The following is a 57,671-nucleotide window of genomic DNA, read 5'->3' on the forward strand; positions in this document are numbered from 1 at the left end:
TACTAAATTACAGACCAATTAGAAAGTTTAATTATAATAACCCTATTGAAGTCCTAAATAATAAGTGTGTTGCACTTATGGGTTGAACTCAGCAAGTCTTTATATTTCCGAAGTTATTATTATTTTAGAGTTTTAAATAGAGGCTATGCGTAAAGATTATTTTGAAGTCAATCGACAAACTTGGAATGAAAAGGTGAAAATTCATTCTAAAAGTAAGATGTACGATTTAGATGCTTTCAAGAACGGGAAATCCTCTTTGATGCCATATGAACTCCTTGCTCTTGGTGATGTGAAAGGGAAGTCTCTTTTGCATTTGCAATGTCATTTTGGACAAGATACGTTGAGTTGGAGTAGGATGGGAGCAAAATGCGTAGGAGTAGATTTAAGTGATGATGGCATTGCTTTAGCGAAATCTTTAAATATAGAGTTGGATTTGGATGCAAATTTTGTTCGTTGCAATGTTTTAGAAACATCAAAATATATTAAAGATACTTTCGATATTGTATTTACATCGTATGGTGTTATTGGGTGGTTACCAGATTTGAATCCTTGGGGACAAATGATTGCCGAAAGATTACATAAAGGAGGTGTGTTTTATATGGTAGAATTTCATCCCATAGTTTGGATGTTTGATTATCTAGAAGGTAAACCTGTTATGACATATGCATACATGCAAGAAGACGCTATTTATGAAGAGTATGAAGGTACTTATGCAGATGAACACTCAAAAATGACTAGCAAGGAATATGGATGGAATCACGGTATGAGTGAGGTTGTAAATGCACTTGTTAGCGCTGGATTGCATATTGATTATTTAAATGAGTATAACGAAAGTCCATATAATGTATTGCCAGACCTCGTAGAAACTAAATCTGGCAATTATGTTACTATGGATAAATTATACCCTTTAATTTTTGAAATTAAAGCGACTAAATTTTAATTTTTTACTATTAATTTTGAACCTATAGATTGATGATCAACAAAGAAAGTAACGACATATGAGCCTGCTCTTAAATTAGAAAGATTAATTGTGGATTCATTGTTGTTTAGTTCTATCGTTTTCACGTGTTGGCCAAGTATACTGTATATTTTCACTTCGGAAATTTGAGTATTAGACTCAATAGTTAATCGTCCTGACGTTGGGTTTGGATAGATCTTTACTGAAAGGTTATTTTTATCTACGACACTTAAATTATTATCTGTAATCTCTATGGATATAGTTGTATTGTATAATCTATATGGGGCAGTAGATGCAGATTCTGGACCAACAGAATAGTTTACTATGTAATTTCCAGGTGTTGAATTAGAGGTGTTAATAGTTCCTGTGTTTTGGTCTATCACCAAGCCTGCAGGTGAACTTAAAAACACACCACCAATTATACCGCTAGTTAGTAAAGGTGTTGCGTCTGTATCTGTAAGATCGTAAGTAGAGGCAGTATAATCAAAAGCTGAATAATCATTATAGTGAATGCTTAAGTATTCTAAAACAACATTGGCATAATCTATAGCAAAAGGTTCTAGCGTATTGGGGAACGAGTCATAAGGTGCGCCTAAATCTCTTACACGACTATTAACTTTTGTCGTCATACCATCTATATGTCCGTCACCACCCACACTTGCAGGTCCTCCGGTTCCATTCCCAGAACCATGTCTTCTGTTATTGTAATAGTTTCCATCAAAATAATCATGGCTAAGAGGTTGTGTGTCATCGCAACTGTCTGAACCATAATTTGAATAACTAGGTATAGCTCTATATCCCGAGCTTACTCCACATTCAGGATAACTTGTATTTGAACCTGAAGGGTCAATTGAATTATAATAGCTACCTGGTGCATCTTGAAATAATTGTCCGAGACTATTTTCACCTCTAACTAGTTCTTCATGAGTTAATCCATTTAGATTTGAACTCACTAAATTTTTGATTGTTGATTTATCTATGATTGTCGCATTATTTAAATCTGAAGCGTTAAGTTCTGTAGCTGTAATATTGTATCCAATTTCAATTCTTGGAACCGTATGGCTTTGTCCGTGTAAATCTATATACAGGCCTTTTCCCCATTCTGCTTCAATGGCTTGGCTCGCGTCATTTATAAAATTTTGAAAATCGATCCAATAAGAGGCTGCGTGACTATTACCGCAAGCGCCTTGACTAACCATCCTGTTCGGATCCATTTTAGAACGGTGTAGATTGTTAATGATAATATGGGCATATCCGCCTGTTTGAGCAAATATCTCGTCTTGTATTCGTCTTACAAGTATTTCTGTATTGTCATCTCGTTCATTGATACCACAACTTCTATCTGGTAAATTGTTATCATCATCAGGATAAAAAACACCTCCAATAGTTTCTCCAGATTGAAGAACACCACCATGTGGTGCAGATATAATGATTGGTAAGTTACCAGGAATATATTCTATATACTCGTTATTGTAACTACTAAAAATTGATACGCCAGGAGTTTGGGCTTTTGCAATACTAACAATTAGAGTAAAACAAAGCAGATAAGTAATTTTTTTCATGTTAACTGTATTTTAGATTTGATCAATCTGTAATTGATTGTGCTCTAAAATACGTTAATTAACGACAAATAAACTAATTTATTCGATGAATAGCATTAATTAGTGAGAATTACCCTTCAAAACCTCTGGCATTTCAATTTTAAACCTATTTAGTCTTGGGGCAGATACGTTTGTAATGTAACTTTGGTTTGGATGTAGTCGTTCATAATTTTGATGATAATCTTCACCAACCCAAAATTTTTGAAATGGATAAACTTCTGCAGCTATAGTGGCCTTTATTTTTTTGGCTAAGGCAGCTTTTTTTTCTTCAATTATTTTCTTTTGAGTGTTATTTTGATAAAAAATTATGGATCTATACTGGTAGCCTTTATCAGGACCTTGTCCATTAAGTTGTGTTGGGTTTTGAGATGCAAAATAAACATCTACAAGCGTTTCAAAACTTACGACGTTAGGATCGTAAATGATTTCTACTGCTTCTGCATGATCTTTTATGCGTCCATAACTGTTGCTTTCATAGGTTGGGTTTTTTGTGTGTCCTCCAGCATAACCACTAATAGATTCATCAACACCTTTTACACTTTCAAAAACAGCTTCAACACACCAGAAGCAACCACTTGCAAAATACGCTTTGGCTTTTCCGTTTTTTAAAGGAACTTCTATGGGCTCTGCATCAATTACTGCTTGTTGTTTGGCATTGACTTGTGCATTGTTTTGACAACTAAATAAAAGAGCGATAACTAAAGTTGATAAAATTTTTTTCATGTTTTTGTTTTTTGAATAAGTCGCATAAAGTTAAGAAACCTTATAGTTAAGTATGTGAAAGTTTTATTAAAATGAAAAAAGCCTCTATCTAAAAGATAAAGGCTTTTTAATATAACTTAATAATGGATTACAGTTTTGCAAACATCTTCTCCATTTTTTCTTTTTCTTCTTTTGCTAGTTCTGCATCAACCAAAATTCTACCACTATGCTCGTCTGTAATAACTTTTTTACGAGACGCAATTTCAACTTGAATTTGTGGTGGAATTGTAAAGAAAGAACCTCCAGATGCACCTCTTTCAATCGGTACAACTGCCAATCCGTTTTTTACGTTATTTCTAATACGGAAATAAGCTTTCACTAAACGATCATCTAATTTCTTTTGGAAATCTTCAGATTTTTTAGTTAATGCTTCCTCTTCTTTTTGAGTTTCAGCTAGTATTGCATCTAACTCACTACGCTTGTGCTTTAAGTGGGTTTTGCGATCCTTTAAACGAGATTTATTCTCATCTATAACTACTTTCTTTTGATCAATTTGAACTTTAAATTCTTTAATATGCTTTTCAGCCAATTGAATTTCTAATTCTTGAAATTCAACTTCTTTGGTTAAAGAATTATATTCTCTGTTATTCCTAACATTCTCTTGCTGTTCAGAGTACTTTTTGATAAGAGCTTTCGCTTCTTCCATTAAGTTCTTTTTTGATTTAATTTGATCGTCAATTAAATCAAGATTGATGCCTAGATTTTCAAGTCTTGTATTTAAACCTTCAACTTCATCTTCTAAATCTTGAACCTCTAAAGGAAGTTCTCCTCTAACATTTCTTATTTCATCTATTCTAGAATCAATTAATTGTAAATCATACAATGCTCTTAACCTATCTTCAACAGATGCTTCAGCTTTTTTTGCCATAATTATAAATACTTTACCGGATTTGTATTCGTCGTTGATAAAACGACTGCAAAACTAGTGTTTTTTTGCGAGAGATAGTCAACTAAAAAGGTTTTTGTGAACTGTTCACTTTCATAATGTCCAATATCTACTACAATTATCTTTTTTTCTGGGGAAAAGAAATCGTGATATTTCAAATCTGAGGTGATTAACATGTCGGCTCCAGCTCTTTTAGCTGCCGCAATTGCAAAACTTCCTGATCCTCCTAGTACCGCTACTTTTTTAATTTTATCTTTTGATATTTCAGAATGTTTAATACAAGAAACATTCATTTTTTCTTTTACAAATCTCAGAAAAGCTTCGGTTTCTTGAGTTTCTTTGAGCTCTCCAACCATACCTATCCCAATATTTTGATCATAGTTATCTAATGTGGCTACTTCAAATGCAACTTCTTCGTAAGGATGATGTTCAAACAAAGCTCTAAGTAATTTAGATTCTACATGTTTGTTAAAGGTTACTGAGATTTGGATCTCCTCTTCTTCGTGTAACTCGCCTCTTTTGCCAAGTGTTGGATTAGACATTTCATTCCCTCTGTAAGTTCCTTTGCCTTGAGCATTAAAACTACAGTTGTCATAATTTCCAATGTTACCAGCACCAGCTTTAAAAAGTTGAGCTCTTAGAGCATTTGCATTTCCGAGGGGAACATACGTTGTCAGCTTTTTTATAGTGCCTCTCTGTGGAATTAAGATTTTCTTGTTTTCTAAGCCAAGGGTATTGCAGATAATATCATTGACACCTCTAATTGAATTATCGAGTGCTGTGTGGATAGCATAAATTGCGATGTCATTTTTAATTGCTTTTAAGACTGTTCTTTCAACATAGTCTTTACCAATAAGGGATTTTAATCCTTTGAAAATGATGGGATGAAAACTCACAATGAGGTTGCAGTTTTTCTCTGTAGCTTCATCAACGACAGTTTCCAGGGTGTCTAAAGTGATTAGTATTCCAGATACCTCTAAATTTTTATTACCGACTAGAAGTCCAACGTTATCAAAATCTTCAGCATAAGCCAAAGGAGCTAGTTCTTCTAGTTGGTTCATGATGTCTTGAACGATCATATTTTTTTGTGTTGAGTTTAAAAGCAAATATAAAATATTAACTTCGTTCTAATGAAACTACTTAGAAAAATACTTTTTCCTATCGTTCCTGTTTATTTTATGGTGACTTGGTTGCGTAATAAATTCTATGATTTAGGTTGGAAATCTTCAAAATATTATTCTCATCCTATTATTTGTGTTGGTAATTTGAGTACTGGAGGTACAGGGAAAACGCCTACAATAGAATATTTGATTCGTTTATTGAAAGATCAACATAAAGTCGCTACATTAAGTCGTGGGTATAGGCGTGAAACTGCTGGTTTTATTTTAGCAGATGATAACGCAACACCCAAATCTATTGGTGATGAACCATTCCAGTTTTATAGTAAGTTTAAGGATATTAGTGTTAGCGTAGATACAGATAGACAAAACGGAATTGAACAGCTTATGCAATTAGAGCAACCTGATGTGATTCTTTTGGATGACGCTTTTCAGCATAGAAAAGTTAAATCAGGTTTGAATATTTTATTGACGAGTTTTAGCACACTTTATTGTGATGATATTGTTTTACCTACAGGTAATCTTAGAGAGCCAAGAGCTGGCGCTAAACGCGCAAACATTGTGGTGGTTACTAAATGTCCAGAGAAATTATCTGCTTCAGACAAGGAATACCTTAAAAAGAAGCTAAAACCATTAGAGTACCAAAAGGTTTATTTTAGCATAATCTCATATTCGGAAACTGTTTACAGTGAAAAAGAGGAAATAACGCTTGAACAATTTGAAGGTAAAAAAATAACTGTGGTCACAGGTATCGCTAATCCAATGCCATTTTTGGATTATTTAAAATCAAAATCTATAGACTTTGAGCACTTAAAGTTTAAAGATCATCATGAGTTTTCTTCTTCGGAAATAGATTTTTTAAAACAAAAGGAGATTGTTTTAACGACTGAAAAGGATTATATGAGATTGAAAGAGAGCTTTAATTCTAAGCCATCACAATTGTGGTATGTGCCAATATCATTTAAAATTCATAGTAATGATATGTTTGATAATCAATTACTAGGGTTTGTTAATTCATTCAAGTCTTACTAAAGAGAAGTGGTTGATTCTTGGTTATCAGATAAAACTTCGTATAATTTTTTCTCAAAGTCCTCTTGCTTAAATGGTTTTGATATAATATCGTTAAAACCAGCTTCATCAAACTCGTGCATTTTATCTTCTAAAGTTACAGCAGTAAGAGCAAAAATGGTTAATTCTTTATCAAAGGTTCTTATGATTTTAGTAGCCTCTAATCCACTAATTCCTGGCATATGAATATCCATTAGAACAACGTTATACTTATTTTCTTTAACCTTCTCTATAGCTGCTTCACCATTATCTACGATATCACATTGAAGGTTCATCTTACTAAGAATCTTTTTAGTAATCATTTGGTTGATCTTATTGTCTTCTACAATTAAGATTTTAATATTGCTAATGTCTAATTTGCTAATGTTTTTAGAGTAGTCTTCTGTTTTAATTTCAACAGTTTCTGGAGCGTAGGTAAGTGGGATTTCGAAAAAGAAGGTTGTTCCTTTTCCAAGTTCACTTTTTAAGTAGATTTTTCCTTTTAATATTTCAATAAGCCCTTTTACAATAGATAGGCCTAAGCCTGTACCACCATATTTTCTGTTGATTTGTATAGAGCCTTGGGAGAAGCTTTCAAACATATTATCTTGTTTCTCTTTAGAGATACCAATACCATTGTCTTCAATTTCAAAGCGCAAGGTATGGTCATTTCCGTTATTATTGATACTACTTACTCTCACCCAGATATCACCATCCTTTGTAAACTTAATAGAGTTACCTATAAGATTGATAAGTATTTGAGATATTTTAAGGTTGTCACCAATAAACGTTTCTGGCAAGTTAGATTGATAATCATAATGCATTTTAGTATTATTGTTTGATGCCTGATTATTAAGTGCAGAACATACATTTTCTACTTTAGTTTTAAGATTGAAGAGTACGGGGTCTAAGTCTACTTTGTTTGCTTCTATTTTATTTATTTGAAGAATATCGTTAATGAATGTCAATAAGTAATCACCAGAGAATTTTAAAGATTTTAAATGAGGTATTTGATTTTCACTAGGTTCTTCTTCTAAGAGCATATTGGTTAAACCTGTAACAGCATAAAGAGGTGTTCTTAATTCATGTGTTACCGTTGATAAAAAGTTTGCTTTAGTTTTTGATGCCAATTCAGCTCTTTTCATGGCCTCTATTAAGTCATCATTTTTCTCTTGAAGCATATTATTAGACTTGAGTCTAATATTATTATTCTTGTATAAGGAAAGTGTTAAGAGTGATAAAATTGTAATCAATGCAATACTAAGTATTGTCGTGACTTTAGCTAAATTACTTTCAGACTCTTGCTCTTCAACTTGTTTCTTTAATTTCTTAAATTCATCAGCATTAAATGCTTCAATATAATCAGTCGGACCTGTAGGTGATAGATTTGCTCGTTCAACAGTTAAGATAGAATCTGAAATTTTTGAATGCTTTCGTAGATAATTGTGCGCTTGTTCAAAATCTCTATTCTTTTCGTAAATTTCGCTGAGACTTAAATAAGCTTCGTCAATATTATGTATTTGGTTGTTTGACTTAGCGACATTTAAACCTTCAAGAGCAGATTGAATACTTTGCTTCTCATTACCTAGGTTAAGTAGGGTTTTGCTGTTGTAAATCAATGCTTTAGATAGTATGTCTGCTTGATTGTTCTTTTTAGCTAAAACAATGGTGTTTTCAAATAAAGATTTAGCTGTCTTGAACTCTTTTAATTTGAAATGCACCTTTCCTTGCGTGAGCGTAACTTCTGGTATTTTGGTGTCTAAATTTTTTTCTTCGAAGAGCGTCTTAGCAGAATTTAGATATTCTAGAGCATCTTTATATTCTTCTTTCCCTGCATGAAGAGCTCCCTTGATACTATATGTAATGGCAAGATTTTCTATATCTTCTATTTCTCTTTGAATCTCTGCAGCTTTAATAAGTGAAGCTAATGATTTATCAAATTCATTAGTTATAAATTGTAATTCACCAATTTTGGCTAATATAATACCTTGACTTTTCTTGTATTCAACTTTGATAGCAAGCTCTAGGGCTATGTCAAGATTCTCTTTAGAATTGAAGAAATCTCCTCTTTTTAAATCAAATTCAGACTGTGTTATTATGTTTGCTATGCGAAGTTTTGACACATCAATATCTTCTATATCATTGTTTTGGGCAGTTATTGCACAAGAAAATAATAAGAGAACAGTAACTATAAAGTATTTTATTTGGGACATATTAGACCTCTTCAATTTGGACAAATATAAATATTTATTCGACAAAAGACACTATTTTACCGTTAAATTGCATATTAAATCCAAAAGTCTACTAGAGTAGCCAGTTTCATTATCATACCAACCAACAATTTTAACCATGTTACCAATGACAGATGTCATTTGAGAATCAAAGATGCAAGAATGTGTGTTACCAACAATATCAATGGATACAATTGGATCTTCTGTATATTCAAGAATATTTTTTAAGTACGTATCTGCTGCTTCTTTAAAGGCTAGGTTAATTTCCTCTATGGAGACTGTTTTTTCTACATTAAACGTAATATCGGTTAATGAGCCATTAGCAACGGGAACTCTAATGCCACAACCACCAATGACCTCTGACAATTCAGGAAAAATTTTAGTTAGTGCCTTTGCAGCTCCAGTGGTCGTTGGCACAATAGATTGTCCTGCAGCTCTTGCGCGTCGGAGATCTTTGTGAGGTTGATCATGTAAACTTTGATCTGTTGTGTAAGAATGTATAGTCGTAATATACGCTTGTTTTACGCCACATAAATTGTTTATAACAGAGATCATTGGCGCAGCATTGTTAGTGGTACATGATGCATTAGAGATAATTAATTCGGTACCATCAATATCTTTATCATTAACTCCTAGAACAACTGTTTTAATATCATCTTCAACAGGTGGAACCGATAGAATAACCTTCTTAGCTCCATTTGTGATATGATGTTTCAGGACTTTAGACGTTTTAAACTTCCCAGTAGATTCTATAACAAAATCTACGTCATAAGGTGACCAATCAATTAAACTGGGGTGATCTTTATTGAGAAGTTTAATTGATCTGCTATTTAGAATGATAGAGTCTTCCGAATAAGAAATCTCATGTTTTGAAACACCATGAATGCTATCATACTTTAATAAGTGACTTAGTGTCCTAGCATCTGCAAGATCATTAATGGCTACAACTTGAATGTCATCTCTGTCTTGAATTAGTCTAAAAACACGACGACCTATGCGTCCAAAACCATTAATTGCAACACGAATCATTAATTGATATGTTTTTGAGCCTTGTATGATGATCTTACTAAAGCGCTACTTTCTACATGTCGAAATCCTAAGTCAAGGCCAATCGCTCTATATTCTTCAAATTGATCGGGTTCAATAAATAATTTTACCGGTAAATGCTTTTTACTAGGCTGTAAATATTGGCCTATGGTCACTACATCAACATCATTAGCTCTTAAATCGTGAAGGGTTTCAATGACTTCTTCGCGCTTTTCCCCTAAGCCTAGCATAATTCCAGATTTAGTTCTGCGCTGACCTTGTTGCTTTAAATATTTAAGCACACTTAGACTTTTGTCGTACTTGGCTTGTATGCGAACCTCACGCGTTAAACGTCTTACAGTTTCAATATTATGTGATACCACTTCTGGGGCAACATCAATAATTCTATCTATATGTTGTTCTATACCTTGAAAGTCTGGGATTAATGTTTCTAGTGTTGTATTTGGGTTCATTCGTCTCACTGCTTTTACAGTTTCGCTCCACATAATACTTCCCATATCTTTAAGGTCGTCTCTATCTACGCTTGTTAAAACAGCATGTTTGATACCCATAATCTTAATAGATCGTGCTACTTTTTCTGGTTCGTCCCAATCTACGGTTTCTGGTCGTCCAGTTTTAACTCCACAAAATCCGCAAGAACGGGTACAAACATTTCCTAAAATCATAAACGTTGCTGTACCTTCTCCCCAACATTCGCCCATATTAGGACAACTTCCAGAAGTACATATGGTATTCAATTTGTACTTGTCAACAAGACTTCTTAATTCGGTATATTTTTTTCCTGTAGGTAATTTGACTCGCAACCATTTTGGTTTTGGTTGACGTTCAACAATAGGCTTTGATAAGATTTTTGTATCCATTTACACTATTTATAGATTGCATTGCAAAGATACAAAGTATAAAGTTAATTAGATGTATTTAGAGTGGTGAGATACCAAATGCTAAAACCTATTAAAAAAAGAATTCCTAACCAACTCAATATGTGAAGTGCAGTGCTTGGTTGCCATTCTTTTGGCGTATGCCTACTACTAATTAATCTATAATTAATTATCGCATAAAAAGGTGCGGTTAAGAAGGATAAAACTGTTGCTAATTTAATAAGAAAAATCATATCAGACTTAAAGAAAAAGAATATTAGAATGGTTCCTGAAATCAAGATTAAAATCCATAATAAATAGGGTTGTCTCAATACTTTCCCAAAAAGAAGTTCTGTGGTTTTCGCCATTGCTCTTGGCGAGGCGTCAAGAGTCGTAAGTGTTGTGCTAAACATTGTTATGAACGCAGCAATAGCTATAAAAACATAGGACCAATTACCTAAACTTTTGGTGTACATAGAAATTAACTGATTAGAAAACTCACCGGCTTTCCCACTAAAAACTTCTTCACTATTATACATGACTAAAGCGCCTAAGCTTAAAAAGCCTAAACCTAGGACTATCGTTGTAAAGTAGCCAACGTTAAAATCGAAAAGTGTTGATTTGACCGTATAATCTTTTTCGGTTTTTTGTTTCTCTATAGCCCAAATAGAGTGCCAAATTGAAATATCTAAAGGTGCGGGCATCCAGCCCATGAATGCTATTAAGAACCCAAACTCCAAAGTGCTTGGAAATACCTGAGTTAAAGATAACGTCTGATTTGAATTTTTAAAAGCAAAAAATACGGCTACGACAGTACTAATTGTTAATGTGATAATAATAAACTTGATGAGTTTATCTAGAAAACTGTACCTACCTATAATTAGTATAAAGAAACAGATAGACAGGATGATGACTGTCCAAATTTCTGTAGAGATGAAATCGCCAAAAATAGAAGTTGCTAATCCAGCAGTCACTATTGTTACTGCAGTTTGGATTGTAAACATGGTGGCAAATGTGAGAATAAAGTAAATAATTAAGATGCCGTTACCTAGTTTTTTATAACCATCGAGAAGTGTTTCTCCAGTTGCCATGGCATAACGAGGACCAAATTGAAAAAAAGGATATTTAAAAATATTGACTAGCACTAGAGCCCAAATTAGTCCAAAACCAAAGTCTGCCCCAGCTCTTGTAGATTGCACGAGATGCGAAACACCTATTGCAGCACCTGCAAATAATAAACCTGGACCTATTTTTTTGAGATTAAAAGTCATTATTCCTTCTTGATAATCGCTGCTAATAGCTTTTTAGCACGTAGAAGCTTCACTTTTACATTATTTATTGGCTCATCTAATTGCTCAGATATTTCTTTGTAGCTTAATTCTTGAAAGTATCTCAAATTAATAACCTCTTGATAGTGAGGTTTTAGTTTTTTGATATCACGAAGTAATTTAGCTAAATTCTGCTCGGTGATGAGTTTGTCTTCAGGTGATGGCGATTTATCAATAATACTGTAATACTCATTGTCTTTATCTGTATTAGACTGACTAGAAATAGTTGATTTTTGTTTTCTTACTAAATCAATATGAATGTTTTTGGAAATGGTAACCAGCCATGTTTTAAATTCATAATCCTCATTATAAGTATGAATTTTATCAAACGCTTTTGAAAATGTTTGTATGGTAATATCTTCTGCATCATTTTCGTTTTCGGTACGTTTTAATTGAAACCCGAAAACTGTATTCCAAAACCTATCTAATAAGAAATTAAAAGCAACTTGGTCATTCTTTTTGGCTTTTACTATCGCGTCTTTTACTTCCAATGTTTTGGTTTTGATGAGAGATTTTGCATAAATATAAAGAATTGAAGAAGAACTAATAAGAATTCTAAGATTGGAGCGTAAATGAGTAAGTTTTTTTCGTCAAGTTTTGCAGATGCAAAAAATAGCGTTGTATATTGAATGATGAAGCGCAACAATATTAAACCTAAAACTAATTCCCATTTATAGCAGAAACTTATTATAATTATAGCTAAGGCCCAAAAGAGAAATTGTGAACAATAGAATAAAGAGAGCAAGATTTTATGTTTTAGCTTGTAGTGAGATGCTGTACTAATATGTCTTCTTTTTTGTAGTAACCAAGATTTGAATGTTTTCTTTGGAATAGACTCTGTAAAACTATTTTTTGAAATACAAATTACGGTATTTTTTGGAGTAGCTGTTTGATTGACGAATAAGTCATCATCTCCAGATTTTATATTCATATGGTTCATAAAACCGTTGGCTTCAAAAAATAGCTCTTTTCTGTAGGCCAAATTTCTTCCTACAGCCATATATGGCAATCCAATATTTGTATATGAAAAATATTGAACTGCTGTCATGAATGTTTCAAACCTAATAAGTAAATTAAGGAGCGATCCTTTTATTTTTTGATAAGGGCCATAACCCAAAACAAGGGTTTTTTCAGGGTCAAACCTTGCACTCATTTCATTGATCCAATGTTTGGACATGGGTTTGCAATCGGCATCTGTAAATAATAAAGTATTATATTTTGCTGCTTTGATGCCTAATGTTAAAGCATATTTTTTGTTACCCCAAAATTTTTCTAGCGGTTGTACATTAACAATTTTTATATGCTCATTATCATTTTTGAAAGCTTCCATAACTTTCAAAGTTTTATCGCAAGAACTGTCGTTTATAAGGACAACTTCAAAAGTTGGATAGGACTGAGATAGTATAAAAGGTAAGTTTTTTTTTAAATTTTTAGCTTCATTTTTCGCACAAATAATAACAGAAACAGGTTGGTGGGAATTAGAAACGTTGTTTTGTTTTGTTGCAGCAAATTTTCCGAAGATAAAACCGTAGAACACAAGTTGGACGCTAACAATAACAATAAAGGCGTATAATAGAACCTCAAAAATGATCATTAACTATTACGAGTGTTGAGGTTCGTCGCAGTTTTCAAATTGGTCAGCAGATTTTCCACAGAAACCACAAGCTTCACCTTCTTGATTGATCATAGGGTTTTGGCTAGCGCATGTGCCAGCAAATTTTCCGTCTTTTTTAGCCCAAATTTTAATTGCAATACCTGCGACACCAAGACTTAAAAGAATGAATGTAATTAATAGGAGTTTCATCTATGTTTAATTGTTTCTGCAAAGGTAAAGATTATCTATGTTTTATCATAGAGATTAACAAATTGAAGTTATTACAATTAAAACAGCTATTTTTGATAATTCAAAAGTGGCTTTTTTTTTAACTATTTTTAATTATTCCTGCTTTTAAGCTCAATTTCTGCAACAGGTTCTTCGTTTAAATTTGTTTTATTATCCTTCTTAGATCCAATTCTAATACTTAAACCAAGCGCATTTTCCAAATAAGGTAAATTTTGCATCTTTCTTTCAGATGGATCTATAACTCCAAGACTAACAAGGTCTTCTTCCATTTGAGCCCAAACTTCATAAAACTGATCTTCTCCTAATTGTGGTAAAGACACAACATCAATCATAGATGTCTTTTCAACAGCATTGATGTAGGCAACAGTTTTTAAGTTTTTAGCGCGAGCATTTCCTCTTAGCACATATTTTTCGGTTTCTGGATTATTCAGTTTCATAAACTGACGCATCACATCATCAAGTTTTTGATTGTTGATTTCTATATCACTTCGTAAGTCAAATATTTCATCTACAACAACTTGATTTTCATTACGTAACTCGTTATTTTGTTGATACATCATATATGAAGCACCAGCGAAAAGTAAAGCTATAATGCTTGCAGCAATACTATACCAAGGGGTTTTACGATGTGAAGTCTCCATTTGAATTACAGCAGTAGCATCTTCATTAACTTCATTTAGTATTTGGTCTAAAATAAATTTAGGAGTTTCTACGGCATCAACTTGAGCCAAAATTTGAAGATGATCTTGCAGTTTTAGATACTCATTTTTAACTTCTTGGTAAGTGTCAATATAATGTTCTACTTTTAGACTATCTGAAGCAGAAATGTCATCTAGTATGTATTTATCTAGTAAACCAGATTTAAAAAATGTATGTAATTTTTTTTCCATTTTTATTTTTTTTCTGGATCGTAAACTTTTTTAAGTTCTCGCAGTCCAATTTTTAATCTAGACTTAATAGTGCCTAATGGGATATCTAACCCATCACTAGCTTCTTGTTGGGTCATCCCTTCAAAAAACAAGGCTTTCAAAACGATTTGATATTTCTCGTCTAGTCGCGCAACATGCTCTTTTAAATCTAACACATCTTGATTTAAATTTGCTGTTGGTAAAATATATACGTTTGATTTATCAATTTGGACTTCTTTTTCAAATCTATTATTAAAACTTCTTAATTTATCAATGGCAGTATTTTTTGCTATTCTGTATAGCCATGTAAATAATTTAGCTTTTTTTGAATCATACTTTTTAGCATTTTTCCAGACTTTGATAAATGTTTCTTGAAGGGCATCTTGAGCTAATTCTTCGTTAATAGTTACTTTTAAAATTACACCATATAGACTGTCTGAATAATTTTCATAAAGAAGATTAAGTGCTTTTTTATCGCCATTTGCGAGTAATTCTACTATTTGTTGTTCTAACGAAGTGCTCAAAAATTATGTGTTAAAATATTTTTTTAAAAAAACAGGTTGTGAAACGTCTAAAATTAGGTTTCAATCGTACATATGCTAAAACGGTAAAATTAGTAAAATAATACTAAAATAAAATTTAATCCATTAACATATAATTTCTATGGAATAGAATTTTTTTCTTCCAAAAGGAAAATTGATTAATAGCATTCTCAATACTGTTCTATAGTAAATATTAGCCTCATTAACTTGAGGCTTTTTCTTATAAAATATTTACTTCAGCTTCAATATGAATTCCAAAAATTCTTACAATAGTTTTTTGAATTAATTTTGAAAGTTCTAGAATGTCCTTTCCGCTTGCACCACCATAATTGACTAGTACTAAAGCCTGTTTTTTATGAACACCATAATTGTCAAATGTTTTCCCCTTAAAGCCAGCTTGTTCTATAAGCCAGCCTGCGGGAACTTTTGTTTCGGTTTTTGAAATTATATAATGAGGTACATCAGGGAAGTTTTTCTGAAGTTTCAAAAATTCTTTTTTTGTAATTACCGGATTTTTAAAAAAACTTCCACAATTTCCAATCTCTTTTGGGTTTGGAAGTTTACTTTCTCTAATCGTAATTACTGCTTTAGACACATCTTGAATTGTTGGTTGATCGATATTCATGTTTTCTAATTCTGAAGTAATCGCTCCATAATTAGTATAAAGTTTATGCGTATTTGCAGTTAATTTAAAGGTGACATTCAAGATAATGAAGTCATCCTTGACTTGTTGCTTAAAAATCGAATTTCGATACCCAAACTCACATTCAGTATTAGAGAATGTTTCTACGTCTAAAGTATTTAAATTTAGAGCGTCACAAGAGTGAAAAGTATCTTTCAATTCAACACCATAAGCACCTATATTTTGAATAGGACTTGTGCCGACATTTCCAGGAATTAATGATAAATTCTCTAATCCTCCAAAATTATGATCTAAGGTCCAAAGGACAAACTCGTGCCAGTTTTCGCCAGCTTGACATTTAATAAATACATCATTTTCAGTTTGCTCTAATACAGTTTTACCTTTTATATTTAAATGAATTACTAACGCAGCTATATCTTTAGTAAGTAACATATTGCTACCTCCTCCTAAAATAAATTTCTGCGAAAATTTTTCCGAAGAGAAAATAGATTTTAGATCATCTACCGAGTTGACCGATACAAAGTGTTTTGCCTTGACATCAATCCCAAAGGTATTGTAAGATTTTAAAGATATGTCGTTTTGAATTTGCACTAGTCTTTATACACTTTTAATGCTTCTTTCAAAATATGTACTGCCTTTCTTAAACTGTCTACGTTTAAAACATAAGCAATTCTAATTTGGTTTAAACCAACACCAGGAGTGCTATAAAAACCTGCTGCAGGAGCCACCATTATTGTTTCTCCATTCAAATGAAATGATTCTAATAGCCATTGCGCAAAAGCATCACTGTTTTTAATTGGTAACTGTGCGATACAATAAAAAGCACCTTTAGGGTTACCTACTTGAACGCCCTCAATTTTATTTAACTCTTCAATTAAAACGTTACGCCTTTCTTCATATTCTATAATAACATCATCAAAATAACTTTGAGGAGTTTGTAATGCTGCTTCACTAGCTATTTGTGCTAATGTTGGTGGGCTCAATCGCGCTTGTGCAAATTTTAAAGCAGTTTTAATAACCTCTTTGTTCTTTGATACTAAGCAACCAATACGAGCGCCACACATGCTGTACCTTTTTGATACGGAGTCAATGATAATAGCATAATCTTCTAATCCTTCTTCTTGAAGAATTGAGTAATGGGTAGCTCCATCATAGGCAAATTCTCTGTAGACTTCATCTGCAATTAAAAACAAATCATGTTTTTTTACGATACGCGCTAATTTCTTTATTTCTTCTTTAGAATATAAATAACCCGTTGGATTCCCAGGATTGCAAATTAGAATAGCCTTCGTTTTAGGTGTAATTAATTTTTCAAACTCTTCAATAGGAGGTAATGCGAAATTATCTTCAATTTTAGAAATTACTGGAACAACTTTTACACCAGAGGCCGTTGAGAACCCGTTATAGTTTGCATAGAACGGTTCTGGAATTATAACTTCATCATCTACATCCATAACGGTACCAAAGGCAAATAAAAGCGCTTCGCTACCACCTGTGGTTACAATAATGTCATCATGTTTAACATGAATATCGTTTTTCGCGTAGTAATCTGCTATTTTAATACGGTAACCTTCCGATCCTTCCGATCTCGTGTAAGCTAAAATATCTAATGAATGCACTCTAACTGCATCCAATGCTACTTGAGGTGTTTTAATATCTGGTTGACCTATATTTAAATGATAAACTGTTTTTCCTTCTTTATATGCTTGTTCAGCAAAAGGGACTAGCTTACGTATTGGAGATTCTGGCATTGAAACTCCCTTATTAGAAATTCTTGGCATAATTGTGATTTAAGAATGTAAAGTTCTGAAAATAATCTTAAAGTTTATTTAAAACAAAGGTAAAAAACAAACTATGAAATAAAGATTTGTAACTTAGTATTTATACTTATGAAATATACTAGAAAAATAGACTTCTTTACTTGGATTATACTTTTTAGCATGTCCTTTTCTTTTGCGCAAGGCGAATTTAATTTACCTGGAAAACAAAAAGACAAGATTAAATTTCAACTTATAAATAATCTTATTGTGTTGCCTGTAGAAATTAATGGTGTTGAATTATCTTTTTTGCTAGATACAGGTGTAGGTAAACCAATATTATTTAATATCACCAATACAGATTCTCTTAAAATGAACAATGTGGAGACTATATTTTTGCGTGGTCTAGGAGAAGGAGAAACTGTTAGAGCACTAAGGTCAAAAAATAATTTTTTTAAAATTGGTGATGCTGTTAACGTTAACCAAGAGCTTTATGTCGTATTTGACCAAGAGATAAATTTCACACCCATGTTAGGTATTTCTGTTCATGGTATTATTGGCTATAGTTTATTTAAAGATTTTATAGTAGAGATTAATTACAAGTCTAAAGTCATTAAGTTAAACAAGAGAGAAAGCTACACATATAAACCTTGTAGAAAGTGTGAAACGTTTGCGCTCTCTTTTCATAATAACAAACCGTATGTTGATGGGGAAGTGACCTTAGGTGAGGATGTATTGCCTGTGAAATTGTTGATAGATACGGGGAGTAGTGACGCCTTATGGCTTTTTGAAGATGATAATCTTGGTATTACTGCTGAAAATAATAACTATTTTCAGGATTTTCTAGGAAAAGGATTGAGTGGTAATGTTCATGGCAAGCGCTCTAAAATTAGTGCTTTTAGGCTCAAAGATTTTACATTAAAGAATGTGAATACAGCTTTTCCAGATTCGTCAGCAATCAAACACGCTAAAAGAATAGTAGGTAGAAATGGAAGTTTATCTGCTGAAATTTTGAGACGGTTTAATATTATTTTTGATTACAAGAGCGCTAAACTAACTCTAAAAAAGAATGGCAACTTCAATGCCGAGTTTCGATATAATAGAAGTGGTATTGTTTTAGAGCAACACGGTTTTAGATTAGTAAAAGAATCTGTTAAAAATAAGAGTTTAGATAATTATGGTCGATCTAATGAAGATAACATTAATATTTCAACAGTGAAATCTTATCGTGTAGGTTTAAAACCTGCATACACTATAATTGAAGTTAGACAAAATTCACCAGCCCAAAAAGCAGGTTTACTCGAAGGTGATGTCCTCATTTCTATAAACGGGAAGCAAGCATATGAGTTAAAATTACAAGAAGTAACACGCTGTTTTAGAGGTAAAGTAGGAAAAACTATTAGGCTTAAAATAGAACGAGGTAACAAAGTAATAAATGTAGAGTTTCAATTAGAAGATGTATTCAAAAAAAAAGAACTCCCAAATTAGAGAGTTCTTATTACTATATTGTAGGTGTAATGTTTTTATTGCTCCATTACGCTTTTCTCAGTTTTATCCAAAACATTAGTCTTGCTTGAATCTATAACCAAACCTTTAATCTTTAAAGCTACATTAGGAGTGTCTGCATTAGAAGTTACTGTAATTGTTTTTCTAATTGGGTTAACTCTGTTAGTATCATACTTAACTTCAATCTTTCCAGTTTCTCCAGGTAAAATGGGACCATCTGGTTTTTTAGGTACAGTACAACCGCAAGTTGACTTTACATTAGTTATAATTAAAGGTGCATTTCCGGTATTGGTGAATTCAAATATTCTTACACCATCAGAACCTTTTTCTATTGTTCCGTAATCTATTACGTCTGTTTTAAATTCTATTTTGGCTACTTTCTCTTGAGCTAATGCCCCAAAGCTTATAAAAGCTACGCATAAAATTGCTACTAATTTTTTCATCATTTAAAGTTTTAAATTGATAGTATCAAAATTACTTACTTTTTGGCATACCGCAAAATAAATTAGATGTATAACCCTTTAATTAACATTAATTACGAATTAAGCGGTCATTATTTCTAGTATTCATTTCGCTAAAAAAGAAATATAAGTACTTTTGTCAATTAAAAGCAAAAACAATACCAAAGTATGGAAATTCCATCAAAATATTCAGCACAAGCAGTAGAAGGTAAATGGTACGACTACTGGATGTCCCATAATTATTTTCATTCTACTCCAGATGAAAGAGAGCCTTATACTATTGTAATTCCACCTCCAAACGTGACTGGTGTACTACACATGGGACACATGTTGAACAATACTATTCAAGATGTGCTTATTCGTCGTGCTCGTTTGCAAGGAAAAAACGCATGTTGGGTTCCTGGAACTGACCACGCCTCTATCGCTACAGAGGCTAAAGTAGTGGCTAAGTTAAAAGCTAAAGGCATTGATAAAAATGACTTATCTCGTGAAGAATTTTTAAAACATGCTTGGGAATGGACAGAGGAGTATGGAGGTGTCATTTTGGAACAATTAAAAAAGTTAGGTTGCTCATGTGATTGGGATCGTACAAAGTTTACGATGGATGATGATATGAGTGAAGCTGTGATCAAAGTGTTTGTTGATTTGCACAACAAGGGTTTGATTTATAGAGGGTATCGCATGGTTAATTGGGACCCAGAAGCTAAGACAACCTTGTCTGATGAAGAGGTGATTCATATTGAAAAGCAAGGATTGCTTTATTACTTGGAATATAAAATAGAAGGGAGTGATGAGAAATTAACGATAGCGACAACCCGTCCTGAGACTATTTTTGGAGATACTGCAATTTGTATCAATCCAACAGATGAACGTTTTACACATTTAAAAGGCAAGAAAGCGATTGTTCCTATCTGCGGAAGGATTATTCCTATTATAGAAGATGAGTATGTTGATATTGAGTTTGGAACAGGTTGCCTAAAAGTAACACCTGCTCACGATGAAAATGATAAGGTTTTAGGAGATAAGCACAAATTAGAGGTTGTTGATATTTTTAATGATGATGCAACTTTGAATAGCTTCGGAATGCACTTTGAAGGACAAGATCGCTTCGTCGTTAGAAATTTAGTAACCAAAGAATTGGAAGCTTCTGGTGTTTTGACAAAAACGGAAAACCATGTCAATAAAGTAGGAACATCTGAACGCACAAAGGCAATCATAGAACCTCGATTAAGCGACCAATGGTTCCTTAAGATGGAAGATCTAGCTAAGCCTGCTATTGATGCTGTTTTAAAAAATGGTGACGTGAAGCTGTTTCCGAAGAAATTTGAAAACACTTATAGACACTGGATGGAGAATATTCGCGATTGGAATATTTCAAGACAGTTACTTTGGGGGCAACAAATTCCTGCTTATTTCTATGGTGACGGAAAAGAAGACTACGTCGTTGCAGAAAATATTGAGGAAGCTGTTATGCTTGCAAGGGTAGCGTCTAAAAGTCAAGAGCTTACAGCAGATAGCTTGCGTCAAGACACAGATGCACTAGATACTTGGTTTAGTTCATGGTTATGGCCAATAAGTGTTTTTGACGGAATTAGAAATCCAGAAAATGAGGAAATAAAATACTACTATCCAACCAATGATTTAGTGACAGGACCAGATATTTTGTTTTTTTGGGTAGCACGAATGATTGTTGCTGGTTACGAATATAGAGATGAAAAACCTTTTGAAAATGTCTATCTCACAGGATTAGTAAGAGATAAGCAACGACGTAAAATGTCTAAGTCTTTAGGTAATTCACCAGATGCTTTAAAGCTTATTGAAGAGTATGGCGCCGACGGAGTTAGAGTGGGTTTGTTATTAAGTTCTGCAGCGGGAAATGACTTAATGTTTGATGAAGATTTATGTCAGCAAGGAAAACAATTTGCAAATAAGATATGGAATGCCTTTAGATTAGTTCAAGGCTGGGAAGTAGATGAGACTATCAGCCAACCAAACTCTAGCGCAATAGCTATAGAATGGTTTGAGTCTAAGTTTCAACAAACGCTGGCAGAAATTGAAGATCACTTTAGTAAATATAGATTAAGTGATGCGTTGATGGCTACTTATAAGTTGATTTGGGATGATTTTGCGTCTTGGTTATTAGAAATAATTAAGCCATCTTATCAGCAGCCAATTGATTCCAAAACTCTAGAAAGTGTAAACTTAATTTTTGAAGATATTCTTAAAATATTACATCCATTCATGCCTTTCTTAACTGAAGAAATTTGGCATTATTTAAAAGAGCGTTCTCCAGAAGAGGCTTTGATTATTGCAGAATGGCCAAAAGCTAAACCAATAAATGATGCGTTAATTTTAGAATTTGATTTTGCTTCAGACGTTATTTCAGGAATACGTAATATTAGAAAACAGAAGAATATTGCGTTTAAGGATGCTATCGGTTTTTCCGCAGTAAATAATGAGAACGTTGCTTCAACTTTTGATGAAGTGATTTCTAAACTAGGTAATTTAGATAGTTTTGAATATGTTACAGAAGCTGTTGAAGGTGCGCTTACGTATCGTGTAAAATCTAATGAGTACTTTATCCCGATGGAAGGAAGTATTGATGTAGAGGCAGAGATTAAGAAACTAACTGACGAGTTGAATTATACCGAAGGATTTTTAAAATCGGTACAAAAGAAACTCTCAAACGAGCGTTTTGTCGCTGGAGCTCCAGAGCAAGTTGTTACTTCAGAAAAGAAAAAAGAAGCAGATGCTTTGTCGATGATTGAGACTATAAAAAGTAGTTTGGCTAGTTTAAAGTAAAACTAAAGAATAAACTATATGAAAGGAGCTATAAACACTATAGCTCCTTTTTTTTTGTATAATTATTACTTATACATATCATAAAAAACATATATAAAAATATATGGAAATATCTATTTATATTTACACTGAAACAATGGGTTAACTGAAAAGAGAAAAATTATAAAAGAAATTTATTGAAAATTTAAATTAGTTTGAATTAGCCAATTTCGACTACATTACCTTTCAATATTAGCATTAGTTTTAAAATTAATTTTTAAAGAGTTTTAATTTTTAAATACTAATGGCCTTCAAGACACTAAGTAATGTTAGACTAATTTTTATATTACTTAGTGTCTTTTTAATTTAATTGAGAATAAGTAAAACGTTTATGATTTTAGCGTTTATTTGAATTTAATGTAAACTGCCTCTGTCATATGGGCAGTTTTTTATTACCACTCATTAATTTTATTACTATCTAACTTCACGAATATAAATAGTAAAATAGTGAAACCCCAAAGCCCAGAGCCACCATAACTAAAAAAGGGTAGTGGGATTCCAACTGTAGGAATTAATCCCATTACCATACCAGTATTAATTGTAAAGTGAATAAATAGTATGGAAGCGACTCCATAGCCATAAACACGACTAAATATGGATTTTTGGGATTCTGCAAGATAGAGCACTCTAATGATTAAAGCCATAAATAGGATGATAACAAAAGTGCTTCCTAAAAACCCCCATTCTTCACCAACTGTGCTAAAAATATAATCGGTATGTTGCTCTGGTACAAATTTACCTGTAGTTCTTGTGCCTTGAAGAAATCCTTTTCCTGCCCATCCACCAGAACTAATAGCTTGCTCAGATTGGATGAGATTATAGGCTTCTTCTTTTTTCATTCTCTCTAATTTGGCTGGATCTTTCTCTAAACGTAACCAAAGGCTAATTCTATTTTGTTGATGAGGTTTTAAAACATGCTCATAGAATAAACGAACGCCTGCAGAAAATGAAATGCAAACCAATAATATAACTACAGATTGGAGTAGTGATGCGCGCTTTTTTCTTCGGAAAAAGTAACTACTAAAAACTCCTATAGTTGCTATGACACCAGTAATTAAGATCCCAAACTTTAACGCTAGAACTGCTAATACGATGGCAGATATTGCAATCGCTAGATATATTTGCTGAAGTCCCTCGCGATAGAATACAAAGAAGAATGATGCATACACAATAGTGCTTCCTGCATCATTTTGTAATAGTATTAAAACTGCTGGCAGCATAATTAGGGCAACCGCCTTTAATTGATCTAGAATAGTGGACATATTAGTTTGAAGATCGCTCATGTATTTGGCAACAGCCAAAGCGGTAGCAAACTTGGCAAACTCACTTGGTTGTATGGTCATACTTCCAATTCCGTACCAAGAGCGCGCTCCATTAACATCTTTTCCGAAGATAAATAAACCAACAAGCGCCAACATGGCGATAATATAAATTACACTGGCAAACCGCTCATAAAATTTGGCTTCAACCGATAGAATTAAAATAATAAGAACAAATGTGAGGCCAACAAATACAGCATGTTTGCCATACAATTGGCTCATGTCAAAATAGCTTCCTATCTCACCTTCGTGAGAAGCAGACATAATGTTAAGCCAACCAAACACTACAAGCAGTAGGAATAATACAATGATTATCCAGTCAAACCCAAATTTTCTTTGATGCTCTCTACTATGCATGTTTATAATTTAGATCTATTTGTAATGATATTTATAGAATTATTAATATCATCATCTTTTGGTGCTTGTATTTTATCAATAACTTGAAGTGTCGTTTCTCCATTGATTCTAAAAGGTTTTCCAGAATATGGTTTTGCATATTCATTTTCTAGACTATGTGTTAAAATCCAATTTTCCATATCTGTTCTGGTAATAGTACCATTGATATATTTCTCAATCATTAAACTTGCCATTCGTCCGGCAAACCGGCTTCCCCAATATCCGTTTTCTACAAAAACTGCGATGGCAATTTTCGGATTATCTTTTGGAGCAAAAGCCACAAAAATGGAATGGTCTGTTAATTGCGTTTTTACACTATCAATATTAATAAAGTTTTCTGCTGTTCCAGTTTTTCCGCAGATATCAATTCCAGGAATACGAAGTGAGGCGGCAGTTCCTATGTTATAAACATCAAACATACCTTGAACTACTGGTTCAAAATGTTGCTTATCTATGGTTGTCTGTCTTCGAGTTGTGAATTTACTTGGGATGCTATCACCTTCAATTTCTTTTATGATATGAGGGGTGTAATAATAGCCACGATTTCCAATAGCGGCAACCATATTAGCAAGCTGTATTGGAGTTGCTTCAACTTCTCCTTGGCCAATAGCATTAGAAACGACATATGTTGAACCCCAACGATTGGCACCATACGCTCTGTCGTAATAATCACCATCTGGAATCCTGCCTTTTTGACCAACAGGTAAATCATATCCTAAATAATCTCCTAGTCCGAAACTTTTAGCATGAGCGGCCCAAATATTCATGCCTTTTCCAGTATCTGGATGGTTATCAATTATTTTACGATAGGCAGTGACAAAATAGGCGTTGCAGGATAGTGCTATTCCTGAATTCATGTCTACAGGACTCCTGTGGTGGTGACAGCCAGTAAGTTTTCTGCTTCCATAATAGTACCCCATTCTGCACGATACGTTTTCGGTAGGCGTCATAACACCTTCTTGAAGTGCAATGAGCGCATTGATAACTTTAAAAGGGGATCCTGGGGGATATTGTGCTTGAAGACCTCTATCAAATAAGGGTTTGGCAATACTATCACGATACAATTCTGTGAAATTCTTAGAACGACTTCGTCCCACTAATAAATTTGGATTGTAGCTGGGTCCAGAAACTAAGGCTAAAATTTCCCCATTTGAGGGGTCGATAGCAACAATACCACCACGTTTATTGGTCATTAAAAGCTCACCGTATTTTTGAAGCTCTGCATCAATGGTGATTTTAATGTCTTTTCCTGGTCGAGGTAAGGTATCAAATCGTCCTTCTTTATAAGGGCCAATATTTTTGTTAAATCTATCTTTTTGAATGAATTTAATACCTTTTATACCTTTAAGAACATCTTCATAAGAGAGTTCTATCCCTTGTTTACCAATGAGATCTCCTAAGCCATAGTAAGGTTGTTTTTCTATAGTGCGTTGATTAACTTCTCCTAAATCCCCCAAAACATTTGCGCCAATGGAGGTTTGATAATCACGTAATGATCTTTTCTGAATATAGAACCCATCAAACTTTCGCATTTTTTCTTGAAGTACTGCATAATCTTTTTTTGATAATTGCGGCACAAAAGGTGACGGTAATCTTGGTGAGTAGTTTTTAGCTCTGTTAAATTTTTTTAAGAAATCTGCTTTAGTAATCTTTAAGAGTTGACAAAACTCTAAAGTGTCTAAAGGCTCAACCTCTCTAGGAATAATCATCACATCGTATGAGGGTTGATTGGCTACTAATAGTTTTCCGTTTCTATCATAGACGTAACCTCGTTTTGGATAGTCAAAGACTTTTCTAATAGCAGTATCTTCATACAAACTATACGCTTCTTGTTTATAGACTTGTAGATAAAACAAACGAGAAATAAATAAGAGTCCTACGATAATAACGGTTAATAAAAGTAGAATTTTTCTCATCGCTGTTTGTTACTGAAAAGTATAGAAATTAGTGCACAGAGTAAAATAGTGAAAATACTAGAAAACAAAGTCTTTTGTAAAACAAAAATTATGTTATAAATGTTAAAGATTTCTAGTAAAAACATAATAAGATGATGGATGACAACCAATATAGAGAAATATACGATTCTGCTACTAAATTCGGTGTTATTGAATTTGATGGTTTGGTATTCATAAATCATTCCAAAGGTAAATTTTAAAACAGGTGGTCTTATAAATGCTATAGTGACGCAAGCTGCAGCGTGAATTCCTCCAGAATCTGAAAATAAATCTACAAACAGTCCCAACATAAAGCTTAAAAATATAAAGAGCGTGCGGTTATTATTAATTGGAAATAATAAAATAAATAAGATATATGGATATGGATTAATATTACCCAAAAAGTTAATATTATTGAATACAAGTACTTGCGCTAGTATTAATACCACAAATCTAATGATGCTATTTATGTTAACGCTATTCATCAATTGGATTTTCTAAAAGCTTAATTTCTTCGGAATCTAAATTCTCAATGACGTAGACATGCGAAATGTTTGTCATATCATTAAATAGTTTCACTTGGATGGTGTACGTGTCTCCACTACTATCTAAAGTATAGGACTCAATGGTGCCAATTGGAATCCCTTTGGGGAATATCGTGGATTGTCCACCAGTCATAATAGAATCACCCTTTTTAACAGGTGCGAATTTTGATATATCTGCTAATTGAACTGTTGTTGCAGAAGATTTGCCATCCCATTTTAAAGAGCCTATATGATTAGATGCCTTTAATTGCGCATTAATTCTACTTTTAATATTAAGAATAGATAATACTCTGGCATAGCCATTAGACGTATTATCAATAATGCCAACAATTCCTTTTGACGTGATAACACCAAAATCTTCTTTAATAGCATCTTTCTCGCCCTTATTTATTGTCAAATAATTTTTGGATGACGAATAATTATTGTTGATAATTTTTGCCGATTGAACTCGATATCGACCATTAAAAGAAACACTATCAATATATGCCGTTGTTTTTAATATGGAATCACTACTATTAAAAATTTGAGAACGCAATCTATTATTTTCTTGAAGAAGAATTTCATTCTGGTCATTCAAATCAAAATAATCTGAAACACTACTTGCGCTTTCATAAATGCCACCAGTTAAAAAATTAGCAGAATTTATAAATTTACTTTTATGATAAGAATGTGATTGTATGGTTAATCCCAAAGAGATGACAAACAGCAAAAGAAACAAAAGGAAGGTTTTGTTTCTAATGACAAAGTTTAAAATTTGTTGCATGCTAAGTTGGTATTGTTATTCTTATTTTATCAATACACTTTTAAATTTAGCTAGATTTTTTAGTGCAATTCCTGTACCACGAACAACCGCTCTCAAGGGGTCTTCTGCGATATAAACAGGTAAGTCTGTTTTTTGAGATAAACGTTTATCTAAACCTCGTAACATAGATCCTCCTCCCGCAAGATATATTCCTGTGTTGTAAATATCTGCTGCTAATTCTGGAGGTGTTTGTGATAAAGTTTCCATTACAGAATCTTCAATTCTTAAGATCGATTTGTCCAGTGCTTTCGCAATTTCACGATAAGAAATCTGAACTTGTTTAGGTTTTCCAGTCAATAAATCACGACCTTGAACACTCATTTCTTCTGGTGGCATATCTAAATCTTCTGTAGCTGCACCAATTTGGATTTTTATCTTTTCCGCAGTACGATCACCAACATACAAGTTGTGTTGCGTGCGCATGTAATAAATAATATCGTTAGTAAATACATCACCCGCTACTTTTACAGATTTATCACAAACGATTCCGCCAAGTGCAATAACTGCGATTTCTGTCGTACCACCTCCTATATCAACAATCATGTTTCCTTTTGGTTGCATGATATCAATGCCAATACCAATTGCTGCTGCCATTGGTTCATGAATTAGGTAGACTTCTTTACCATTGACACGTTCACAGGATTCTTTTACCGCTCGCATTTCAACTTCGGTAATACCAGAAGGAATACAAACGACCATGCGTAATGCAGGTGTAAATAGTTTCTTTTTTAAAGCAGGAATATTCTTGATAAACATGCTTATCATTTGCTCAGAGGCATCAAAATCTGCAATTACACCATCTTTCAAAGGTCTAATCGTCTTGATATTTTCGTGTGTTTTACCTTGCATTAAGTTGGCTTCTTTTCCAACTGCAATTATTTTTCCAGAAATTCTATCTCTTGCTACTATAGATGGACTGTCAACAACAACCTTATCGTTGTGAATGATAAGCGTGTTTGCAGTTCCTAAATCTATGGCTATTTCTTCGGTTAAGAAATCAAAAAATCCCATATGTTATTATAAGTATTATGAGGGTGTTATTGTGTTCAGTTTTTGGCGTGTTGTAAAAGTAATAAAACTTACGAAATATTTACGGTTTATTTCTATTTCAATTCATATGAAAATTAAGTGTTTAACTTTTTAAGGTTAAACGTTTACTTTTCGGTTTTAGATGTTTAAAAGTGAGTAAAAAATTAATTTCTAAAATCTCTTTTTTTTAAGGATCAGTTTAATGCTTAAAATGACGAGTTCCAGTTGTCACCATTGCTACATTATGTGCGTTACAATAATCAATTGTTAATTGGTCTTTAATTGATCCTCCAGGTTGTATTACAGCTGTAATTCCTGCATTGTCTGCAATCTCAACACAATCTGGAAATGGGAAAAATGCATCACTAGCCATCACTGAACCTTTTAAATCGAAGTTGAAAGATTGTGCTTTATGGATGGCTTGGTTAAGTGCGTCCACACGACTAGTTTGTCCTGTTCCGCTGGCTAACAGTTGTTTGTCTTTTACTAAAACAATCGTGTTAGATTTTGTATGCTTACAAATTTTTGAAGCAAATATTAAATCATCTAGCTCGCTTTGAGTTGGTTTAGTATTCGTTGCATGGGTTAAATCTGCAATACTATCTGTCTTACTATTTCTATCTTGAACTAAAACTCCGTTAAGACAAGTTCTAACCGTAGTTTCTGGGAATTCAACATCATTTAATATTAAAAGAATACGATTCTTTTTACCTTTTAAAATTTCTAATGCTTCTTCTGAAAACGAAGGAGCTATGACCACTTCACAGAACAATGTATGGATTTTTTCGGCAGTGGCTTTATCAATTTCAGTATTAGCGATTAAAACACCTCCAAAAGCAGAAACTGGGTCTCCAGCCAATGCATCTACATAAGCTTGGTGAATGTTGTTGCGCTGTGCAAATCCGCAGGCATTATTATGTTTTAAGATTGCGAAAGTTGGAGCTTCGTTCTTGAATTCATTCATTAAGTTTACTGCTGCATCAACGTCTAAGAGGTTGTTGTAGCTTAATTCTTTTCCGTGGAGCTTCGTGAATAAATCATCGAAATTTCCGAAGAAAAAACCACGTTGATGAGGGTTTTCTCCATAACGTAATATTTGTCCGTTAGTTTCGCTAATTTTAAGTGAAGGGATGCTATGATCTACATTGAAATAATTAAAAATCGCAGAATCATAATGCGACGACACGTTAAAGGCTTTCGCAGCAAATCGTTTTCTATCATCTTCGGAAGTCTCACCGTTTTTTGATTTTAGAAGTTCTAAAAATTCTGAATAATCATCTACTGACGATACGCAAATCACATCTGCATAATTTTTTGCTGCAGCGCGAATAAGCGAAATACCTCCAATATCAATTTTTTCAATAATATCTTGATTTGCAGCTCCAGAGGCTACTGTTTTTTCAAAAGGATATAAATCTACGATGACCACGTCTATCTGCGGAATATCAAAATCAATCATTTCTGCGACATCGCCTTCATGGTTTTGACGATTTAAAATACCTCCAAAAACTTTTGGATGTAATGTTTTTACGCGTCCGCCAAGAATAGAAGGATAAGACGTCACGTCCTCAACAGGAACGACTTTAATACCTAGATCTTTGATGAATTTTTCTGTTCCTCCTGTAGAGTAAATGGTTACATTTTGTTCATCTAGTTGTTTAACAATGGGTGCTAGTCCGTCTTTACTAAAAACCGAAATTAATGCAGATTTAATTGTTTTTTTGTTGCTCATTTTAAAGTTGTTGTCGTTGTGTTGTGATTATAAGTCGTCGTTGTGAAAATTAAAGCGTAAAAATACATAATATCAAACCCTTATTTAAGTTGAAAATACAGTTTGTTTCAATTTTTTGTAACAATAAATTGTTGAAAACGTCCTATCTTTATATTTCCAGAATCAAACTGGGAAATCAAACCAATCACATGCTTGTTTATCTAAGGTTATTTAAAGAAAGTTTTTCATTTGCTACTAATGCATTACGTAATAATAAACTGCGAACATTCTTGTCGCTTTTAGGAATTACAATTGGTATCTTTTCCATCATTGCGGTTTTAGCAGCGGTTGATTCCTTAGACAAAAGTATTAAGGATAAATTAAGTGGTTTGGATAAGAATACAATGTACTTAACCAAGTTTTCTTTTGGGCCAACTGAAGTGCCCCGTTGGCAACGAGATAATTTCCCACAGACAGATTATGATGATTTTGAGTTTATACAGCGCAATGTACCAAATATTGATGCGATTGCATATGTGATTTTCGGTGGAAATGAAAATATTAAATTTGAAAGTAATACGGTTTCTGGAGTCAAAATAACACCTGTATCTAATGGTATTTATGATATTGAAAATTTAAAATTATCTGTTGGTCGTTTTTATAATGAATCTGAATCTATTTCTGGATCAAATGTTATGGTTGTTGGAAGTAGCACTGCTGAGAATCTCTTCGGAAATGTAAATCCAGTTGGAAAAACGGTTAGAGCCTACGGTAGGAAATTAACAGTTATTGGTGTACTAAAAAAAATGGGTAATGGCTTAGGTGATTCTCCTGATGAGAAAGCTTTCGTGCCTGCAAATTTTGTAAGACGTTTCCAAAATGGAGGTGCAAGTGGTTTGCCTGGAGCAGTTATTATAAAACCTGAAAAAAGCGCAGATATTGGTGCTTTTGAAGCCCTTTTAAAACAGAAATATAGAGTTTATAGAGGTCTTAAAGCCGGTGAACCGGATAATTTCTTTATAAACAAGTTGTCTGGTTTAACCGACCTTGTTGATGGAATTATTTCGACTTTAAATGGTGTAGGTTGGCTAATAAGTGGGTTTTCATTATTAGTTGGAGGATTTGGAATTGCTAATATAATGTTTGTTAGTGTACGTGAGCGTACCAACCTCATTGGAATTCAAAAATCCTTAGGTGCTAAGAATAAATTTATTTTGTTTCAGTTTTTGTTTGAGGCTGTAATTTTATCTGTTCTTGGAGGTATCATTGGGATAATTTTGGTTTGGCTGGTATCTTTAGGTGCTAATGCTGCACTAGACTTTGAATTTGTTTTGTCGTTCTTCAATATTTTTCTTGGTTTTGGGCTTTCAACGTTTATTGGCTTAATTTCTGGAATAATACCAGCAATTTCTGCCTCTAAATTAGATCCTGTTGAGGCGATTAGGACTGGGATGTAGATTAGTTAACAGTTTTAGTATCAGTTTTCAGTGCTTATTTAAACCTAGAAAAACAATACGTACATCGACCCAAGTAAAATTTGTGCCTTTGAGCCTTCGAGAAAGAATGTTTTAGATGATTTTCGAAACCTGCTCACAAACGAACTCCAAAAAGCGCTCATCTTCCACAGAAAAAGGGTCTGGAGTATTTGAGTCAATGTCAATTTGCCCCATATTTTCTCCATTCACAAAAATAGGAATTACAATCTCTGCTTTGACCGTAATACTGCAGGCGATATAATTATCCTGAGAAGCAACATCTGGTACGACGAAATTTTTATTAGATACTGCTACTTGTCCACAAATACCTTTTCCAAACGGAATAATCGTATGATCTGTAGGTTCACCAACATAAGGTCCTAATTTTAGTTCGTTTTTATCTCCATTTTTAAAATAGAAACCGACCCAGTTGTAGCAGTCTATCTTGTTTTCAAGTAGTTGACATATTGATAATAAACGTTCATCTACTGTTTTAGAAGTATCGGCTACTATTGTTTCAACTGCAGGCTTTAGGGATTCAAAAATCATAGGTTTCATAAATTTTGGTAAAAGTATTTAAAAAGTGCAATTTCTAGATTCATTTTGTATAATTTTAACTGAAAGTAATCTATAATTTTTGAAAGCACTTCTTCTTAAATATAAATCTGTCGTAAAATTCATATTGACCTTTCTTATGGTTTATGTGGTCCTTACAATAGGTTATAAATTGTATCTTGATTTCTCAAATGGTTCAAGATTTTACCCAGACTATTTTACTAATCTTGTAGCGAAACAGAGTGAGTCTCTCATAAATACATTAGGCTATGATGCTAAGGTAGTTGCGCATCCAGATGAGCCATCTATGAAATTACTGGTGAATTCAAAATTTGTAGCCAGAGTAGTAGAGGGCTGTAATTCTATAAGTGTTATTATTTTATTTGTCTCATTTATAATTGCATTTGCTGGTAAGTTTAAACCGACGTTTGTTTATATTTTAACTGGAAGTACACTTATTTATATTGTAAACCTCATGCGAATTGCTATTTTATCTATTGGATTATATAATTATCCTTGGCGAAAAGATGTTTTGCATACGGTTATATTCCCCATGATAATCTACGGGATGGTTTTTGTACTCTGGATGTTTTGGGTCAATCGATTTTCAAAAAATAGAAAACAATATGCGTAGTCTTATAACTTACTTATTGCTTTTCGTTTTATTTGGATTACTCATTTTAATTCGAGCATTTGAGCAAGATTTGTTTTACGATCCTTATCTCTCATTTTTTAAGAGTGATTATTTGCATATGGATTATCCGCGTCGAGAAATTTTAAAACTAACGCTCTTTACAACATTACGATTTGTATTAAATACTCTTATATCTTTGGGTATTATTTATCTGTTTTTTCGAGATAAATCCATTGTCAAGTTCTCACTATTCATTTATGTAATTGCGTATGTGATACTGATTGGATTTTTTCTGTATTTCGTTATTCATCCAAGAAAAGAAGACTATTATTTGTTTTTTAATTTTAGAAGATTTCTCATTCAGCCTATATTCTTAATACTTCTTGTTCCTGCGTTTTATTACTATAAACTGAAGAGTTAAACTGTTAATCAAACGGTAATTATAGTAATGCTAATTTCTTTTGTTTAACTTTGTTATTAGTATGAAGCAACTATCACATAAAATAATGTCGCTGTTAATGTCTTTTGTAGTATTATTATCTACAATGTCATTCACTGTTAATATGCATTATTGTGGTGATACTTTGGTAGAAACTGCTCTGTTCCATAAAGCAAAAGGATGCGGAATGGGGATGCAAATGCCTTCAAATGAAGGTTGTGCTATTACAAAAAAGAATTGCTGTAACGACGAACAAGTAGTTGTGGATGGTCAAGACGAATTACAACTCCAAGTTGATACTATTTCTTTTGAACAGCACGTATTTATAACCTCGTTTGTTTATACTTCTATTAACCTTTTTGAAGGCATAGATAATAACGCATCTTCATTTGAAGAGTACAAACCACCACTCGTCATAAGGCAAATCTTCAAGCTTGATGAGACGTATTTAATTTGATTTTTAAATAATAGACTGTGTTATCCTATAGCTGTAATGTTATAAGGATAATTTCTTGTATGCGGTATTTTCCAAGATCGCCAATGTCTAACTGTTTAATAATCCAAAATAATGCTAAATAAAAGCATCAAATTTTTAATAGAAAACAAACTCGTGGCAGTACTGCTACTGGTCCTTTTTGTAGGGTGGGGAACTGTTCATGCACCTTTTAATTGGGATACCAGATTTTTACCAAGTGATCCTGTAGCGGTAGATGCAATTCCTGATATTGGAGAAAACCAACAAATCGTATTTACTAAATGGGATGGTCGATCTCCACAGGACATAGAAGACCAAATTACGTATCCTTTAACCACTTCCCTGTTGGGAATTCCTGGAGTAAAAACCATTCGTAGTTCGTCTATGTTTGGCTTTTCAAGTATTTATATCATTTTTGAGGAAGACATTGAGTTTTACTGGAGCAGAAGTAGAATTTTAGAAAAACTAAATTCGCTACCAAGCGGATTATTACCCGAAGGGATTAATCCTGCTCTGGGTCCGGATGCCACAGGACTAGGTCAGATATTTTGGTACACATTAGAAGGTCGTGATGAAAACGGAAACGTTACTGGTGGTTGGGACTTACAAGAGTTAAGAAGTATACAGGATTACTATGTGAAATACGCTTTATCCTCTGCAAGTGGTGTTTCTGAAGTGGCTTCAATTGGTGGTTATGTGCAAGAATACCAGGTAGATGTCGATCCAGAACTGATGCGACAATATAATATTGGTTTAAGTCAAGTCGTTAAAGCGGTTAAGGAAAGTAATAAAGACATTGGAGCGCAAACTTTAGAAATCAATCAAGTTGAATATTTAGTACGAGGTTTAGGTTATGTGAAATCGGTTGAAGATATTGAAAACGCGGTGGTTACTTCGGAAGATTTTACAGCCATTAAGATTAAAGATATTGCTAAAGTGTCCTTAGGTCCTGCTGCACGAAGAGGTTTATTAGATAAAGAAGGTGCCGAAGTCGTTGGTGGTGTTGTAGTAGCTAGATATGGAGCCAACCCAATGGAAGTCATTACTAATGTTAAAGCAAAAATAGCAGGGCTTAAAGGTGGTTTACCAACTAAAGTACTGGCAGATGGACGCACCTCTCAATTAACAGTCGTTCCTTTTTACGATCGCACAGAACTTATCGAAGAAACCTTAGAAACACTTAGCGAAGCATTGACCCTAGAAATATTAATTACCATTTTGGTGATTATCGTGATGGTTTTTAATTTAAGAGCATCCTTATTAATTTCTGGGTTATTGCCTGTTGCTATTTTAATGGTTTTTGTAGCGATGAAACTATGTAACGTAGATGCCAATATTGTTGCACTTTCAGGTATTGCGATTGCCATTGGAACTATGGTGGATGTGGGCGTCATATTAGCAGAAAATATGATCCGTCATCTCGATGATGAAAAATTACGACTACGTGAAGATGGAACTGCATTTACCATAAACGAAGTCATTTATAATGCTACTGCTGAAGTTTCTGGCGCTATTTTAACTGCTGTATTAACAACAATTATAAGTTTTGTGCCTGTATTTACAATGATTGGTGCCGAAGGAAAACTGTTTAGACCCTTAGCATTCACCAAAACGATGGCATTATCAGCATCGTTAGTTATTGCTTTGTTTATAATTCCGCCACTAGCAGCTTATTTATTCAGAAAAACAACATTAAAAAATTCATTTAAGTATATAATAAATGGCGCTTTAATAGTTGCTGGAATAGTAATTATAATAAGTGGGTACTGGTTAGGCATTATTGTAATTGCTTTTGGAATTACTGGTCTACTTGGTATTTTGGGCAAACTAGAAAAGAACAAGGTCAATCTAATAAATATTATTATTTCTTCGGCTGCTATTGTATTCCTGCTTGCAGAATATTGGAGACCTTTGGGTTTTGATCGCAGCATCTTAGTTAACCTTGTTTTTGTAGCTATTATTTGCTTCGGAATTTTGGGGGTATTTTCTGTTTTTAGAAAGTATTATGGACAACTTTTAAAATGGGCTTTAGCCAACAAGCTGTTGTTTTTTGTGATTCCAACAACCGTTCTTATTTCTGGAGTATTGATTATGAATACGACAGGTAAGGAATTTATGCCCTCTTTAAACGAAGGATCTTTTCTATTAATGCCAACCTCGTTACCTCACTCTGGAGTTGAAGAAAACAAGCGCGTGCTTCAGCAATTAGATATGGCTGTTGCTACCATTCCAGAAATTGAAACTGTGGTAGGAAAAGCCGGTAGAACAGAATCGGCTTTAGATCCTGCGCCTTTATCGATGTACGAAAACATGATTCAATATAAATCTGAATATATGCGGAATTCAGATGGGAAAAGGCAACGTTATAGAGTTAATAATAAGGGAGAGTTTGAACTTAAAGAGGGCCATTTTATTACAAATCCAAATAATTCAGAAAACATACATCTCACTAAAGTTGAACATTCTCAGTTAATTGAAGATAGCGATGGCGAATTTTATCGTAACTGGCGACCAGAGATTAACAATCCAGATGATATTTGGAATGAAATTATAAAAGTCACGAAGTTACCAGGTGTTACTTCTGCACCAAAATTACAACCTATAGAAACCAGATTGGTCATGCTACAAACGGGCATGCGAGCACCAATGGGAATAAAGGTCAAAGGACAAGATTTAAAACAAATTGAAGCTTTTGGATTACAATTAGAAAGTCTTTTGAAGCAAGCAGAAGGTGTTAAAGTTGAAGCTGTTTTTGCCGACAGAATTGTTGGCAAACCGTATTTGCTAATTGATATTAATAGAGAAAAAATAGCCCGTTATGGCCTGTCTATTGAAGATGTTCAAAGTGTTCTAAAAGTTGCCATTGGCGGTATGGTACTAACCCAAACCGTTGAAGGAAGAGAGCGTTATGGTATTCGTGTACGCTATCCAAGGGAGTTACGTGGGAATCCTGAAGATATTAAAGACATCTATATTCCTGTAGAAAAAGGAAGTCCTATTCCGTTGAGTGAATTGGCCACCATTCGCTATGAGCAAGGTCCACAAGTTATTAAAAGTGAAGATACTTTTTTAGTAGGTTATGTTTTGTTTGATAAACGAGATGGTTTTGCAGAAGTTGATGTTGTTGAAAATGCGCAAGCCTTATTTCAGCAGAAAATAGATTCAGGAGAATTAACTGTTCCTAAAGGCATCAGTTATGAATTTACAGGAACTTATGAGAATCAGTTACGAGCAGAGAAAACATTGTCTGTTGTGGTCCCACTTGCACTAGCCATTATCTTCTTGATACTCTATTTTCAGTTTAAATCTGTAACGACATCGTTAATGGTGTTTACTGGAATTACAGTGGCATTTGCAGGAGGTTTTATTATGATTTGGTTATACGGTCAAGATTGGTTTTTCAATTTTAGCTTCTTTGGAGAGAATATGCGCGACCTATTTAATATGAAAACCATCAATTTAAGTGTTGCTGTTTGGGTAGGTTTTATAGCCCTATTTGGCATTGCTACAGATGACGGTGTCGTTATGGCAACATACCTCACACAGACATTTGAACGAGAAAAACCTTCAGATAAAAAAGGTATTAGAGCGTCAACTTTACAAGCTGCTGAAAAGCGTATTCGTCCGTGTTTAATGACTACAGTAACTACTATTCTTGCATTGTTACCTGTATTGACATCCACAGGAAAAGGAAGTGATATTATGATACCTATGGCTATTCCAATATTTGGAGGAATGTTGATTGATATTACATCTTACTTTATTGTACCCGTTTTATACAGCTGGAGAGAAGAATTTCGTTTAAAAAAACTAAAAGTTAAAAGTGGAAAACTAAAAGCGACGAACTAAAAATTAAATATTATGGGTAAGAATATATTGAGAGATAAAAGTTATGATTTTGCTTTAAAAATTATAAAACTATCGCAAGCTTTGGTTTCTGAAAAGAAAGAATATGTTTTGAGCAAAAAATTATTTCGGAGTGCTACTGCTATTGGAGCACTTATTAGAGAAGCAGAATTTGCTCAAAGTAAGGCAGATTTCATACATAAAAGGAGTGTTTCATTAAAGGAAGCTAATGAAACGTTATACTGGTTAGAATTATTAAAAGATAGTGATTTGATTCCTGTCCCAGAATTTAAAACGCTTCACGACCATTGTAAGGAGTTGGTCGCCATGTTAGTGAGCTCAATAAAAACATCAAAAGGTAAATAACATGAAAACTAAATCGAACATATCGTCCATAAAAAAACACAGATTTTCATTTTTTGCCAATCAATTGGTAAACAAGCGAACTTTATACTTTACACTTTACACTTTTAACTTCAAAAGCGTTTTATTATGTGGGCTCTTTCTGTTTTCTATAAACATAATAGACGGACAGTCACTAAATGATTTAGTAAACAAAGCTTTGGATAATAATCCTGAAATTAAAAAATTCGAATTGCAGTATCGTATTGCTTCCGAAAAAGTGAATGAAGTCAATACGCTTCCCAATACCGAATTTGGGGTAGGCTATTTTGTGAGCGAACCAGAAACACGCACAGGAGCGCAACGCTTTAAGGTGTCTGCAAAACAAATGTTACCTTGGTTTGGTAACATTACAGCAAGAGAGAACTATGCAAGTGCTTTGGCGGATGCTAAATATGAAGATATTGTTATTGCTAAACGAAAACTAATCGCTTCGGTTTCTCAATCCTACTACACTCTTTATGCAAACACTGCAAAACAAGACGTGTTAACAGAAAACATTAAACTATTGGAGACTTATGAAATATTAGCGTTAACCTCTGTTGAGGTTGGTAAAGCTTCAGCGGTAGATGTGTTGCGATTACAAATGCGTCAAAATGAAATGCAACAATTATTTGGTGTTTTGAGCCAACAATTTCTTGCAGAACAAACTAATTTTAATATGCTCTTAAATCGTGATAAAGCTATTAATGTTAATGTTATTAATGAATTGAATTTACCTTCCGAAGATTTTGAAATTACTACTGAGAATTTAGCACTACATCCTGAATTGTTGAAATATGATAAGCTTTATTATTCAGTTGAACAGTCAGAATTATTAAACCAAAAAGAAAGCAGTCCCATGATTGGTTTTGGATTAGACTATATCAATGTAGAGAACCGTCCAAATATGAATTTTAGTGATAATGGAAAAGATATTATTATGCCAACGGTATCGGTATCAATTCCAATATTCAACAAGACATATAAATCACAAACCAAGCAAAATGAATTACAGCAAAAGGAGGTTTTAGCTCAAAAACAATACCGTTTAAACACATTAGAAACGCTTTTAGACAAAGCAATAAACGATAGGATTTCTTCAAGAATAAGTCATAAAACCCAAGCTAAAAATTTAAGACAAGCTAAAAATGCAGAAGATATTTTAATTAAAAGCTATGAAACAGGAACGATTGATTTTAATGATGTTTTAGATATTCAAGAATTGCAGTTAAAGTTCCAAATGAATCAAATAGAATCTGTAAAAACCTATTATGTGCAAACAACAATTATTAATTATTTAACACAGCAATAATGAAACATACATTAATTGTAAAGAATATGGTTTGTAATCGTTGTAAATCGATTATTGAGCAACATCTAAATAATGAAGGGTTTCAAGTAGAATCTATTGAACTTGGGAAAGTAGTTGTGCAAGGCAAGGAAAAGAATGATTTGATAAAACTTGAAGAAATATTAAAAAACCAAGGTTTTGAACTTATTAAGGAATTATCAGAAGTATTAATTGAAAAAATTAAAATAACAATGATAGAAATGCTAGAAAATAATAATTCTGAAAATGTACTTTCAGAATTACCTATAGAATTGGGAAAGAACTACTCTGTATTAAGTAGAATCTTTAGTAAATCTGAAGGGATGACACTTGAAAAATATCTAATTAATTTAAAAATCGAAAAAGTAAAAGAGAATATTCAATTGAAGCAGTTAAACTTTTCAGAAATAGCTTACAGTCTTAATTATAATAATAGTAGTCATTTAGCCAAGCAGTTTAAATCTATAACAGGTATTTCTATGTCACAATACAGAAAGTTACAAGATTGGAATAGAAAAGAATTAGACAAAATTGTATAAAAAATAATCATAATTATAAAAATCACATTAACAATGTAAATGTAGTTTTGTATTAATTCTAAAATTGTATAAAAAATGAAACATACCTATCACATACATGGAATGACTTGTAACGGTTGTCGCGGCCACGTTGAAGAAATACTTTCAAAAGTAGGAGGTGTTTCAAAAGCTTCAGTTGATTTAGAAAAGGCAGAAGCTTATATTGAAATGAAATCACATATTCCAATAGAAAACTTTCAAAAAGTCCTAAAAAACGATGGCGATAGTTACAGTATTCATAAATCAGGAGAACACCATCATACTAAAGTAGAAAAAGAAGAACAACCAAAAGGGAATGGCACAGGCACATTTTATTGTCCGATGCATTGTGAAGGCGATACAACTTATGATAAGCATAGAGATTGTCCTGTTTGCGGAATGGATTTAGTTGAGGAGCAAAATCTATCAAGTATTACAGTAGGACAATGGACGTGCCCAATGCATCCAGAAGTCATAAAAGATGAAGCAAGTTCTTGTCCTATATGTGGAATGGATTTAGTGCCAATGCAACCAGACAGTTCAGCAGAAGAGAAAACCTATGAAAGGTTATTAAAGAAATTTTGGATAGCAGGGGCGTTTACATTGCCGGTTTTTTTAATAGCCATGAGTGAAATGTTCACTAACAATCCGTTATATGAGGTGATGGAGCAAAAACAATGGAATTGGATTCAGTTTGCGCTATCTATTCCCGTGGTGTTTTACGCGACTTGGATGTTCTTTGAACGTGCGTACAGAAGTATAAAAACTTGGAATCTCAATATGTTTACACTTATAGGTATTGGTGCAGGTGTGGCTTGGGTGTTTAGTGTTTTCGGAATGCTATTACCTGATTTTTTTCCAGTTCAATTTAAAACTGAATCTGGTGCAGTTCACGTGTATTTTGAAGCAGCAACCGTGATTTTGACTCTTGTATTGATGGGACAGCTTTTAGAGGCACGTGCGCACAGCAAAACCAATTCCGCAGTAAAAGAGTTATTAAAATTAGCACCTAACAAAGCTACTAAGATGTTAGATGGTGAAGAAATTGAGGTATCCATCGATAAGATAGAATTGAATGATATCCTAAAAATAAAACCAGGGGATAAAATTCCTGTAGATGGTGCAATTTCAGAAGGTGAAACAACCATTGATGAATCTATGATTACTGGAGAGCCTATTCCTGTCAATAAAGTAGAAGGAGATAAAGTGAGTAGCGGAACCATAAATGGCAATCAATCCTTCCTAATGGAGGCCGAGAAGGTTGGAAGTGATACCTTACTTTCTCAAATAATACAGATGGTGAATGATGCCAGCAGAAGTCGCGCGCCAATCCAAAATTTAGCCGATAAAGTTTCGGGTTATTTTGTTCCTGTCGTTGTCATTATTTCACTTATAACTTTCGTGATTTGGGCAATTTGGGGACCAGAACCATCTTATGTTTATGCATTGGTGAATGCAATCGCTGTATTAATAATTGCCTGTCCTTGTGCCTTAGGTTTAGCAACGCCAATGTCCGTAATGGTTGGTGTTGGAAAAGGAGCGCAGAATGGTGTATTAATTAAAAATGCCGAAGCGCTAGAAAAAATGGATAAGGTAACAACACTTATTATAGATAAAACAGGAACGATTACCGAAGGGAAACCAACAGTTGATACTATAGGTGCATTCCAAAAAAACTATAGCGATAGTGATATCCTACAATACATAGCATCCCTAAATAGTAATAGTGAACATCCGTTAGCTGAAGCTACCGTGAAATATGGTAAAGAAAATAATGTGGAAATTTTAAAAACTGAAAACTTTAGCGCGGTTACCGGTAAAGGGGTAGAAGGTACAATTAATGGTAAAAAACTAGCTTTAGGAAATCCTAAAATGATGGAATATGCAAAATCTGATATATTATCAGAAATGGAAGAAAAAGCATTATTCTTTCAAAAACAAGGTAAAACGGTTTCCTATTTTTCTATAGATAGAAAAATAGAAGGTTATGTGGTTATTGGAGACAAAATCAAGGAGTCTAGCGCTAAAGCTATTAAAGAATTACAAGATAAGGGTATCGATATCATTATGCTAACTGGTGATAATTATAACACAGCACAAGCGGTAGCATCTGAATTGAATCTAACCGATTTCAAAGCAAGTATGTTACCTGGGGATAAATTGAAAGAAGTTGAAAAATTACAGGCACAAGGAAAAGTTGTAGCCATGGCAGGTGACGGCATTAATGATGCGCCAGCACTGGCAAAAAGCGATGTTGGTATTGCCATGGGTACAGGGACTGATGTCGCCATTGAAAGCGCCATGATCACCCTAATAAAAGGTGACTTACACGGTATAGTTAAGGCACATAACTTGGGGCATAAAGTGATGCAGAATATTAAACAAAATTTGTTTTTTGCATTGGTTTACAATACGCTCGGTGTTCCCATTGCAGCTGGTGTTTTGTTTCCGTTTTTTGGGATCTTATTGTCACCTATGATTGCTGCACTAGCTATGAGTTTTAGTTCAGTTTCTGTAATTGCCAATGCACTTCGATTACGAACACAGTCTATTAACTAATTAATGAAATATGATGAAAAACACAATTTTAACTTTATGTATCATGGTTCTGATATCCTGTAAAGACAATAGAAAAGAAGTTCAAGATACAATACTTCTAACTGAGGCTGAACAAAGCGGGACAATTTCAGAATCAGAGAAAAAGAAGCCATTAAGCCCTCATACATCAACGATGGTGATGATTGGTGATGCCCATATTCATATAGATTATTCGTCACCAGGAGTAAGAGATCGCATCATATTTGGTGGATTGGTGGGTTATAATATCGTGTGGCAAGCTGGAGCGCATAATGCCACTTGGATTGAAACTAACAAAGATTTAATTTTTGCAGGGGAAGTATTACCAGCAGGTAAATATGGCTTTTTTACGATTCCTTCAAAAGGCGATTGGACAGTAATGATTAATAAAAATTGGGATCAACATGGCAAAGATCACTATGATGAGAAAGACGATATGATTCGTTTTAAAGTAACTCCTACCATTTCTGAAGATATTCAAGAACATCTCGAATATAAAATCACTAAGATTAGTGATAAATTAGGAGTGATAAGTATGCATTGGGAAAAGGTCAAAATTGAATTACCGTTTACGATTAAGTAATTAGAGAAACTTCTTAATGTTGCCTAGATAATTATTAATATAAAAACTATGAAATCATGAATTCAGAAGAACACATGAATAATAAAGAAGGAATGAGCAATTACAAAACATTTTTTTTAATGTTAGGATTGTCATTTTTTGCAATGTACATCACCATGTATTTAAACACCTATGCTATAGATCATCTCTATTTTAGCTTAACACGTTTCTATATGGTCTGTTTAGGGATTTCAACTATGGCAGTTATTATGCTGTTATTTATGCTGAAAATGTATAAAAACAAAAATAAAAATTTGGCTATACTCACTGGAAGCTTTGTGCTATTTGTTAGTGCATTAGGATTGGTTAGAGCACAAACACCAATTATTGGTGACGTACTTTGGTTGAAAGGAATGATTCCTCATCACTCGATAGCGATATTAACGAGTGAACGTGCAGATATTCAAGATTTCGAGGTCAAACAACTTGCAGAAGATATTATTAAAGCGCAGCGAAAGGAAATAGAAGAAATGAAGGGAATGATAAAACGTTTAGAAAATGAAAAATAATAGGATAGCAATATATATTGGTTTGCTCGCCATAGGCGTCCTTCTAGGGTGGTTTATTTTTGGAGGAGTATCCAATACAGAAACAAAACATAATCATGATACTGTAACAGAAACCAATCAAATGTGGACCTGTTCAATGCATCCACAAATCATGCAACCAGAAGCAGGTGATTGTCCTATTTGTGGAATGGATTTAATTCCCGTTGAAAGTAGTTCGGAAGGTTTATTAGCAGATCAATTTAAGCTTTCTGAAAATGCTATGGCATTAGCCAACATACAAACCTCTATTGTAGGAAACAGTAAATCAGAAGGTAATACTATTAAGTTATCTGGAAAGATTGCTGAAAATGAAGAAGCTAATGCAGTTCAAGTGAGTTATTTCTCAGGACGACTTGAACTTCTTAATGTGAGTTTTACAGGAGAAAAAGTGAGAAAAGGACAACTATTGGCTACTGTTTATTCACCAGAATTATATGCAGCCCAACAAGAATTAATTACAGCAGCTTCCATAAAAAAATCACAGCCAGCATTATACAACGCAGTACGTAATAAATTGAAATTATGGAAACTTTCTGAAAGCCAAATCAATCAAATTGAAACCTCTGGTAAAGTAAAAGAAAACGTTCCGGTGTACGCTACCGTTTCAGGTACCGTTTCAGAAAAATTAGTTGAACAAGGTGATTATATTAAACAAGGTCAACCATTGCTTAAGATTGCAAATCTTAGTACAGTTTGGGCAAATTTTGATGTGTACGAAAATCAAATTGATTTGTTTAAAAAAGGACAAGAAGTTTCTATAACAACCAACGCATATGATAACAAAAAATTAAAAGGGATCGTAGATTTTATAGATCCTGTTCTGGATACTAGAACAAGAACTGTGAAATTAAGAGTTGTGCTTAATAATAAAGAGGAAGCATTTAAACCAGGAATGTTTGTTGAAGCAGAAATTAAAGGAATCAGGTCAAATAATGAACAAGTATTAGCAATACCTTCCTCTGCTGTTTTATGGACAGGAAAACGCTCTGTAGTGTATATAAAACCGGATTCTAAGGAGTCTATTTTTCAAATGCGTAACATTATATTAGGTCATAAGATTGGAGATAGTTATGAGGTTTTAGAGGGTCTAAATAATGGTGACGAAATTGTAACCAATGGCACGTTTACAGTTGATGCAGCAGCTCAATTACAAGGAAAAAAATCTATGATGAATAGAGATGGTAGAAAGGGCATAGCTGGCCATGAAGGACATCTTGGGAAGGAAACAACTACTTCAGTAAATAATAAGAAGCCTTTCAATATGAATGAAAGAGTGAAAGTCTCAAAAGACTTTCAAAATCAATTAAAAATAGTTTTTAATGATTATATCCATTTGAAAGATGCATTAGTAAAAGATGATTCAAAAAATGTACAATCAGGATCAAAACGTTTATTAGCTAATTTGTCTAAAGTTGATATGAAACAATTAGAAAATAACGAAGCTCATAACCATTGGATGTCATTAGAAAAAGAGATAAAAATAGCAGCAACTTCAATGTCAAAAACCTCTAAAATTGTAGCGCAAAGAATGTATTTTAAGAACCTTTCATCATACCTAACTAATGCAATTGAAGTATTTGGTATCAATGAAAAGGTATACCATCAATTTTGTCCAATGGCAGATGATAACAATGGTGCGTACTGGTTGAGTAAAGAAGAAAAAGTAATCAACCCCTATTTTGGTGACGCAATGCTCACCTGTGGAGAAGTGAAACAAGTAATAGAATAATAATAATTAAATTTTAAAAAAATGAAGAAAGTAATTTTAAGTGTAGCTATATTAGCTGCAATGGGTTTTACAAGTTGTAAAAATGAAGCCAAAGAAGAAACAGTAACAACATCTAATGAAGTCTCTAAAGAAATGGCTTTGGTAGATGTAGCTTTTGGAGTAAGAGGGAACTGTGGGATGTGTAAAAGCACAATCGAAAAAGCAGCTAATGGTGTTGAAGGGGTGTCTAAAGCAACTTGGGACGTCGATAAAAAGAATGTTGAGGTGTCTTTTGATGGTACTAAAACAGATGTATTATCAATTCATAATGCCATTGCAGCGTCAGGTTATGATACTGAAAAAGTAGCAGGAAGCGAAGAGGCTTACAAAGATTTACCTGGTTGTTGTAAATATGACCACGAAATGGAGATGAATATAGAATAAGACGGTATTCAATTTGAAATTTAAATTCAGGCATAATTTTATGTCTGAATTATAAAATTTAGAATTTTAGACAGTTTTATACCAACCCAAAAACAATTATAGTTGAAAAAGATTTTATTTTTTATTTTATTGCTGCCTACTATCGCATTTTCGCAAGAGAAAATTGAAGGTATTGTAACAGAGAAAACAGATGGAAACAAGACATTTTCATTGGCAGGAGCTAATGTGTTTTGGCTCGATACATCGATTGGCGCAGTCACAGATATTGATGGTAAGTTTAGTCTTCCGTACCAATCGAGTTACACAAAACTAGTCATTAGTTTTGTTGGTTTTAAAACGGATACATTGACGATAACAAAACCTAGATTCATTAAACATCTACTGGAGGCTACGGGAGATTTAGATCAAATAGTCTTAACGGCGAGAAAGCGAGCCACTTCAAGGTCTTATATGAGTGCTCAAAATATAATGACCGTAAGTAGTGATGAACTCCTAAAGGCAGCGTGCTGTAACTTGTCTGAAAGTTTTGAAACCAATCCATCTATTGATGTCAATTTTTCTGACGCTGTGACAGGGACACGTCAAATTAAAATGCTTGGTCTAACAAGTAAGTATATATTAATTACTACTGAAAATATACCATCCATTAGAGGAGCCTCCCAAGCCTATGGATTAAGTTTTATACCAGGAACTTGGGTTGAAAGTATTCAAATTACTAAAGGTGCGGGAAGCGTTGTTAATGGTTTTGAGAGTATTGCAGGACAAATCAATGCAGAGTTATATAAACCAACAACCGATGCAAGTTTATTTGTTAATATATATGGATCTGTCAATGGTCGTTTAGAGCTTAACACGCATCTCAATACTAAGGTGAGTGATAAGTGGAGTACCGGACTTTATATTCACGGAAATACCAGAGATCAAAAGTTTGATAATAATGATGATGCGTTTTTGGATGTGCCACTTAAAAAGCAAATTAATGTCATGAATCGTTGGCAATATACGAATCTAGAAAAAGGCTTTCTGAGTTTTATTAATGTGCGTTATTTAAATGATGTCAATCAATCAGGTCAATTAAATTTTGACCCAGATACCGATCGTTTAACAATGAATGCTTGGGGAAGTGAAATCAATACAGAACGTTTTGAAATTTCAGCAAAGACGGGTTATGTGAATCCAGAAATCCCTTGGCAAAGCTTAGGAGTCCAATTTGCCTATAGTAATCATAAACAAGAATCATATTTTGGATTGAATCAATATGATATCAATCATAATAGCGTGTATTCCAATGTAATTTATAACTCCATTATTAGTGATTCTAGGCATAAAATAAAAACAGGTCTTGGTTTTACTTATGATAATTATGAAGAGTTTGCTATTGGAGCTGATTTTGAACGTACAGAGCGTTCTGCAGGTGCCTTTTTTGAATATGCCTACGACAATTTAGATAAGTTTACGTTAACCGCAGGTTTACGTTTTGATACGCACAATTTATTGGGTGAATTTATTACACCTCGTTTGCACGCACGATATACCCCTTGGGAGAAATCTGCTTTTAGAGCATCCATAGGAAGAGGAAAACGAAGCGCCAATATTTTTGCTGAAAATCAAAGCATTTTTGCGACGTCAAGAACAATAAATATTTTTAATGCCAACGGAAATATCTACGGGTTAGATCCAGAAATTGCATGGAATTATGGGCTGTCGTATCTTCAGGGTTTTAATCTCTTCGGAAGAAAAGGAGATGTGATTGTTGACTTTTACAGAACAGATTTTCAAAATCAAGTCGTTATTGATTGGGAAAACCCACAAGAGGTCAATTTTTATAATCTAGATGGAGATAGTTTCGCAAACAGTTTTCAATTAGAATTGAATTATAACGTATTTGATAATTTCGATTTTAGAACGGCTTATAAGTATTATGATGTACAAACACAATATCAATCTGGAAGATTAACAAAACCGTTAATACCAGCACATCGTTTTTTCGCAAATGCATCTTATGAAACGCGATTGGATGAAGGGGAAGCTTCACAATACAAATTTGATTTGACCTATAATTGGTTGAGTGAACAACGTTTTTCTTCTACTGCATCTAATCCAATAGCATATAGATTGCCAGAAAAATCACCAACTGTAGGGACCTTAAACGTTCAGGTTACTAAAGTGTTTTCCCAAAAATTTGAAGTATATTTAGGAGGTGAAAATATTACAAACGTGAGACAAAATAATCCTATTCTAGGAGCAGAGGATCCTTTTGGTTCAAATTTTGATACGACCTTTGTATATGGACCAATTTTTGGAAGTATGTATTATGCAGGATTACGATTTAAAATAAAATAATAATTAACACACTGTCACTTCGAGCGGAGTCGAGAAGCTAAAAGTCTTTGAATCTAAATGACTGGACAGATTTAAAAATTACAACTATGAATTCAAGAAAAAAAATAACACAATTAGCTACTGTACTAATCCTTTTAGTAACAACAGTAACCTTCGCTCAAAACAAAAACGAGAGAGCTTCATTAGAAGTCGATGGGGTTTGTTTAATGTGCAAAGACCGTATTGAAAAAGCAGCGATTAGAACAAAAGGTGTGAAATCAGCAATTTGGAATGTAGACACTCATGAGCTTAAATTAATTTACGACGCTCGTAAAACGAACTTAGATTCTATAAGTAAAAAAATAGCTTCTGTTGGTCATGATACCAAAAAACTGAAAGCATCAGATGAAGCATACGCAACTGTGCACCCTTGTTGTAAATATCGAGATGATGAGGTCCAAGAGGATCATAAAAATTAAAAACAAAAAAGCTCAAACTTAAGTTTGAGCTTTTTTGTTTTTAATTGACTTCTCTTTAATTAAGGGCCTCATCAATTCTAGATATTTAAAACATTACAACTTTTTAATCTTGTCTTCCTATCTGCTCTTTTTTCTTGATATGAGGTCTTAAAAAAAGAGCCTTTGATAATTATCAAAGGCTCTTTTTGTGTATGACTAATATGAGTCATTGCTTGCGTGTCTAGGCTCTCGACTACATCATTCCGGGCATACCACCACCCATTCCGCCTGGCATTCCACCACCAGCAGATTCTTCTTTAATGTCAATTAAAGCACACTCTGTAGTTAAAATCATTCCAGCAACCGATGCCGCATTTTCTAATGCGATACGTGTTACTTTTTTAGGATCAATGATTCCTGCTTTAAGCATATCAACATACGTCTCGGTTTTAGCATCAAAACCAAAGTCTTTTTTGCCTTCTAATACTTTATTGATAACTACTGAAGCCTCACCACCTGCATTTTCTACAATGGTTCTTAAAGGAGATTCAATAGCTTTTGCTACAATTTGAATTCCTGTTGCTTCATCAATATTCTCTGTCGTGATTTTCTCTAAAACAGCTTTTGCTCTTACTAAAGCAACTCCACCACCTGCAACGATGCCTTCTTCTACAGCAGCTCTTGTTGCATTTAAAGCATCATCAACGCGATCTTTTTTCTCTTTCATTTCAACTTCACTCGCTGCACCAACATAAAGTACGGCAACTCCGCCAGCTAACTTAGCTAAACGTTCTTGTAGTTTTTCTTTATCGTAATCGCTCGTAGTTGTTTCTATCTGCGCTTTGATTTGATTGACTCTAGCTTTGATATCAGCAGATTTTCCAGCACCATTAACAATTGTTGTGTTGTCTTTGTCAATCATTACAGACTCCGCTGTTCCTAACATAGTTAAATCTGCATTTTCTAAAGAAAATCCTCTCTCTTCAGAGATCACAATACCTCCAGTTAAAATAGCGATATCCTCAAGCATTGCTTTACGACGATCTCCAAATCCTGGGGCTTTTACAGCAGCAATTTTTAATCCACCACGTAATTTATTGACTACTAAAGTTGCTAAAGCTTGACCTTCTACATCTTCTGCAATAATTAATAACGGACGACCAGATTGAGCTACTGGCTCTAATATTGGAAGGATTTCTTGTAAGTTAGAAATCTTCTTATCAAATAATAATATGTAAGGATTTTCTAAATCAGCAATCATTTTATCTGAATCTGTTACGAAGTAAGGAGATAAATAACCTCTGTCAAATTGCATACCTTCAACAACATCAACGTATGTTTCCATACCTTTAGCTTCTTCCACGGTGATCACACCTTCTTTACCTACTTTACTAAAAGCTGTAGCTATTAGCTCACCAATAGTATCATCATTATTAGCAGAAATTGCAGCCACTTGCTTAATCATTGCTGAGTCGCTTCCTACTTTTTTAGCTTGCTTTTCAAGATCTTTTACAATAGCTTTTACAGCTTTGTCAATCCCACGTTTTAAATCCATTGGATTTGCACCTGCAGCAACATTTTTAATACCTTCTTTTACGATGGCTTGCGCTAATACAGTTGCAGTTGTAGTGCCATCACCAGCTAAATCATTAGTTTTAGAAGCGACTTCTTTTACCATTTGAGCTCCCATGTTTTCAAGCTCGTTCTCTAATTCAATTTCTTTTGCTACAGAAACACCATCTTTTGTTACTTGAGGTGCTCCAAATGAACGCCCAATAATAACGTTACGGCCTTTTGGTCCCAATGTTACTTTTACTGCATTCGCTAATGCATCCACACCACGTTTTAATCCGTCACGTGCTTCAATATCAAATTTTATATCTTTTGCCATTGTTAAAATGTATTTTATGGTTTCCACGACAGTGGAAATCTATTTGTTTTAAACTTTCAATATTCAAAAATTAAACTCCAAATGCTCGAATTACACTTGTTAGAAAGCTTTTTTGAATTTTGTTTTTTGTTTTTTTTGAATTTGCGATTAAATAATCGCTAGGATATCACTTTCACGCATGATTAAGTAATCTTTACCCTCTAGTTTTAATTCTGTACCTGCATATTTTCCGTAGAGAACAGTGTTACCAGATTTTACTGTCATTGGCTCGTCTTTTGTCCCTTTACCAACAGCGACAACTGTTCCTTTTTGTGGTTTTTCTTTAGCGTTGTCTGGAATAATTATTCCTGAAGCTGTTTTTGTTTCAGCCTGCACAGGTTCTATAAGAACTCTATCTGCTAATGGTTTAATGTTTAAGCTCATTGTTATATAAGTTTTTTAATTAAATAGTTATCTGTTAATTATAATCAACCCTTTTATAACTGCTAAAAATGTGCCAATACTATATAACTGACAAACTTGCAGTAGTGTCAATTTCCGAAGTAAAAAGCAAAAAAAAATGCCAACTGTTAAGTTGGCATTTTATATGATTTGAATAGTGATTATTCTATAAAGAATCTCCAGGATTTACAATGTTATCTGCAGCATTATCAGTTGGAGTATTTACTGGAACAGTTGTCGTTGTTTCGCTACCGTTAATTACTTTAGATTCTTGAGAACCTCCTGCACCAGGAATAGCAAAATTAGATGCTAAAATTAATGCCAATAGTAAGGTTGCTAAAGCCCAAGTACTTTTGTCTAAAAAGTCTGTTGTTTTTTTAACACCTCCTAATTGCTGTGTGCCACCACCACCAAATGAAGAAGATAATCCTCCTCCTTTAGGGTTTTGAACCATAACGACTACAACTAGTAAAAATGAAACTAGTATGATTAAGATTAAAAAGATAGTAAACGTATTCATTATTTTTGTGTATTATTTTCTTGTAATTCTTTTACTGCTTTAATTTGGTCTGCAAAGAAACCACTTTTTTCTGGATATTTCAAACTTAATATTTTATAAGATTGAATTGCCTTGGCATAGTTGTTTTGTTCTAGGTAAATTCTTGCTAGAGTCTCTGTCATCAATCCGTCATGAGCAACTTGATCACTAGTATCGGCATTTGCTTTTCTCATTTCTTTAGTGGGAACAATTTTTGGACTACTTTCTAGAAATTTATCTATAAGTTCAAATTTTTTGTTGACTGAATCCGATTTCTCTTCTTGAGAATTATCACTAATTTCAATGGTTTTATCGTTGGATTGGTCGTCAGTTATCGCGCTATCGTCTCTCTGTATAGGTTTAAAACTTGTTATTTTTAGCCACTCAGTAAAGGAGTGAGTTTCTTCTGTGACGAACTCTAACGGTTTACCAATTTGAAGAATATCTTCAGGTTTTTTTTCTATATGTTTGACGTCAATATCAATAATAACTTTCTCAGTAATAGTGTTTTGAAGTGATAAGAAATGAGCAACATCTTCTGGATTTATTTTTTGTTCAAATAGGTGTGGGTCAAGAACGCCTTCTGTGTTTTTTATATGTTGTTTGAGCGCATCGTCAATAGTAACGCTTTTATTGACTGAGATATCGTCAAGATCATTAACAGCTAAGCGTTTGAGATGTTCTGAGTTTTGTTTGATGATTTGCGATATTTCGTTTTGATTGAATATTTCTGAAGTAATAAAATCAAACAGAATACTGCGGTCTGTAGTGTAAGCAGCTGTAGTTTTTAATTCTTGATTGTATTTGTAACTCCCTGTATTTTTTAACCCTTTAAGGTGTAATGCCCTTGCCGATTGAAAGTATGGATATGTAATACTTAAATCATGTAATTCATTCGTCTGCTCATCTGTAATGTGCTGCGGGTTTTGAAGTATGTATGTGAAATCTGATTTATTCATTTACCACTTTGCCAATGTTGCATTAAAAATATCTTGTGTGATACGTTCAAAAATTTCTTCGTGTGCTGCATCTTTTTGAGCACCTTGTAAGAGCTGGCTACCAGGATAATCAAAAAAATGTGAAAAACGTTGTTCAAATTCCTCGTCAGGATTAGTAGTGTCAAAAAACCGTAAATTAACCGTTACTGTTAATCTGTTTTGGGCTGCAGTACTGTTCGATTGCGCTGTAGTTGGAGAAATTCGGTATTCTACAATTTCTCCTTCATAAATCAATTCACCATTTGATGTGGTAATATTTAAATTGGTTTGGTTAACGATCAAATCTTCTAAGGCAAGTTTGAAATCTCTATCAAAACCAGGTTCTATTAAATCTGAAGTGTTTTGAAAATAATTAACTTGAAATGTTTTTGCTTTTAAATCTTGAACTCCTGTAAAAGAATACGGTCCACAACCTAATAGAAGTAAAAATACCGATACAAAGATAAGATGTTTGATGTTTTTCATGCTTTAATACGTGTTACGGTTCATCGTTATGTGAGCGTAGATATAATTTGCCTTATTTGCAACATAAAAATCTGCGTGAGCTAAACCTTCCGCTTTTGTCTTGTAAATTAAGAACTATTTCTAGAAAACGGCTTTCTTATTAGAACTATTTCAATAGCCTTCATAATGTTGTATTAAAGGTCGTACTGTTTGATTTTTCTATATAAGGTTCGTTCACTAATACCCAGTTCGGTAGCAGCGAGCTTGCGTTTTCCTTGGTGACGTTCAAGCGACTTTTTAATCAATTCAAGCTCTTTGTCTTGTAAAGATAGTGTTTCTTCCTCTTCAATTTCTTCAGCAAAATGATATTTATCTATATTTTGGTTTTTATCATCAGGATCAAAATGTTTTTCTGATTTTTCTGCAATTGCCATTACTTCTAAATCCTGAAACTCTTCTGTATAGTTGTCTTTTTGAGGTTCTCCGTAGATTTTCTCAATCAAACTTTCATTGTCTTTTTCAACTTCGGAAACGTTCCCACTTTTCATTAGTTCCATCGTTAACTTTTTGAGATCATTTAGATCATTTTTCATATCAAAAAGGACTTTATAAAGGATTTCTCTTTCGTTACTGAAATCACTTTCAGACTTTTTCTTGTTTATAACTGCAGGAAGATTGTTGCTTCCGCTAGGCAGATATCCATCAAGCGTTGCAGCAGTAATGGTACGATTTTGTTCTAATACAGAAATCTGTTCAGCTACGTTACGCAACTGACGAATGTTACCATTCCAACGGTGTTTTTGTAAAATCGGGATAGCATCATCGGTGATTTTGATAGTGGGCATTTTATATTTTAAAGCAAAATCACTGGCAAATTTTCTAAACAATAAATGAATGTCTTCCTTGCGTTCACGAAGTGGAGGAATGTTAATGTCCACAGTGCTTAATCTATAAAAAAGGTCTTCTCTAAATTTTTCTTTCTTTATGGCTTCAAACATTTCGACGTTTGTTGCAGCGACAATTCTAACATCGGTTTTTTGTACCTTACTAGAACCTACTTTTATGAATTCACCATTTTCAAGAACACGTAATAAGCGTACTTGTGTCGTTAAGGGTAGTTCTCCAACTTCATCTAAAAAAATAGTACCACCATCTGCGACTTCAAAATATCCAGAACGTGTTCCAGTAGCACCAGTAAAAGCCCCTTTTTCATGACCAAAAAGCTCACTGTCAATGGTTCCTTCTGGTATTGCACCACAGTTTACTGCAATGTATTTGCCGTGTTTGCGATGTGATAATTGGTGTATGATTTTTGGGATACTTTCTTTACCAACTCCGCTTTCTCCAGTAACCAATACCGAAATATCTGTAGGTGCAACTTGGATGGCTTTTTCAATCGCTCTGTTGAGTTTTGGATCGTTTCCTATAATCCCGAAACGTTGTTTTATGGCTTGTATGCTTTCCATTTTTAATTCTTAGTTCTAATTTGAATATCCAACTGCTTCACCAATCAAAGTAGCACTGGTGCAATCTAAAATTTTAACTTTGACTAATTCTCCAATCTTATAATTTTCTCTCGGAAAAACAGCAACTATATTCTGTGATGTTTTTCCAGACCATTGCTCGTTTGATTTTTTAGACTCACGTTCAATAAGGACTTCAACCTCAGTATTTAAATATTTTTTAATTTGAATAGCGCCAAGCTCACGTTGTAATTGTACTATTTCTGCAAGGCGTCGCTTTTTAGTGTCTTCAGGCACATCATCTTCCAATTTGCGTCCTGCCATTGTTCCTGGTCGTTCAGAGTACATGTACATAAAGCCAAAATTATACTTCACGTATTCCATTAAACTTAACGTGTCTTGATGGTCTTGTTCTGTTTCCGTAGGGAAACCAGCAATCATATCTTGGCTAATAGAACATTCGGGAAGAATGCCTCTAATATGATCGATGAGTTCAAAATATTCTTCACGCGTATGCAAACGATTCATTTCTTTTAAAATACGGTTGCTTCCGCTCTGAACAGGCAAGTGTATATGCTTACAAATATTATCAAATTTTGCCATGGTATGAATCACATCAAGCGTTAAATCTTGAGGATTAGAAGTTGAAAATCGAATGCGCATGTTAGGTTGCGCTTTAGCACATAGTTCTAACAATTGTGGAAAATGAACAGCAGTCGCTTTTTGCATATCGCTGGCTTTAACCAAATCCTTTTTGAGTCCGCCACCATACCACAAATAACTATCCACATTTTGACCTAAAAGTGTAATCTCCTTATAACCTTTATTCCATAAATCATTAATTTCTCCGATGATACTTTGTGGATCACGACTGCGTTCACGACCTCTGGTAAAAGGGACAACACAAAATGTACACATATTATCACAACCACGTGTTATGGATACAAGTGCAGTGACACCATTGGTGTTAAGCCTCACGGGAGAAATATCTCCATAAGTTTCATCTTTAGAGAGGGTGACATTTATGGCATCTCTACCGTCATCAACTTCTGCTAATAGATTAGGTAAATCTTTATAAGCATCAGGTCCTACAACGAGGTCAACAATTTTCTCTTCTTCTAAAAATTTGGTTTTTAATCGCTCAGCCATACAGCCAAGAACACCAACTTTCATTTTAGGATTGATGCGTTTTACGGCATTGTATTTTTCTAGTCGTTTTCTAACAGTTTGCTCTGCTTTATCACGAATGGAGCAGGTGTTGACTAAAACCAAATCGGCTTCCTCAAGATTTTGAGTGGTATTGAAACCTTGATCGGCAAGAATAGAAGCCACAATTTCGCTATCGCTAAAATTCATAGCGCAGCCATAGCTTTCAATAAAAAGCTTGCGCGTATTTCCTTTTTTTTGTTCTAAAACGAGGTTGTTACCTTGTTTGCTTTCGTCAATTGTTTTGTCCATAGCATTTCCCGTGTAAACGGGAATCTCATTTTTAAAGGTCATTTATTCAATATTCGCACCAACCTTTCAGCAGGCAGATGCAAAGATAGTATAATTTAGAGGATTGTGACAAAGTGTCATAGCAGATTTTGTTTTGAAGATGCGTTTTATTTTGCTTTATTTGGAAAAATAAATCTAATTACTCAACGTATGTTATTTTCAGAAATTCAAAACAAGATTAATCAGGCTAGGCAACTCGATTTTGGTATGCTTTTAAATGATAGTATCGAGCTATTTAAAAAAGTTTGGCTTCAAGGGCTTATGATATGGTTAATTATGATGGCTTTCGTTATCCCATTGGTAATTTTTATATATGTGCCAATGGTTGTTTTTAGTCTTGTAGATGCTGAAAGCCCGAGTTTTTTTGAGGGTATGGAGGTGATGGCTGTTGTTTTCTTTGTCCTTGCGTATGTGCTTTTTGCCTTTATTATGTTAGTCGTTACATTTGGTCTAAAAGCTGGATTGTTTAGAATCATGCGTCAAAAAGATGCAGACATGATAGGGAAAGATGATTATTTGTTTTTTCTTCGGAAACCATATCTTTTAAAAACGATTACACTGTCTTTAGCTTATTTTGGAATTAATTTATTAGCAGTTTTATTGTGCGTATTTCCAATTATTTATGTGATGGTTCCACTTAACTTACTAGTTGTTATGTATGCTTTTAATCCCGAAATATCTGGTTCTAATCTAATCAAAGCAAGTTTTGATTTAGGTAATAAGAAATGGTTTATCACGTTTGGGATTACTTTCATCGCAGGAATATTGGCGCAAATGGTTGGTATGTTAATGTGCGGTATTGGTATTCTTGTGACGGCATCATTTGCTTTTATTCCATTATATTTCATCTATAAAGAAGTCATTGGTTTTGATGAAGACATAGATGAACTGAAACATATTGGAAATAATGAAAATTTTGATGCAACCCTTTAATACGTTTTACGTCTAATAGTAAAATACATCTTATGAAATTACCGAGAATTCTAATTGCTTGTTTTTGTTTTATACTATTACTAATGAACACGCAATGCGATGATGACGATTTTGATTATGTGCCTTGTGATCAAACAGTGGTTGTTGATGATGCTTTTTTTGAGTCTGCACAAACTCATGAGTATGAGTTTGATAGTTTAGAAATTAGTGATAGTTGCCTTTTTGTTAATATATCTGCTAGTGGTTGTGACGGTAATTCGTGGAGTATGGTATTAGTAGCTTCTGATGATATTGGAGACTCTTTTCCAGAGCAACGTTACTTAAAACTTGTTTTAACTAATGACGAAGTGTGTTTAGCAATTGTGTCGCAAGGGCGATCCTTTGATTTAACAACAATCCAAGTAGGTGGTAGTAATGAAATCATTTTAAATATTGAAGGTTTTCCAGAGTCATTGACGTATACCTATTGATGGGATACTCAATTACAAGTTTTGGATTTAGCCCAAATTGAATTTGGTTATTTTTTTTGTTTTTAAATAGATGAAACGATGCTTTTTTAAGTCGAAACTCACTTTAATTAGGAAGATAACTTTTTTTTCACATACATTTGTAGCCTCAAAAAATCATATATGCCGAAGAATTTAGTCATCGTAGAATCACCAGCAAAAGCCAAAACCATAGAAAAATTTCTTGGTAAAGATTTTAAAGTAGAATCTAGCTTTGGTCATATTTCAGATCTGCCTTCAAAAGAACTAGGAGTTGATGTAGAGGGAGATTTTAAGCCTAATTATCAGGTCTCTAAAGATAAAAAAGATATTGTCAAAAAATTAAAGGATCTTGCTAAAAAAGCGGATATCGTTTGGTTGGCAAGTGATGAGGATCGGGAGGGAGAAGCAATAGCATGGCATTTAGCAGAAACTCTAGGTCTTGATAAAGCAAAGACAAAACGAATTGTTTTTCACGAGATTACTAAAAGTGCTATCCAAAAAGCCATTGAAAATCCAAGAGATATTGATTATG

The 57,671-nt window shown here is 33.6% G+C and carries 52 protein-coding genes (1 of these 52 running past the window's edge); 22 read left to right on the plus strand and 30 right to left on the minus strand.

From position 1 onward, the window contains the following. Positions 1-145 precede the first annotated feature (145 nt). Complete coding sequence (locus tag H593_RS0111690; RefSeq protein WP_037052241.1) at positions 146-940, plus strand: class I SAM-dependent methyltransferase; 795 nt, start codon at positions 146-148, stop codon at positions 938-940. Here H593_RS0111690 and H593_RS0111695 read toward each other — a convergent pair. From H593_RS0111695 to H593_RS0111710, 4 genes are all read right to left on the minus strand, one after another. After that, positions 937-2,520, minus strand: a complete 1,584-nt coding sequence (locus H593_RS0111695) for a T9SS type A sorting domain-containing protein (protein ID WP_051229719.1) — start codon at positions 2,518-2,520, stop codon at positions 937-939. The genes H593_RS0111690 and H593_RS0111695 overlap by 4 nt on opposite strands. Before the next feature lie 99 nt (positions 2,521-2,619). Continuing rightward, positions 2,620-3,282: a peptide-methionine (S)-S-oxide reductase MsrA gene (gene msrA, locus H593_RS0111700; protein WP_028872619.1), complete on the minus strand. Its 663-nt coding sequence runs from the start codon at positions 3,280-3,282 to the stop codon at positions 2,620-2,622. Between the two features lie 127 nt (positions 3,283-3,409). Next, positions 3,410-4,189 (minus strand): zinc ribbon domain-containing protein, encoded by a 780-nt coding sequence (locus tag H593_RS0111705; RefSeq protein WP_028872620.1) that lies wholly within the window; start codon positions 4,187-4,189, stop codon positions 3,410-3,412. A gap of 2 nt (positions 4,190-4,191) precedes the next feature. Beyond that, a complete protein-coding gene (locus H593_RS0111710) occupies positions 4,192-5,286 on the minus strand; it encodes a Nif3-like dinuclear metal center hexameric protein (protein ID WP_028872621.1) in 1,095 nt (364 codons plus the stop codon). 51 nt (positions 5,287-5,337) lie between these two features. On the opposite strand from H593_RS0111710, the gene lpxK reads away from it, so the two are divergent. Beyond that, positions 5,338-6,357 (plus strand): tetraacyldisaccharide 4'-kinase, encoded by a 1,020-nt coding sequence (lpxK, locus tag H593_RS0111715; protein WP_028872622.1) that lies wholly within the window; start codon positions 5,338-5,340, stop codon positions 6,355-6,357. On the opposite strand, the gene H593_RS0111720 is transcribed toward lpxK, so the two are convergent. The 11 genes from H593_RS0111720 to H593_RS0111770 form a co-directional block, all read right to left on the minus strand. Continuing rightward, a complete protein-coding gene (locus tag H593_RS0111720) occupies positions 6,354-8,585 on the minus strand; it encodes an ATP-binding protein (protein ID WP_037052244.1) in 2,232 nt (743 codons plus the stop codon). The two genes, lpxK and H593_RS0111720, sit on opposite strands and share 4 nt — an antisense overlap. Positions 8,586-8,636: 51 nt before the next feature. After that, a complete protein-coding gene (gap, locus tag H593_RS0111725) occupies positions 8,637-9,632 on the minus strand; it encodes a type I glyceraldehyde-3-phosphate dehydrogenase (RefSeq protein ID WP_028872624.1) in 996 nt (331 codons plus the stop codon). Then, positions 9,632-10,510: a lipoyl synthase gene (gene lipA, locus H593_RS0111730; RefSeq protein WP_028872625.1), complete on the minus strand. Its 879-nt coding sequence runs from the start codon at positions 10,508-10,510 to the stop codon at positions 9,632-9,634. The genes gap and lipA overlap by 1 nt, the downstream gene beginning before the upstream one ends. 44 nt (positions 10,511-10,554) lie before the next feature. Next, positions 10,555-11,778: an Nramp family divalent metal transporter gene (locus H593_RS0111735; protein WP_028872626.1), complete on the minus strand. Its 1,224-nt coding sequence runs from the start codon at positions 11,776-11,778 to the stop codon at positions 10,555-10,557. Further along, positions 11,778-12,326: an RNA polymerase sigma factor gene (locus H593_RS0111740; RefSeq protein WP_028872627.1), complete on the minus strand. Its 549-nt coding sequence runs from the start codon at positions 12,324-12,326 to the stop codon at positions 11,778-11,780. The genes H593_RS0111735 and H593_RS0111740 overlap by 1 nt, the downstream gene beginning before the upstream one ends. Further along, positions 12,317-13,429: a glycosyltransferase gene (locus tag H593_RS0111745; protein WP_028872628.1), complete on the minus strand. Its 1,113-nt coding sequence runs from the start codon at positions 13,427-13,429 to the stop codon at positions 12,317-12,319. The genes H593_RS0111740 and H593_RS0111745 overlap by 10 nt, the downstream gene beginning before the upstream one ends. 6 nt (positions 13,430-13,435) lie before the next feature. After that, positions 13,436-13,639 (minus strand): hypothetical protein, encoded by a 204-nt coding sequence (locus H593_RS0111750; protein ID WP_028872629.1) that lies wholly within the window; start codon positions 13,637-13,639, stop codon positions 13,436-13,438. 128 nt (positions 13,640-13,767) lie between these two features. Then, positions 13,768-14,568, minus strand: coding sequence for an anti-sigma factor (locus H593_RS0111755; protein WP_028872630.1), 801 nt, complete (start codon positions 14,566-14,568; stop codon positions 13,768-13,770). Positions 14,569-14,570: 2 nt separating this feature from the next. Then, positions 14,571-15,110 carry an RNA polymerase sigma factor gene (locus H593_RS0111760; protein ID WP_028872631.1) on the minus strand — a complete coding sequence of 180 codons (540 nt, stop codon included), beginning with the start codon at positions 15,108-15,110 and terminating at the stop codon, positions 14,571-14,573. Positions 15,111-15,348: 238 nt separating this feature from the next. Then, a complete protein-coding gene (gene murB, locus H593_RS0111765; RefSeq protein ID WP_028872632.1) occupies positions 15,349-16,362 on the minus strand; it encodes a UDP-N-acetylmuramate dehydrogenase in 1,014 nt (337 codons plus the stop codon). Continuing rightward, positions 16,362-17,552, minus strand: a complete 1,191-nt coding sequence (locus H593_RS0111770) for a pyridoxal phosphate-dependent aminotransferase (RefSeq protein ID WP_028872633.1) — start codon at positions 17,550-17,552, stop codon at positions 16,362-16,364. The genes murB and H593_RS0111770 overlap by 1 nt, the downstream gene beginning before the upstream one ends. Positions 17,553-17,660: 108 nt before the next feature. On the opposite strand from H593_RS0111770, the gene H593_RS0111775 reads away from it, so the two are divergent. Beyond that, on the plus strand, positions 17,661-19,016 hold the full coding sequence (locus tag H593_RS0111775) for an aspartyl protease family protein (protein WP_084142318.1): 1,356 nt from the start codon (positions 17,661-17,663) through the stop codon (positions 19,014-19,016). Positions 19,017-19,051: 35 nt separating this feature from the next. Here H593_RS0111775 and H593_RS0111780 read toward each other — a convergent pair whose 3' ends face one another. Next, a complete protein-coding gene (locus H593_RS0111780) occupies positions 19,052-19,477 on the minus strand; it encodes a DUF1573 domain-containing protein (protein ID WP_028872635.1) in 426 nt (141 codons plus the stop codon). Between the two features lie 186 nt (positions 19,478-19,663). On the opposite strand from H593_RS0111780, the gene H593_RS0111785 reads away from it, so the two are divergent. Further along, positions 19,664-22,297, plus strand: a complete 2,634-nt coding sequence (locus H593_RS0111785) for a valine--tRNA ligase (RefSeq protein WP_028872636.1) — start codon at positions 19,664-19,666, stop codon at positions 22,295-22,297. Between the two features lie 431 nt (positions 22,298-22,728). On the opposite strand, the gene rodA is transcribed toward H593_RS0111785, so the two are convergent. From rodA to purH, 6 genes are all read right to left on the minus strand, one after another. Further along, positions 22,729-24,012 carry a rod shape-determining protein RodA gene (rodA, locus tag H593_RS0111790; protein WP_028872637.1) on the minus strand — a complete coding sequence of 428 codons (1,284 nt, stop codon included), beginning with the start codon at positions 24,010-24,012 and terminating at the stop codon, positions 22,729-22,731. A 2-nt stretch (positions 24,013-24,014) separates the two neighbouring features. Next, positions 24,015-25,967 carry a penicillin-binding protein 2 gene (gene mrdA, locus H593_RS19130; RefSeq protein ID WP_051229720.1) on the minus strand — a complete coding sequence of 651 codons (1,953 nt, stop codon included), beginning with the start codon at positions 25,965-25,967 and terminating at the stop codon, positions 24,015-24,017. Next, positions 25,964-26,470 (minus strand): hypothetical protein, encoded by a 507-nt coding sequence (locus tag H593_RS0111800; protein ID WP_028872638.1) that lies wholly within the window; start codon positions 26,468-26,470, stop codon positions 25,964-25,966. Before H593_RS0111800 ends, mrdA begins: the two co-directional genes overlap by 4 nt. Next, a complete protein-coding gene (mreC, locus tag H593_RS0111805; protein WP_028872639.1) occupies positions 26,463-27,293 on the minus strand; it encodes a rod shape-determining protein MreC in 831 nt (276 codons plus the stop codon). Before mreC ends, H593_RS0111800 begins: the two co-directional genes overlap by 8 nt. Positions 27,294-27,314: 21 nt before the next feature. Then, positions 27,315-28,343, minus strand: coding sequence for a rod shape-determining protein (locus H593_RS0111810; protein ID WP_028872640.1), 1,029 nt, complete (start codon positions 28,341-28,343; stop codon positions 27,315-27,317). Between the two features lie 217 nt (positions 28,344-28,560). Beyond that, complete coding sequence (gene purH / locus H593_RS0111815) at positions 28,561-30,093, minus strand: bifunctional phosphoribosylaminoimidazolecarboxamide formyltransferase/IMP cyclohydrolase (RefSeq protein WP_028872641.1); 1,533 nt, start codon at positions 30,091-30,093, stop codon at positions 28,561-28,563. Positions 30,094-30,281: 188 nt separating this feature from the next. On the opposite strand from purH, the gene H593_RS0111820 reads away from it, so the two are divergent. Beyond that, the gene (locus H593_RS0111820; protein ID WP_028872642.1) at positions 30,282-31,529 is read left to right on the plus strand and encodes an ABC transporter permease; all 1,248 of its coding nucleotides are present in this window, start codon (positions 30,282-30,284) and stop codon (positions 31,527-31,529) included. A gap of 111 nt (positions 31,530-31,640) precedes the next feature. On the opposite strand, the gene H593_RS0111825 is transcribed toward H593_RS0111820, so the two are convergent. Continuing rightward, positions 31,641-32,096: a GAF domain-containing protein gene (locus H593_RS0111825; protein WP_028872643.1), complete on the minus strand. Its 456-nt coding sequence runs from the start codon at positions 32,094-32,096 to the stop codon at positions 31,641-31,643. 88 nt (positions 32,097-32,184) lie between these two features. On the opposite strand from H593_RS0111825, the gene xrtF reads away from it, so the two are divergent. The 14 genes from xrtF to H593_RS0111890 all read left to right on the plus strand — a co-directional run bounded on the left by xrtF (position 32,185) and on the right by H593_RS0111890 (position 48,467). Further along, positions 32,185-32,736: an exosortase family protein XrtF gene (xrtF, locus tag H593_RS0111830; RefSeq protein WP_028872644.1), complete on the plus strand. Its 552-nt coding sequence runs from the start codon at positions 32,185-32,187 to the stop codon at positions 32,734-32,736. Continuing rightward, positions 32,729-33,157: an exosortase F system-associated membrane protein gene (locus H593_RS20515; protein ID WP_084142319.1), complete on the plus strand. Its 429-nt coding sequence runs from the start codon at positions 32,729-32,731 to the stop codon at positions 33,155-33,157. Before xrtF ends, H593_RS20515 begins: the two co-directional genes overlap by 8 nt. Before the next feature lie 61 nt (positions 33,158-33,218). Continuing rightward, positions 33,219-33,632: an HYC_CC_PP family protein gene (locus tag H593_RS0111835; RefSeq protein ID WP_028872645.1), complete on the plus strand. Its 414-nt coding sequence runs from the start codon at positions 33,219-33,221 to the stop codon at positions 33,630-33,632. Between the two features lie 111 nt (positions 33,633-33,743). Continuing rightward, a complete protein-coding gene (locus H593_RS0111840; protein WP_028872646.1) occupies positions 33,744-37,499 on the plus strand; it encodes an efflux RND transporter permease subunit in 3,756 nt (1,251 codons plus the stop codon). Between the two features lie 12 nt (positions 37,500-37,511). Further along, entirely contained in the window at positions 37,512-37,862 is a 351-nt protein-coding gene (locus tag H593_RS0111845; protein ID WP_028872647.1) for a four helix bundle protein, read from the plus strand. A 1-nt stretch (position 37,863) separates the two neighbouring features. Next, the gene (locus tag H593_RS0111850; protein ID WP_084142320.1) at positions 37,864-39,192 is read left to right on the plus strand and encodes a TolC family protein; all 1,329 of its coding nucleotides are present in this window, start codon (positions 37,864-37,866) and stop codon (positions 39,190-39,192) included. After that, positions 39,192-39,749 (plus strand): helix-turn-helix transcriptional regulator, encoded by a 558-nt coding sequence (locus H593_RS0111855; protein WP_028872649.1) that lies wholly within the window; start codon positions 39,192-39,194, stop codon positions 39,747-39,749. The genes H593_RS0111850 and H593_RS0111855 overlap by 1 nt, the downstream gene beginning before the upstream one ends. A gap of 75 nt (positions 39,750-39,824) precedes the next feature. After that, the gene (locus H593_RS0111860; RefSeq protein WP_028872650.1) at positions 39,825-42,326 is read left to right on the plus strand and encodes a heavy metal translocating P-type ATPase; all 2,502 of its coding nucleotides are present in this window, start codon (positions 39,825-39,827) and stop codon (positions 42,324-42,326) included. A 10-nt stretch (positions 42,327-42,336) separates the two neighbouring features. Then, complete coding sequence (locus H593_RS0111865) at positions 42,337-42,927, plus strand: DUF2911 domain-containing protein (RefSeq protein ID WP_245585046.1); 591 nt, start codon at positions 42,337-42,339, stop codon at positions 42,925-42,927. A gap of 56 nt (positions 42,928-42,983) precedes the next feature. After that, positions 42,984-43,475: a DUF305 domain-containing protein gene (locus H593_RS0111870; protein ID WP_028872652.1), complete on the plus strand. Its 492-nt coding sequence runs from the start codon at positions 42,984-42,986 to the stop codon at positions 43,473-43,475. Next, positions 43,465-45,243, plus strand: coding sequence for an efflux RND transporter periplasmic adaptor subunit (locus H593_RS0111875; RefSeq protein WP_028872653.1), 1,779 nt, complete (start codon positions 43,465-43,467; stop codon positions 45,241-45,243). The genes H593_RS0111870 and H593_RS0111875 overlap by 11 nt, the downstream gene beginning before the upstream one ends. A gap of 21 nt (positions 45,244-45,264) precedes the next feature. Next, a complete protein-coding gene (locus H593_RS0111880; protein ID WP_028872654.1) occupies positions 45,265-45,666 on the plus strand; it encodes a heavy-metal-associated domain-containing protein in 402 nt (133 codons plus the stop codon). 102 nt (positions 45,667-45,768) lie between these two features. Continuing rightward, a complete protein-coding gene (locus H593_RS0111885) occupies positions 45,769-48,009 on the plus strand; it encodes a TonB-dependent receptor (protein ID WP_028872655.1) in 2,241 nt (746 codons plus the stop codon). An 86-nt stretch (positions 48,010-48,095) separates the two neighbouring features. After that, entirely contained in the window at positions 48,096-48,467 is a 372-nt protein-coding gene (locus tag H593_RS0111890; RefSeq protein ID WP_147231837.1) for a heavy-metal-associated domain-containing protein, read from the plus strand. A 232-nt stretch (positions 48,468-48,699) separates the two neighbouring features. Here the strand turns inward: H593_RS0111890 and groL are convergent, their stop codons facing one another. From groL to miaB, 7 genes are all read right to left on the minus strand, one after another. Beyond that, entirely contained in the window at positions 48,700-50,337 is a 1,638-nt protein-coding gene (groL, locus tag H593_RS0111895) for a chaperonin GroEL (protein WP_028872657.1), read from the minus strand. 147 nt (positions 50,338-50,484) lie between these two features. Beyond that, positions 50,485-50,760 (minus strand): co-chaperone GroES, encoded by a 276-nt coding sequence (locus H593_RS0111900; protein WP_028872658.1) that lies wholly within the window; start codon positions 50,758-50,760, stop codon positions 50,485-50,487. A 184-nt stretch (positions 50,761-50,944) separates the two neighbouring features. Continuing rightward, entirely contained in the window at positions 50,945-51,298 is a 354-nt protein-coding gene (gene secG, locus H593_RS0111905) for a preprotein translocase subunit SecG (RefSeq protein ID WP_037052255.1), read from the minus strand. Next, a complete protein-coding gene (locus H593_RS0111910; protein WP_028872660.1) occupies positions 51,298-52,275 on the minus strand; it encodes a hypothetical protein in 978 nt (325 codons plus the stop codon). The genes secG and H593_RS0111910 overlap by 1 nt, the downstream gene beginning before the upstream one ends. Continuing rightward, on the minus strand, positions 52,276-52,779 hold the full coding sequence (locus H593_RS0111915) for an LptE family protein (protein WP_028872661.1): 504 nt from the start codon (positions 52,777-52,779) through the stop codon (positions 52,276-52,278). A gap of 173 nt (positions 52,780-52,952) precedes the next feature. Continuing rightward, positions 52,953-54,224, minus strand: coding sequence for a sigma-54 interaction domain-containing protein (locus tag H593_RS0111920; protein WP_028872662.1), 1,272 nt, complete (start codon positions 54,222-54,224; stop codon positions 52,953-52,955). A 15-nt stretch (positions 54,225-54,239) separates the two neighbouring features. Then, entirely contained in the window at positions 54,240-55,679 is a 1,440-nt protein-coding gene (gene miaB / locus H593_RS0111925; protein ID WP_028872663.1) for a tRNA (N6-isopentenyl adenosine(37)-C2)-methylthiotransferase MiaB, read from the minus strand. Positions 55,680-55,868: 189 nt separating this feature from the next. On the opposite strand from miaB, the gene H593_RS0111930 reads away from it, so the two are divergent. The 3 genes from H593_RS0111930 to topA form a co-directional block, all read left to right on the plus strand. After that, positions 55,869-56,651, plus strand: a complete 783-nt coding sequence (locus tag H593_RS0111930; RefSeq protein WP_028872664.1) for a hypothetical protein — start codon at positions 55,869-55,871, stop codon at positions 56,649-56,651. Positions 56,652-56,683: 32 nt separating this feature from the next. After that, on the plus strand, positions 56,684-57,121 hold the full coding sequence (locus H593_RS0111935; RefSeq protein WP_157588845.1) for a hypothetical protein: 438 nt from the start codon (positions 56,684-56,686) through the stop codon (positions 57,119-57,121). A gap of 159 nt (positions 57,122-57,280) precedes the next feature. Further along, positions 57,281-57,671: the beginning of a type I DNA topoisomerase gene (gene topA, locus H593_RS0111940; RefSeq protein ID WP_028872666.1), read on the plus strand. It continues 2,150 nt past the right edge of the window; only the first 391 of its 2,541 coding nucleotides appear in the window; its start codon is at positions 57,281-57,283; its stop codon lies beyond the right edge, outside the window.

The organism is Psychroserpens burtonensis DSM 12212, assembly GCF_000425305.1.
Lineage (GTDB): Bacteria > Bacteroidota > Bacteroidia > Flavobacteriales > Flavobacteriaceae > Psychroserpens > Psychroserpens burtonensis.

Bases quoted from the DNA above. Each gene is read 5' to 3' on its own strand.
- H593_RS0111690 (WP_037052241.1), top strand. From the start codon at position 146: ATGCGTAAAGATTATTTTGAAGTCAATCGACAAACTTGGAATGAAAAG.
- H593_RS0111695 (WP_051229719.1), bottom strand. From the start codon at position 2,520: ATGAAAAAAATTACTTATCTGCTTTGTTTTACTCTAATTGTTAGTATT.
- msrA (WP_028872619.1), bottom strand. From the start codon at position 3,282: ATGAAAAAAATTTTATCAACTTTAGTTATCGCTCTTTTATTTAGTTGT.
- H593_RS0111705 (WP_028872620.1), bottom strand. From the start codon at position 4,189: ATGGCAAAAAAAGCTGAAGCATCTGTTGAAGATAGGTTAAGAGCATTG.
- H593_RS0111710 (WP_028872621.1), bottom strand. From the start codon at position 5,286: ATGATCGTTCAAGACATCATGAACCAACTAGAAGAACTAGCTCCTTTG.
- lpxK (WP_028872622.1), top strand. From the start codon at position 5,338: ATGAAACTACTTAGAAAAATACTTTTTCCTATCGTTCCTGTTTATTTT.
- H593_RS0111720 (WP_037052244.1), bottom strand. From the start codon at position 8,585: ATGTCCCAAATAAAATACTTTATAGTTACTGTTCTCTTATTATTTTCT.
- gap (WP_028872624.1), bottom strand. From the start codon at position 9,632: ATGATTCGTGTTGCAATTAATGGTTTTGGACGCATAGGTCGTCGTGTT.
- lipA (WP_028872625.1), bottom strand. From the start codon at position 10,510: ATGGATACAAAAATCTTATCAAAGCCTATTGTTGAACGTCAACCAAAA.
- H593_RS0111735 (WP_028872626.1), bottom strand. From the start codon at position 11,778: ATGACTTTTAATCTCAAAAAAATAGGTCCAGGTTTATTATTTGCAGGT.
- H593_RS0111745 (WP_028872628.1), bottom strand. From the start codon at position 13,429: ATGATCATTTTTGAGGTTCTATTATACGCCTTTATTGTTATTGTTAGC.
- H593_RS0111750 (WP_028872629.1), bottom strand. From the start codon at position 13,639: ATGAAACTCCTATTAATTACATTCATTCTTTTAAGTCTTGGTGTCGCA.
- H593_RS0111755 (WP_028872630.1), bottom strand. From the start codon at position 14,568: ATGGAAAAAAAATTACATACATTTTTTAAATCTGGTTTACTAGATAAA.
- H593_RS0111770 (WP_028872633.1), bottom strand. From the start codon at position 17,552: ATGCCAAGAATTTCTAATAAGGGAGTTTCAATGCCAGAATCTCCAATA.
- H593_RS0111775 (WP_084142318.1), top strand. From the start codon at position 17,661: ATGAAATATACTAGAAAAATAGACTTCTTTACTTGGATTATACTTTTT.
- H593_RS0111780 (WP_028872635.1), bottom strand. From the start codon at position 19,477: ATGAAAAAATTAGTAGCAATTTTATGCGTAGCTTTTATAAGCTTTGGG.
- H593_RS0111785 (WP_028872636.1), top strand. From the start codon at position 19,664: ATGGAAATTCCATCAAAATATTCAGCACAAGCAGTAGAAGGTAAATGG.
- rodA (WP_028872637.1), bottom strand. From the start codon at position 24,012: ATGCATAGTAGAGAGCATCAAAGAAAATTTGGGTTTGACTGGATAATC.
- mrdA (WP_051229720.1), bottom strand. From the start codon at position 25,967: ATGAGAAAAATTCTACTTTTATTAACCGTTATTATCGTAGGACTCTTA.
- H593_RS0111800 (WP_028872638.1), bottom strand. From the start codon at position 26,470: ATGAATAGCGTTAACATAAATAGCATCATTAGATTTGTGGTATTAATA.
- mreC (WP_028872639.1), bottom strand. From the start codon at position 27,293: ATGCAACAAATTTTAAACTTTGTCATTAGAAACAAAACCTTCCTTTTG.
- H593_RS0111810 (WP_028872640.1), bottom strand. From the start codon at position 28,343: ATGGGATTTTTTGATTTCTTAACCGAAGAAATAGCCATAGATTTAGGA.
- purH (WP_028872641.1), bottom strand. From the start codon at position 30,093: ATGAGCAACAAAAAAACAATTAAATCTGCATTAATTTCGGTTTTTAGT.
- H593_RS0111820 (WP_028872642.1), top strand. From the start codon at position 30,282: ATGCTTGTTTATCTAAGGTTATTTAAAGAAAGTTTTTCATTTGCTACT.
- H593_RS0111825 (WP_028872643.1), bottom strand. From the start codon at position 32,096: ATGATTTTTGAATCCCTAAAGCCTGCAGTTGAAACAATAGTAGCCGAT.
- H593_RS20515 (WP_084142319.1), top strand. From the start codon at position 32,729: ATGCGTAGTCTTATAACTTACTTATTGCTTTTCGTTTTATTTGGATTA.
- H593_RS0111835 (WP_028872645.1), top strand. From the start codon at position 33,219: ATGAAGCAACTATCACATAAAATAATGTCGCTGTTAATGTCTTTTGTA.
- H593_RS0111840 (WP_028872646.1), top strand. From the start codon at position 33,744: ATGCTAAATAAAAGCATCAAATTTTTAATAGAAAACAAACTCGTGGCA.
- H593_RS0111845 (WP_028872647.1), top strand. From the start codon at position 37,512: ATGGGTAAGAATATATTGAGAGATAAAAGTTATGATTTTGCTTTAAAA.
- H593_RS0111850 (WP_084142320.1), top strand. From the start codon at position 37,864: ATGAAAACTAAATCGAACATATCGTCCATAAAAAAACACAGATTTTCA.
- H593_RS0111855 (WP_028872649.1), top strand. From the start codon at position 39,192: ATGAAACATACATTAATTGTAAAGAATATGGTTTGTAATCGTTGTAAA.
- H593_RS0111860 (WP_028872650.1), top strand. From the start codon at position 39,825: ATGAAACATACCTATCACATACATGGAATGACTTGTAACGGTTGTCGC.
- H593_RS0111865 (WP_245585046.1), top strand. From the start codon at position 42,337: ATGATGAAAAACACAATTTTAACTTTATGTATCATGGTTCTGATATCC.
- H593_RS0111870 (WP_028872652.1), top strand. From the start codon at position 42,984: ATGAATTCAGAAGAACACATGAATAATAAAGAAGGAATGAGCAATTAC.
- H593_RS0111875 (WP_028872653.1), top strand. From the start codon at position 43,465: ATGAAAAATAATAGGATAGCAATATATATTGGTTTGCTCGCCATAGGC.
- H593_RS0111880 (WP_028872654.1), top strand. From the start codon at position 45,265: ATGAAGAAAGTAATTTTAAGTGTAGCTATATTAGCTGCAATGGGTTTT.
- H593_RS0111890 (WP_147231837.1), top strand. From the start codon at position 48,096: ATGAATTCAAGAAAAAAAATAACACAATTAGCTACTGTACTAATCCTT.
- groL (WP_028872657.1), bottom strand. From the start codon at position 50,337: ATGGCAAAAGATATAAAATTTGATATTGAAGCACGTGACGGATTAAAA.
- H593_RS0111900 (WP_028872658.1), bottom strand. From the start codon at position 50,760: ATGAGCTTAAACATTAAACCATTAGCAGATAGAGTTCTTATAGAACCT.
- secG (WP_037052255.1), bottom strand. From the start codon at position 51,298: ATGAATACGTTTACTATCTTTTTAATCTTAATCATACTAGTTTCATTT.
- H593_RS0111910 (WP_028872660.1), bottom strand. From the start codon at position 52,275: ATGAATAAATCAGATTTCACATACATACTTCAAAACCCGCAGCACATT.
- H593_RS0111915 (WP_028872661.1), bottom strand. From the start codon at position 52,779: ATGAAAAACATCAAACATCTTATCTTTGTATCGGTATTTTTACTTCTA.
- H593_RS0111920 (WP_028872662.1), bottom strand. From the start codon at position 54,224: ATGGAAAGCATACAAGCCATAAAACAACGTTTCGGGATTATAGGAAAC.
- miaB (WP_028872663.1), bottom strand. From the start codon at position 55,679: ATGGACAAAACAATTGACGAAAGCAAACAAGGTAACAACCTCGTTTTA.
- H593_RS0111930 (WP_028872664.1), top strand. From the start codon at position 55,869: ATGTTATTTTCAGAAATTCAAAACAAGATTAATCAGGCTAGGCAACTC.
- H593_RS0111935 (WP_157588845.1), top strand. From the start codon at position 56,684: ATGAAATTACCGAGAATTCTAATTGCTTGTTTTTGTTTTATACTATTA.